A 42,232-nucleotide genomic window follows, 5' to 3' on the forward strand; every position below is an offset into this window, starting at 1 on the left:
CAACTACTTTTTATATCTTTTTTAAATAAATTTAGATGACAGATAAAAAGAGGAAAAAGGAGGGGTTTTGATGGATCTTTCTCATAACCGTCCAAAACTTCTTTTATACATTTTTAATTTTCAGACAACAAAAAAAGAGCGTTTCCGCTCTTTCTCACGATTCAAAGATTCCTTTTCCAACCCATGAAATCAACGAATAAACGATGGAAATCACTGTCAATCCCCCGATTGCGGTACAAGCGCCAAGCATATCAATGAGCACATCGCGCTTCGACATTGTCCTTCCCATGACATCGCCTTGATGGAGCTCGTCGAAAACCGCAAACACACCACATGCGAGGACGGTGAGAAAAATTCTGGAAAGCTTTTTGCATCCAAGGATAGCCAAAGTGATATAAATCATCGACGCCAACGCGAAGTAAATCGAAAAATGGGCTAATTTGCGCACATTTGCGTTCCAGTCGCTTCCATAAGGTGAAAAGCGGATCACGATTCCTTTGATTCGCTCTGACAAGGCCACCCCTTCCGGTGTGTTTTCCAGGCGATCCTTCACTTCCTGTTTCAATGATTCCGTCACACTTTCACTGCGAACGCTGGAATCAAAACCATCCTCGTTGGATAATGTATAAATCGAAAGCATAATGATTCCAGACAGCAGCACAAACAACATGGCGCAAAGAATCCGCAACACGATATTTTTTTTCTTTTTCATACTCGCCATTATAGCCGACAATGGGCAAGCTGACAACATTTCGTCCATAGATCCATTAAAAAAACCCGGAATCCGGGCTTTTTTGGTTATTCAGCGGTTCCTGTCAGTTCCGCCATCGCTTTTTGATAAGCGAGTGTCTTGTTGTGGGCGTCTTCTTTGTCTTTGCCAACAATGCAGAAATAGAATTTACATTTTGGTTCCGTTCCACTTGGACGCACCGCAATCCAGCTTCCATCCGCCAGATAATACTTCAACACATCCGATTTCGTGAAACCGGTCAATTCCGTCGTTTCACCATTTTCGGTAATTGTGCATTCGTTGTAATCCTCGGCGCGGACAACTGGCGTTCCATTGATTTCCTTTGGCGCGTCTTTTCTTAAATCCGCCAAAATTTGTTTGATCCGGTTCGCGCCCGCTTCGCCGGAAAGCGTAAGAGCCACTTGGCTTTCCTCATACGTGCCGTGCTGCGCGTACAAATCGTTTAAAACATCGACAAGGTCTTTCCCTTTTTCCTTGTAGTAAGCGGCCGCTTCCGCTAGCATCAAACAAGCTTGTGGAGCGTCTTTGTCACGAACAAACGGTTTGATCAACGAGCCATAGCTTTCCTCGTAGCCAAACACATAGTTCTTCTCGCCTGTTTTTTCATATTTTGCGACTTTTTCGCCAATGAATTTAAAGCCTGTCAGCGTTTTCTCCGTTTCAACGCCATGCGCCTTTGCGACTTTCTCTCCAAGGTCGCTTGTTACAACAGTATTGAACATCACCGGATTCGAAGGCATGATATCCTTTTCTTCCATTTGCGAAAGGATGTACTCAAGTAAAACAGCGCCCGATTGGTTACCGGTCATGACAACATATTCGCCATCGTGTTTTACTCCAACACCCATCCGGTCCGCATCTGGATCGCACACCAAAATGATATCGGCATCGTTGTCGGCAGCGTATTTCAATGCCAGTTCGTAAGCGCCCGGCTGTTCCGGGTTTGGCGTAGGCGTGTTCGAGAAATCCGGATCTGGCGAGCATTGCTCTTCCACCGGAATGCAATGATATCCAGCCCGTCTGTATACGACTTGCACCGGAATGTTCGCCGTTCCATGCTCCGGAGAGAACACGATTTTAATATCTTTTTTCACTTCTGGATTCAACTGAATTCCAAGAACTTTCGCGTAGTACGAATCGTCCACTTTTTTTCCAATAACTGTAATCCGTTTTTCCTCTTCCGGTGTGACATTCGTGTCGATTGCCAGTTCGTCTTCGATCGCATTAACTTGATCAATGACTTGGGCAGCAAGAGCCGGAACGAGCTGGCATCCTTTTTCGTCATACAATTTGTATCCGTTATATTCTTTCGGATTGTGGCTGGCCGTAATCATAATGCCGCCAAAGCAGCCCAGCTCCCGAACCGCGAAGCTTAGCTCCGGTGTCGGACGAAGCGATTCGAACACGTACGATTTAATACCGTTTTTCGCCAGCAGCTTCGCGCTGTCAAACGCGAATTCCCGCGACATGTGACGATTGTCGTAGCCGATTGCGATTCCCGCTTCGCAAGCCGCCTCCCCATGCGCTTTGATGTAGTTCGCAAACCCCTGGGTCGCCTTGCGAATCGTATGCAAATTAATTCGATTCGTACCAGGCCCCAGCAAGCCGCGCATTCCCGCCGTACCAAATTCAATCAGTGTGTAAAAAGCGTCGTTTTTTTCTTCCGCATCCATCGCTTTCAACACATCGAGATATTGAGGGTCCAGATTTGGATGTCCTACCCATTTTTCATATCTTTCTTCAACAACAGACATTCTAATTAATTCCTCCTCATTTTTTTCATTATAGCATCTAGCCGTCGATTTGTAATCGTTTTCATAATGAAACCTTTAAGAAAAAAAGTCTCAAACGAGACTTTTTTGTAATTCACTTTTTTCTGAATTAAGCGATGATTTTTTGTGCGCGCAATACTTCTTCGATCGCAGCGACAGCAGCATCTTCGTCCTCACCAGTGCAGCTAATCGTGATTTCAGACTGTGTCGGGATTCCCAAAGACATAACGCCCATGATCGACTTCATGTTTACTTCGCGTCCTTTAAAAGCCACGTTGATATCGCTTTTGAATTTGCTTGCAGCGTTTACCGCTACAGTTGCTGGACGAGCGTGAAGTCCAACTGGATCAATCACAGTTACAGTTACTTGTTTCATTATGTTTTCCTCCTAAAATCTAAGTGTATTTTATGCCATTTCATGCAATAAAACAATACCTATTCCAATATTTCTGATTCCGCTTCCATTATTGGAATATTTGACATTTTCAATTTTTGCGCGAAGACTCCGCTCCCCTCCACAAGCCGTCCGGAAAACGTTCCATCGTATACTTGATGGACTCCGCAGCTCGGCGAGCGCTTCTGCAAAATCACAAGATCGCAATCCTTTACCTGCTCCAAAGCGGCTTGCGCACCTTTCAAAAATTGCGCCGTCACATCATCGCCGTCTTTTGTCAAAATCCGCTCTCCAACCTTTTCGCAAGGTGTCCGCGGCGTTGGCAAACCGCCAAGCTGTTCCGGACAAACCAAAACGATCTCATCGTCCTGAAATTTTTTTAAAAGGGATGGCGCGTAGTTGCTTTCGCCGTTGTATTTACAGCATTTTCCCGCCAGACAGGCGCTCATTCCGATCTTTCTCATCTTTTAAACCAATTACTGGCCCATCAATTCGTTATACAGCAGCGAATACGTTCTGGCGCTCTTCTCCCAGGAAACATCCGAGTTCAGCGCGTTCGTCATCAACGTATCCCAATCCTCTTTCCGGTTGTAGAACACGTCGGCCGCGTAGTACAAGGTATGCACGAGATCGTTGGCGTTGTACGCCGCAAACGAGAAGCCGTTGCCGCTCTTGTCGTATTCGTTGTATGGAGCGACCGTATCTTTCAAACCGCCGGTTTCGCGCACGAGCGGCAGCGTCGCGTACCGCAACGAGCAAAGCTGGGACAGTCCGCAAGGCTCAAACAAGCTTGGCATCAGGAACAAGTCGGACGCCGCGTAAATGCGATGCGCCAGCGACTCGTTGTATCCTTTATAGAAAGCGATCTTTCCTTTATTCGAGTTTTCAAGCTCGCGGAAAGCGTCCTCGATCTTGCTTTCACCCGAGCCGAGAATAACCAGCTGAATCGGCGCGTTCGAAATTGCTGCCAGCTGCTCCATCATCAAATAAAAGCCTTTTTGCCACGTCAAACGGGACACGCATCCCACCAGCATGACATCCGGATTTTGCTCCAGGCCCAATTCGGCTTGCAAGCTCTTCTTATCCAGCGCCTTGCCCGCTTTCAAGTTGACCTTGTCAAAGTGGTAAGGGATCTCCGGATCCGTTGCCGGGTTCCAAAGCTTGATGTCGATTCCGTTCACGATTCCCCACAAATCGTATTTACGCATATTGAGAACCGCTTCCAGATGCTCTCCGTACTGCGGCGTCAAAATCTCCTGCGAATACGTCGGGGACACCGTCGTGATCTTATCCGAATACAGGATACCGGACTTCATAAACGAAATGCCGCCATCGAAGCGGACGTTGCCGTTGTCCAGCAAGTAGTATGGCAGACCTAAGCAGGAATCGAGCATTTCCGGCCCGAAATTGCCCTGGAACGCCAGGTTGTGGATCGTGTACACAAAACGAATCGAGCGATAACGCGCGTCGAAATCGTGGGTTTCCTTCACCATGCAAGGAATCATTCCCGTATGCCAGTCGTGGCAGTGAATGATATTCGGCCAGTAATTCAGCTGGTTGAGCATCTCGATCACGGCCTTTTGGAAATAGGCGAATCGCTCGCCGTCATCCTGATAGCCGTACAGTGTGTCACGCTCAAAATATCCTTGATGCTGAACAAAGAAGAAACAAACATTGTCCACCATCTTCGAATAAATGCGCACAGGCACTTCCTGATAGTTGATGGATACCGTATATTCCGCTGTAAAATGAAGATCTCCCATATATTTGTCCGCGATCTTCTTGTATAGAGGCATCACGACTTTCACCTCGTGACCAAGATCGCTCAACGCGGCCGGCAGCGAACCAATTACGTCCGCCAAACCACCGGTTTTAATAAATGGCAAGCCTTCGGAAGCGGCCATTAAAATCGAAGCCATTAAACAGTCTCCCTTCTTCCGATATAGAGAGGACTTTCTTCCGTACCCTCCAAGTCTTTTTTATGAATGATCCGGGCGCCTTTGTCCACGATCACGTTTTTCAAATTCGCGTTGTCGCCAATCACGGCTTCCGGCAAAATAATGCATCCGTCGATTTTCGCTTTTTTACCGATTTTAACGGCGCGGCCGATAATCGAGTTGTGCACGTTTCCGCTGATCTGGCAGCCGTTCGAAACGAATGTACGGCTTGTCGTTCCATCGTTCAAATAAATCGAAGGCGCGGAGTCGTAAGTACGCGTATAGATCGGCCAGTTCGGATCGCTGAAGTCTTTCATGTTCTCATCGTTGAGCATTTTCATGTTGCTTGCGTAATACGATGCCAAATCGTAGATTGGATACACGTGTCCGCGATAGTTGATCGCGCGAATATCCATTTCGCTGCACGAATCGTTCAAAATATCTTTCAGCCAGTACATTGAGCTTGTCGCACGGGCTTTTTTCACCAGGTCAATGAACACCTGCTTGGACATGATGTACGTTCCCAAGGATAAATTGCGCACTTTTGTCGCACCCAGATTTTCCTCGATCGCCAAAACGCCTTTCTGCTTGTTCAACGACAGCACGTCGCATTTGAGGAATGCCTCTTTCGCGTTGTCGATACGCTGATACAAAATCGAAACATCCGCTCCGCTGGCCACATGCGTATCCAGCAGATCCGAGTAGTTCGCTTTGTAAATGAAGTTAACCGGCGCGATGATCACGTAGTCGTTTGGATCCGACTCGATGTCGTTTAAATTTTCATAGTACATTTCCACATCCGGAACGGCATCCGCCCGCGTTCCATCCGGGAAAACCGGCACCAGCCCAAGGTGGCCGTGCTTCGAGTTGATATTGTAGTGGCGTCCCGATCCAATGTGCTCAAAAAGAACTTTCGGGTTCCCGTTGACATACACATCAATATCGAACATACCGGAATTGGTCATGTTCGAAATCGGAAAGTCCACCAGACGATAGCGTCCAATAAAGTTGAACGCCGCGATCGGTCTGTATTTTTCCAAACCTTCCACATAAACATTTGTATTGTTATAAGCAATGATTCCTAACGCGTTAAACATATTCGTTCACCCCTATTCACCTTTCCGCACACGCTTTGCGACCAGAGCGATTTCCTTGCTGTCCAAAGAACCCACGGTAGCTTCAGGATCGACTTTTACTCCTTCGGCGACGATGGCGCGGTACACTTTCGCACCCGCTCCGACATGAACGCCCGGCATGAGGACCGACTCGCGGACATCCGCGCCCTCTTCAATCGTCACATTGTTGAAAAGAACGGAATCCTTGGCGTTTCCTCGAATGATGGCGCCTTGGTTGATATAGCAGTGTTCCACTTTTCCATTCGGACCTACATAGTGCGGCATCGTCGGGATGTCCGCTGTGTAGATCTTCCAGTTTGGATCGTCCAAATCGAGTTCGTTGTTTTTGTTCAGCAAATCCATGTTGGCTTCCCAAAGCGAGTCGATCGTTCCAACGTCTTTCCAGTACCCCTCGAAGCGGTAGGCGTACAGACGCTTGTCCTGATTCAGCATCGAAGGAATGATGTCGTGGCCAAAGTCATGGCTGCTTCCTTCCCGTTTTGCGTCCTCGATCAGCTCCTTGCGCAGCAGCTTCCAGTTGAAAATATAAATTCCCATGCTGGCCAAATTGCTTTTTGGCTCCGCCGGTTTTTCTTCAAATTCAATGATGCGGCTCTCATCATCCACATTCATGATTCCAAAACGGCTCGCCTCTTTCCAGGAAACCGGAAGAACGGCGATCGTCGCGTCCGCGCTGTTGGCCTTATGGTCCGCCAGCATTTTGTCATAATCCATCTTATAGATATGGTCGCCCGAAAGAACCAGCACATAATCCGGGTCGAACGTATCAATGAATTCGATGTTTTGCGTGATAGCATCCGCGGTTCCGCGGTACACATCGAATTTCGTTCCATCTTTCTCACTTGGCGGCAAGACGTACACGCCGCTTCCTCGCGTATCCAGACCCCAGCGCTGTCCGGCGCCCGCGTATGCGTTCAACTCAACCGGCTCGTATTGCGTCAAAACACCGACAACATTGATATTCGAATTCGCGCAGTTGCTAATTGGAAAATCAATAATACGATACTTCCCACCAAAGTAAACGGCTGGTTTTGCGGTCTTTTTTGTCAGCTCATACAGACGCGTACCACGCCCACCCGCAAGTATCATCGCGAGCATATTATTTTGTTCCATATGTATCCTCCTATATACTATTAAGCTTAAAAAAATTATAGCACTTTTCAAATGAATTAAAAATGCTTTTTGGTTCAATTTGTAATCGTTTACAAAACAAAATCTACAAGTATTTTCCAGTTGTAATGCTTTTCCTAGGACAAGAAACTTCTTTTTTCAACAAAAAAAATCGAACGGTTTAAATGTACCAAATATTTGCATACATTTGCAACAAATATTTTTGATAAATGCGCTTTCATTTTTCGTGAAAAACATCACAAATCAACAGAAAAAAAGCCCTGTTTTCTCAGGACTTTACAAAAATCAAAAGATCGTTTCCACACAAAACCGTCGAACCATCCGGCACGATATACGAGGCGCCCCTCTGAATGCACACCAGGCGCTGAACATCCCCTTCAAGAGAGGACAACGGCTGTCCGATCCGCTCGTCCCCCTCGTCGATTCGCTCCTGATCCAGCAGCTTTCCAGCCGAATCGAATTTCGTTCCCGTCACAATCAACGTATCCAAAGGACGCAAAACGAAATCCCCGTCCGGTACGTGGCGTTTTCCATTTCGAAGCACGAGCGCCACAGCCAGTCCCGGCGGCAAACCGAGCTTTGCGATCGTCCGATTCGCGAAACGCGACGTCTTGTCCAGCTTCACTTCGCAAAAACAAAGATCGCCCTCCTCGCTGTAATCGTTAAATGTCTTAAACACGCTGTGGCTTTGATCCACCATATCCAGCTTTCTGGCCGCCCAGGGCAGCAGCGATCCCTGAATCACAATCGAAAACAAAACGACGCCAAACACTAGATGAAAAACATCCAGGCCGAATTCGGCTTGATCCACCATCGCCATAATCGCGAACACAATCGAAGCCGCCCCGCGCAAACCGGCGAAACTCACCAAAGCGCTTTGCCGCCACGGCGCCTTTTTCAGTCCTAAAATCAAAAACACCGCCAAAGGCCGGGACAAAACGGAAAGCGCGAGAAAAACCAAAAAGGAAACCGGCAGCATTTTGAAAATCAGCGCCGGCCGCGCGAGCAGGCCGAGAATGAAAAACAAGACGATTTGCATCAACGCGCTCAAGCCGTCGAAGAAATGCACCAGCTCCTTTTTTTGACCGATTTTCGCGTTGCCCATCAAAATGCCGGTCACATACACCGCCAAATAGCCATTGCCACCCAAAACGGAAGCCAGTCCGTACGAAGCCAAAGCGCAAGCGAAAATGAAAATCGTCAAAAAGCCGGCGATCTCCAAATCGACTCGCCGCAAAAACAAACGCCCGAGAAAAAACACGATCCATCCCGTCAAAAAGCCGACAACGATTTGAACGACAAGCATCGCCACCACGCTCGAAGCCGACATGCCGCCCTTCATCATCGTCAAAACGATGAGAACGAGCATATAGGACATCGGATCGTTGGACCCCGATTCCACCTCCAGCAAGGAGTCAGTATGATACTTTAACGAAAGGTTTTGCGAGCGCAATATGCTAAACACGCTTGCCGCGTCGGTCGAGGAAACCAAGGCGCCCACGAGCAACCCGGTCAATGGGGCGAACCCCAAAACGAAAACGCAAAACGCCGCGGTCGCAAACGCGCTGATCGCCACGCCGAAACTCGCCAGCAAGCCGGCCGAAACAGCGGTTGATTTCGCTTCCTTCCAGTTGGTTCCAAACCCGCCGTAAAACATCACGATGATCAGCGCGCAAGAGCAAATCGTTTCCGTTAGCGAATAATCGTCGTAACGCAACGTCGAGAAAGACCCGTTGCCTAGAAAAAGCCCGAGGACGATAAACCCCAGCAGCATAGGCAGCTTCACTTTCGAAGTCATTTTTTCTACGACGACCGCACAAAAAATGAGCACAGCCGCCATTAAAATCCACATTTCCATCATAGTTCCATTATACCCTGCCGAAAAGAAAACGAAGGCGTTCATACACCTTCGTTTCGATTATTCGCTTCGTAAAGCTTCCACCGGATCTTTTTTCGAAGCCATGCTGGCCGGAATCAAGCCCGCAAGCATCGTCAGCACCAAATTGATCGCCACTAAAATCGCGCCACCCTGCCATGGCAGCACGGCGATGTTCGCCACATCCGTATAGTGCTGCACGATCATGGAAATCGGCAAGTTGAGCAAGACGGTGATGCCCACGCCAATCAGACCCGCGATCAAGCCGACAATGAATGTTTCCGCGTTGAACACCCGGCGCACGTCGCGCTTCGAAGCGCCCATCGCCCGCAAAATCCCGATTTCCTTTTTGCGCTCCAGCACCGAAATGTACGTGATGATCCCAATCATGATGCTGGAAACGATGAGCGAAACCGACACGAATCCAATCAGCACATACGAAATCATGTTGATGACGTCGCTGACCCCCGAAAGCATGACGCCAATCATATCGTTGTACGAAATGACGTTTTCCTCGTGGCCGAGCGCTTCCTGCTCTTCGTTGTACGCCGTAATCAAATCGCCCAGCGCCTCCTTGTCGTCAAACGAGGACGCGTAAATCGAAATCGAGCTTGGCGTGTCGCGGTCGACGGCCCCCAGCTTGATCATGTTGGACGCATACGTCGCGTTGGCGTTTTCGCTCATCGTGTTCATATACTCCATCAGCTGCTTTTGATCGAGCTGCGCCAGCTGCATTTTTTCGGCATCGCTGAGCGCGTTGGGATCGAACGCCTCGTCCGAAAAGGCGCGGCCGGTAAACACATTGATTTCCTTGTTTTCTTTTTGTTCCCGGACAATGTCGCTTTCGTTCGTCTTTTCAATGATATAATCCTGCATCGCCTGCGGATAGTACACGCCGCCCATGCTCGTGTGCGAAACCGTCGACTGCGCCGGCCGGATGATTCCGACGATTTTGACGTCCAATCCATCGCGAACGAGCTGGTCGACAAACGCCTCGTCCTCGCTTTTGTCGATCCAGAGATTTCCCTGTTTTTCGTAAAACGCAGAATTGAGTACGAGCTTGAACGTCGTGTCCAGCAATTCGTCTTTCGTATACACCACACTTTCGCCCGGCTCGATTTCGTCGATTTTTCCCGCTTGCAAATCGTTGTAGTTGTCCACCAGTTCATCCTGGTCCATCAAACCGAGCGAATACATCGTATAGTCGCTGATCTCGTTGTTTTCATCCACCTCGATCACCACTTCGTCATAGTTTTCCGGCCAGTGTCCATCCACTAGTTCATACTCGTCGTCGCGCAAAGCCTGGCTGTCTGGCAGCCGGTTCCACACCTCGTTTCCCGCGTTCATCGAACTCGACAAAAACTGCTCGCGCAGCGACATCATGTCCGACATCCCGATGGCTTCCATCAAGCCGTTGGGCGCCACTTGCACAAGTCCCTTTTCCGTTTTCGCGTTTGGGTTGTAGGCGTGGATCGTCAAATCGTAGTCGTATTCGATCGCTTTGGCCAGCGACCGGAACGCCTCGCCGTCTTTGGACTGCAAAAACGTCTTGAATTCGGTTAAGTTGTTCGACTCGGTCTGGGCGATGGACGACAAAATCTTGTTCGCGAAGTTTTTCGTGTAAATCCGGTCATCGTCGTGGCCGGTCCGCTCGTCGCCCATATCCATCATCGCGCCCATCAGCACCGACATGTCCATCGTATTGTCCTCGATCGTAATCGGATACGACGTCATCGTGTCGTTTTCGACCGATGTGATATACGACTGCACGCCATTGGACAGCGACATGATCAGCCCGATGCCAATGATGCCAATGCTGCCTGCGAACGCCGTTAAAAACGTTCTGCCCTTTTTCGTCATCAAATTGTTGAGCGAAAGCGACAAAGCCGTCCAAAACGACATCGAAGGCTTTTTGAGCGCTTCTTTGCCCGCTTCCTCCAAATTCTCTTTCTCGTCGACCGGCTTCGAATCGCTCACGATCTGCCCGTCTTTGAGCTCGACGATCCGTGTCGAGTACACATGCGCCAGTTCGGGATTGTGCGTCACCATCACGACAAGGCGGTCCTTGGCGATTTCCTGAAGCAAATCCATGATTTGCACCGAAGTCTTTGAATCCAGCGCTCCCGTCGGCTCGTCCGCCAGCAAAATATCCGGATCGTTGACAAGCGCTCTGGCAATCGCGACCCGCTGCATTTGTCCACCCGACATTTGCGTCGGCTTTTTGTTGAGCTGGTCGCGCAAACCGACTTTCTCCAGCGCCGCGACGGCCCGCCGCCGGCGTTCCTCTTTTTCGACGCCGGTCAAAGTCAGCGCCAGTTCGACGTTGGAAAGAACGCTTTGATGCATGATCAAATTGTACGATTGAAACACAAAGCCGATTCGATGATTCCGGTACGTGTCCCAGTCTTTATCCGTGTAGTCTTTTGTCGAGCGGCCGTTGATGATCAAGTTGCCCGCGTTGTAGTTGTCCAACCCGCCAATGATGTTCAAAAGCGTCGTTTTCCCGCACCCGGAAGGCCCCAATATGGAAACAAACTCGTTGTCACGAAACGTAATCGTCAAATCGCGAATCGCGTGGACAAGTCCGTCCCCCGTGACATAGTCTTTCACTAAATGCTCACATTTCAGCATAAATTTCTCCTTTTTGATTGAGCCTATTATACACTTCCAGCCGTCAAAAAGTCCATAGCGCGTTATACATTCCAGCGCCGCCGCATAAATTCGCCCAAATCGCTCAAACACGTCATGACGAGCACAAGAAACACGCCGGGAACAACGATCATCCACCACGTGCCCGCCAGAAACGCCTGGTCGGCCATCGACAGCAAACTTCCCCACGAAACGCGCTCGAATCCGATGCCAAGCCCCATGAAGCTCAACGTCGACTCAAACACGATCGCGTCGCGCACGCTCATGACCAGCATATAGGCGATCGACGGAAAAAAGTTGGGAAACAAGTGTTTTCGCAGCAAATAAAACGGACCGGCACCCATCGCCCACGCCGCCTGTACAAACGGCTCGCGCCGCAGCGTTTGCACTTCCGCGCGCACGACAAGCGCCAGCGGGATCCAGCTCGTCAAACCAATCACCAGCGCGAGCGACCACACCGAGCCTTCTCCTCCCAGCGACTGAATGAGCACCACAAGCAGCAGCGAAGGCACGCTTAGCACGATTTCCATCCCCTTGCAAAGCAGGGCATCCACCTTCGAACTCGAAAAGGCGCACGTCGTTCCGACCACGATCCCGACGATCCCGCTCACCAGCGCGCCCAAAAAGCCGATGGCCAGCGACACCCGTCCGCCGCTCCAAATCATCGCGAACAAGTCCCGGCCCAAATGGTCGGTACCAAACCAGTGCAAGACACCCGGGGCGATATTCGCCTGTCCCAGCTCCATGCGCGGGGGTTGCGCCGACGCCAGCGAACAACCAAAAACGACGAGACCAAGCCCGGCAAACGCGACGACTGGAAACCGCTTTTTCCTTTTCCTCATAGCCATTCGCCCTCGCTTTCACGAAGGATTTGCGTATCGTCCTGCGTTGGATCCAGACGATGGGCCAGCGCGTTGACGAGCCCGTTGGCCATCAAAACGACCGTCCCGCTCAGCAGCACCGTGAGCATGAGCACGTTGTAGTCGTGGTAACGCGCGCTCTCGTACGCCAGCGCGCCAAGACCCGGATACGAAAACACCATTTCCACCACGTATGTGCCCCCTAAAATATGCGGCAGCGCGATCGCCATCAACGACAAGTAGCTTGGCAGCACGTTGGGCACGCCATGACGCCACACGATCCGCCCAAGCGACAAGCCGTTCGCTTGCCCTAGCAGTACATAGTCTTTACCAAGCTCCTCGAGCAGGCGGTTTCGCACGAGCGCGGCGTAATACCACACGTGCGAAATAACAAGGACAGCCAGCGGCAGCACGAGATGGGCGAGCCGGTCCAGCACGTCGCTCTGGCGGCCAATCGTGTACGCCCCCGACGCCGGAAGCCATCCCAGCGTGACCGAAAACACGAAAATAAGCAAAAGACACAGCCAAAATTCCGGCACGCACGCGGATACGGTGCCCGCCTTCACAAGCACGCGGTCCAGCCACGTTCCTTCGTGCAGCGCGCAGCCGACCCCGATGAGCAAACTAGCCAGAAACAGCACGATGTACGCCGCCCCGCCAAGCAAAAGCGTATTGCCAATACGGGCCGCCAGCACGTCGCCGGCAGGCTGCTTATATTGAAACGAAAGGCCGAAATCACCATGGACGGCGCGTTCGAGCCAACGTCCGTACTGAACGAGAAGCGGCTCGTCAACACCCAGCCGTTTTCTAGCTGCCGCCTTTTGCGTCTCGCTCATCTTTTCCACGCGTTCGCCATAATACGACACAAGCGGATCGCCAGGGGCCAGGCGCGCGATTGCGAACGTGACAAACGACAGCACGAACAGCGAAACGAGAAACACGCTGATTTTCTTTCCGATTCGTTTCATGACCTCTTTCCTTTCCATACCACATGCTCCAAGCTGACTTCTTCGTACGCGCCATCTTTTTCAATGGGCTGTTCAAATAAAAAGTCATCCCGCCGCGCCTCGTCCACGTGGAGCGCCGCGGCGATGAGCGCTTTCGTGTGCGGATGGCGCGGATCGCCAAACAAGTCTTCCGTGCGCGCCTGCTCGACGATACGCCCGCCATACATCACCCCGACGCGATCCGCCACGAAACGGATCATATCCAGGTCGTGTCCAATCAAAAGTAGCGCGAAGCCCTCCGTTTCCTGCAAGTCTTTAAACACATTGACGATTTGCGCTTGTAGCGACACGTCAAGCGAGGCAATCGGCTCGTCGGCCACGAGCAAGTCCGGCTCCAAAGCGAGCGCTCTGGCGATGGCCAGCCGCTGCAGCTGGCCGCCCGAAAGCGTGGCGCATGAACGCTCCATCAGCGAGATGTCGAGCCGGCAGCGCGCCAGCAGCGCTTTCAACCGCGCCTCGTCGACCGGCCGCCCCGTGATGCGAAACGGCTCCTGCAGCACTTCGCGCACCCGGCTTTTTCGATCGAGGCTCGCCGCCCCTTCCTGAAAGACAATGGCTCTTTTTTTCGCGAGTTCCCTTCGTCTGGTCCGGTTTGGCTTTTTCGAACACGGCTGGCCGTCGATCCAAATCGAGCCCTCGTCCCACGTTTCCAGCTGCATGACGCAGCGCGCCAGCGTCGTCTTGCCGCAGCCGCTCTCGCCAATCAAGCCGTACACTTCGCCTTGATGAATCGTCAAACAAACGTCGTCCAGCGCCTGCACGCTGCCATACGCCTTCGAGACGTGTTCGAGGCGCAGCGCCTGTTCATCGCGCATCGGATGCTCCTTTTGGCACCGCGGCCCAATGCGTCGAGGAAAACGGCCGCATCGCCTCCTCGGAAAACGCGAAGCCGGAAAGATCGGGCAGCCGCGGCTTTCCGAGGTTTCGCGAAGGCAACGCGTCCAGCAGCGCTTTCGTGTACGGGTGCAGCGGATGGGCAAAGACGTCTTCCTTTGTCCCGATTTCGACGATTTTTCCAGCGTACATGATCGCGACCCGGCTGGCGAAGTGGTACGCGGCCGCCAAATCGTGGAGCACCAAAACGATCGTCATGTGGTTTCTCTTATGCACATCGGCGAACAAGTCGAGGATCCGACCCGCGACGGTCGGATCAAGCGCGGTCGTCGGCTCGTCCGCCAGCAAAACGGATGGTTCCTTGAGCAGCGCCGTCGCGATGACGACACGCTGCTTCATCCCGCCGGAAAGCGCGTGGGGATACTGCGACAGCACCCGCGCCGGATCGTGGATGCCGACTTGCTTCAACGCGTCGAGCAGCCGCAACCGGCGGGCCGGTTTTGAGAGTTCGGGCCGATGCAGCTTGAGCACCTCGTCCATCTGCCGGCCGACTTTCATGACGGGATCGAGCGCGGTTTGCGGATTTTGGAGCACGACGGCAAACGCTTTTTTCCGGATGGTTCGGCTTTCCTGTTTCGAACACGCCAGCAAATCGACCCCTTCATAGCAGATCGCGCCGCTGTGAATGACGCCTTCCTTGCACAGCAAGCCGGCTATCGTTTTGCACAGGACGCTTTTTCCGCAGCCGCTTTCCCCGACAACGCACAAAATCTCGCCGGCCTGGATCGTCAAATCGACGCCACGAAGCGCCCGCAGCTCGCCTTGCGGCTGTAAAAACCGCACATCCAGATTTTCAACCTCGATGATTTTCTTCATTCCTCTCTCCTTTCAAACGAAAAGGGGAAACGTGTCCCCTTAACTGATCGTCCATTGCTCGATGTTTTGGAAGATGCCCACGCCATGATGGCCAAGCACCTGCTCTGGAACGATGCCGCGCACCCGGCTGTCGGCGACGTAGTCGGCATCCACGTAGCAAATGAACGTAAACGCCGGATCTTGTGTCAGCGCCTGCAAAAAGCTGGCATACGCTACCTTGCGCGCCGCGGGATCGGCGCTGCTTCGAGCCGCCTGCAAATAGCGGTCGACATCCGCGTTGGTGTACGACGCGTAGTTGGCCGCCTGCCCGCTGCCGAACACCTTGAACGTGTGGTCGTCCGCGTCAAACGGCGATCCCCAGCCGATAACGTACGCCATCTGCTTGCTCCAGTCGACTTGCGCGGGCACGTCAATCGAACAGTCGATACCGACATCGTTGAGCTGCTGGGCGACGATCCGGGCAATGTCCTGCCGGACTGAATCGTCGGCGGGCGCCACAAGCGTGAAACCGATGATTTCTCCATCCCGCTCATAAAAACCGTCCTCGTTTTTGACGCATCCGGCCGCCTGCAAAAGCGCCTCGCTTTTTTGCGGATCGTAGTCAAAGCGTTCCATGCCTTCGTCGTTGTACTCGTTTTTCTGAATCGGGGAGTAGGCCGCCTCTCCTTGCCCGAGCAACACGCTTTGCACGATGGCGTCGCGGTCGATGGCGTAGCTGATGGCCGGGATGATATCTTTGTTTTGGTGCCAGTACGGGTTGTTGAAGTTGTACAATATGCCGCGGTAGTCGGCGGTTTTCATATCGTAGACGTCGAAGCCTTCCATGTCTTTAAAACCTTGGGCATCCTTGGGCGCCAGCTGGGCCAGATCCACTTCTCCGCCTCGCAGCTGCAAGGCCCGGGCGTTGCTGTCGGGAACGATCTTGAACACGACGTTTTTTATGTTTGGCTCCCCGGCAAAATACGCGTCGTTGGCGCGCATCGTGATCGCCTGGCCGGTTTCCCACGCTTCCAAGGCGTAAGGCCCCGTTCCGACGGGATGGCGGAAAAAGTCCGACGTCTGCATGTCTTCCCCTTCCAGGCAGTGCTTTGGCAAAATCGGGATCGACATATAGTCGATAAACGCCACGTTTGGCTCCGCCAGCTTGAAAATCACGGTTTGCCCGTCGGGCGTCTCAATGGATTCGACATCCATAAAGTTGGCCGCGTTTTCCGATTCGTTGTCCGGATCCATGATGGCTTCGATCGTGAACTTTACGTCTTCGGCCGAAAATGGCTCGCCATCGTGCCACGTCACGTCGTTTCGCAAATGAAACGTCCATGTTTGCGCGGCCTCGTCGTACGTCCAGCTTGTCGCCAGGGCGGGCACGACATCGTTGTTCTCGTCGTGGGCCGTCAGACCGTCGAACAACAGCAAATTGATTTCGCCGTGCTCGTCGACGATCGGGTCAATGCGCGTATAGTCCTGCGACGCGTAAACAAGGGTGTCGGCTTGTTTTTGAACCGGTTTTTGGCAGCCCGCCAGCAATCCGAAAGCCAGAAGCCCGGCAATCCATTTCCTCTTTTTCTTTTTCATTCAACTCTTCCCCGCTTTCTTTTCATTTTTTTATTGTATCCGTTCGAGTGGACTTCAGGTCAACCCTCTCTTTGCTGCAAAGCGTAAATCGACTTGTTCCGGTTCACTAAATACGCCACCGAGCAAACGATGAAAAAAAGCGGAAAATACTGAAACCCAAACACTTCCATCCCGATCATAATTGGCGCCAGGTACGTGTTCGTGCCCGCGCCAAACACCGCCGCGTAGCCAAGGGCCGCGCACATCGTTGGCGGAATGCCGAAAACGCCCGACAAGCAAAAGCCCAGCGTCGCCCCGATCGCGAACAACGGCGTCACCTCCCCGCCCATAAAACCAACGGAAAGGCACAAAATCGTCATAGCGAATTTACAAATCCAGTCGTACCAGTACACGGTTCCGTATTGAAAGCTGGCCGCGATCAAATTTTCGCCCAGCATGCTGTAGCGGCCATTATGCAGCACAAACAACAGCGCCGCCGCCACGATCGCCCCCAAAAAGACGCGCGTGTAAGGATCGGGGATCCAGGCCGCGATTCGGGCTTTTATCTTTCCGAGCCCCCAGGCGAACGCCCCGCCCACGATGCCAAAAACAATGCCTAAAACCACGAGCGGAATCATGACTTTCCAATCCAGCTTGTACGCATAGACGACAAGATCATAGCTGCTTTTGTACAACCCGAACTGGCTGGAAAGCCACGCGGCGCTAAACGAAGCCGTCAGCGTCGGAGCCATCGCCCGAAATTTCAGCACGCCGGCGACCAGCACTTCCATCGCGAAAAAAATCGCGGTAAACGGCGTTCCGAACAAGCCGGAAAATCCCGCGGCCATGCCGCAAACTAAAAAAATCGTCTTGGCGTTCTCGTATTTTTTAAAGCGCTCTCCAATCACGTGGGAGACGGTCGCGCCGATTTGCATCGCGACGCCTTCCCGGCCGACGCTGGCGCCAAACAAATTGGAAATCCACGTTCCGGCCGCCATGAGCGAGATCAGCCGTTTTGGAATGTGCCGGCTGATGCCTTGCGACACTTCAAAAACAAGATTCATCCCTTTGATCGCGTTCTTTCCCCATTTTTGAAACAAGTAGACGATCAACAGCCCGGCGAGCGGCAGCCCGAGCAAAAGCTTGCTGCCGACGCTTTCATGAATGTCGATCATCGCTTTCAAACCGTAGCCAAACAGCACCTCAAACACGGACACAAGCAGCCCGATTCCGATGCCAAGCAGCGAGAGGACGACAAGCTCTTCGTAATTTTGCAAGATTTTTTTTAATTTACCCCATACACTTTCCATACCTACCTCCACAAAAAAAGCCGGATCATTCCGGCTTTTATCATACTACAGTTCGAGTTCTTTTTTCCAAAGTCCGTGCAAATTGCAGTACTCGTACACAGTCACTTTTCCGTTTTTGTCTTTGACGTCGAATACCGCCACCGGTTTTTCTCCCGGGATCAGCGATTTGCGTTCAACGGATCCATCCGGATATTCAACCCAGATGTTCGTAATGAAGTGCTCTGGAAGCATTGGATGCTCGATTTCACCAACTTGAACAAACAGCTCGTCGCCTTCTTTTTTTACCGCCGGCACGTGTTTTTCCTGCGCTGCGTCCGTCGATCCGGCTTTCAATTCAACCATTGGCTCTTCGTTGATCGTCAATGTCACTTCTTCTGGCGCGCCAAGCACTTCGACAAGCTCGCCGTTTTTTCCTTTAAATAATTTCATTGTATATCCTCCTGGAGCGATCGTTCGCTCTGATTTCTTTTTAAACCATTTCCATTATAGAAAAAAAAGATCAAAATGTCCATTCGATGAACTTGCGTTGCGGTTTTTCGGTTTTTGCGCTATCGTGTTCACATGACAACATTTCACGTACAACCTGATGGCCGCGTCCTCGTCCGCCCCGATCAAAGCATGACGATCGCCACGTGGCTGGACACCTTTAAAATCTCGAAGGCGGCGCAAAAAAACATCGTTCTTCCTTCCTCGATTCACCCGAACCGTCCTTTTTCCGTCACGCTCAAACGCTTCGATTCGCCAGTCTGGCACGAGCAGGAAGCGCGCATCGTGTATGAAGACGACACCTGCCTTGTCGCGTACAAACCGGCCGGATCGCTCGTGCATGACGATGGCAGCGGCGCCTGCACGCTGGAAGATGGCGTCAACGCCTATTTGGCCCGCCAGGGCTTTCCTTTTCGGGCCAAGGCGTGCCATCGGCTCGATGTCGAAACGTGCGGCCTGGTGCTCTTTTGTAAAATCCCGTTTTTACAAAGCTTTTACGACGCGCAGTTTCGCGACCAAACCATCCAAAAAGAATATTATTTGATCACGCAGGGGCGCCCAAAACAAAACCAGCAAATCGTCGAGCTGGCAATCGCCCGCGACCGCCACGACGCGCGCAAAATGATCGCCCGTCCAGGCGGCAAGGAGGCGACCACGATTTTTCAAACCTTGCGCGCCGATGGCGGATTCGCGTTGCTGAAAGCGCGCATCGTGCACGGACGCAAGCATCAAATCCGCCTGCACGCGGCACAAAGCGGCTTTCCAATCGTCAACGATCCGTTGTACAATCCGAACAAAAAACATGGCGTCCTGCTGCTGCAATGCTTTCATCTCGGGTTTGTTTCCGCCCAAAACAAGCAAAAGACCGACATCGAAGTCGGTCTGGATCCGTCTTTAGCGCGCTTTGCTCAAGTACATATGCAAGGCGTACCACACCTGGGCCAAGACGTACTGGATCTCGAAAACGGTTTTTAGCGGTTCGTAAACAAGCGGAAGACGCCCTTTGTTTTGAACGAGAACCATATGGAAGAAGTGTAGCACTTCTTCTTTTTTTCGATTGTGCAAAAACTCGTGAAGCGCCTTTGGATTTTCCAAAGCCGCCGGTTCGGGCAGGCTGGCGAGCCGCTCGTCCAAATCGCGCAAAAAGTGGTTGAAATCATAAAGCCGGACCGGATCCATGCCGACTTCGAACGCCAGGCATTCGATAAGGCGGCCATAGCGGTACGCCTCGGCGTAGCGGTTGGCGAGGGGCGCGGGCTTGTATCCAAGAATGCGCATGTACGCCTTTTCCGTCAATTCAAACGAAACCTCGATCCGCCCATGCAATACGAGATCCAAATACTTCTCGCACATATAAATCTTTGGCCAGCTGCTTCGATCAAACGTAAACAAATAGCCGCAAAAACGATCATAGTACTTCATCGTTTCCAAGTAACCGATGCGCAAAGAGCGAACGGCTTGCGCCTGGCTGAAATCGAGGAAGTTGCCAATGGGCAGCAGCGGCTGGATCCGCTTGATCAAACGGGAATCGTCGTCGATACGGCGAACCCGTCCCGGACCATGCACGTCGATGACGACAAAGTCATCGGCCCCCATCGTCTGACAAAGCTGGATGGGAAGGTTGTTTTCAAAGCCGCCGTCGATATACAAGTCGTCGTGGATCTTCGCCATCGGAAAAGCGGGAAAGCACGAGGCCGAAGCCAAAATGATGTCGACCGCGTCGTCCTTTGTCATGTCTTTTTTATAAAACGCCTCCCCTTTCATCGTCGTCACATTGAAAGTCATGCACGCGAAGTCGATTGGCGAAGCCATAAACCGGTCGTAGTCGAACATGCGGCTCAAGCTGTCCCGCAGCGGTGAAATATCGGTTCCCTCCTTCATATAGCCGCGAAGAAAAGCGAACAGCTGGTCCCGGTTGGCGACGATTTCTTCAAAATTTTCCGGAATCGCCGGCATGTCGGCCACAATATGGCTAGGCTGCAATTCGTGAACGAATCGAATGAGCGGTTCGATGGTTTGCTGGGTGTATAAGGCGCCGACAATCGCGCCGATGCTTGTGCCGCTCACACATTGAAACGAGATCCCGCAGTCTTGAAACGCCTGCCAGGCTCCCACCTCATAGCATCCGCGGGCCCCGCCTCCACCAAGGACGAGTCCGTGGATCTTCGATTGATTTTGTTGTTTTGAAGTCATACGCCCAGTATACCATACCCCTTGTCTCAAAGCAGGGTGGACACTACGACGCCTAGCGCCAGGCACGACACAAACGGAACGAGCGGGCATCGGCGGACTTTCACCAAGACAAAGCCGGCCAAAACGGCAATCAGCAGGCACTGGTTCATCGCCGCGGGCTCCAGCAGCGCCGCCAACTCGAACAAATACACGACGTCCGCGTATCCGATCCATTGCGTTCGGATCGCCCACAAAGCAAGGGCGGTTAGCGGATAAGCAAAAGAAAGCGGCTCGATGGCCTGAAACTGCGCCCAGACCAATGGAACCGAAAGAAGGATCCAGCGCTTCGGAATGGTGTAGGTTTTGTAGTCGATCCGGCCAATCCAAAGCCAGTAAATGAGCCAGAGGCTCTTCCAAAAAATATTCTCCATACCTTTATATACGACAAAACGCAAAAAAAAGTGACCTGCATTGTCACTTTTTAAACTCATTTTGCTCCATTTCCATTTCAATCGGGTCGATTACGATGCGATACGCGTCCAGCTGCATGTCCTCTAGGCGATGGCTTCCGTATTTGCGGTCGCCAACGAGCGGAAAGCCTAGAAACGCCATGCAGGCGCGGATTTGATGAAACCGTCCGGTCACAAGCTCCACTTTGATCCACGTCGCGTCTTTCTCGAAGCGAAACGGATGGACGCGCATTTGCGCTTTCACATACCCTTCCCGCGGCTGGGCGCTTACTTTCGCGATGGTGTCGATTTTTTTCAAATACAGCGTCACGTCCATGTCGTCGCGCAAATGGCCTTCGACTTTGGCGTGGTAAAACTTGTGAACCAAATGCTGTTGAATGGCCGCGTTGATCTCCCGCGCCGCGTACGCGTTTTTGGCGCCAATCACAAGGCCGGATGTGTTGCGGTCAAGCCGGTTGCAAATGCAGGGGGCGAAATGGTTTTCACGCTTTGGATCGTACTCGCCTTTTCGATACAAGTAAGCCCGTAAACGCTCCACGAGGCAGTCCTGCCCTTCTTTGGCGCTTTGGGAAAGCAGGCCCGCGGGCTTGTCGGCGACCACGATGTTGTCGTCCTCGTAGACGACATCGAGATTGGAATTGAAGAGCACTTTTTTTTCTTTTTGCACTAGCACGTCGTCGGGCAAAAAAAGCAAAATCACGTCGTCGGGCTGCAAGATTTGCGCGAAATCCGCACGTTTGCGGTTGACCTTGATTTTCTTGTTTCGAATGGCTTTGTACATCATGCCCTTTTTCAGTTCGGGAAACGTCTTCTCCAGAAACTTGTCGAGCCGCTGGTTGGCATCGTTTTCATGAATCCGTATTTCTTTCATTGCTTGGTTCCTCATCTATATCGTCTGTATTGTACCACGTCCTTTTCCTTCTGCCTGAAGTTGTGCATTTTTTCACGAATTTTGGTTTCTTGTCCGGCCGTTTTCCGATATAATAAGTAAAGCAAATGAATAGAAGGAGAAATTATGAGAGGAATCTATAATTCAGTGACCGATATTCGCCGGAAAGTCTTTTCGGAAATCGCCCGGATGGCTTACGCCGACGACATCGACTACGCAAAACGGATCGAAGAGATCCCTTACGAGATCCTGCCGGGAACGAAGGCGAAATATCGCAACAGCATCTTCCTGGAACGTGCGATCATTGGCGAGCGTCTTCGTCTTGGAATGGGGCTTCCGCTTCGTGAAATGGCCGAATACGGCGCGCTGAGCGACGGCATCGAGGAAAGTGTCATTGCCACGAAATATTATGATGATCCTTTGATCAATATAATCAAGTTCGCGTGCAACGCGTGTCCGGAAAAAAAGGTCTTCGTGACCAACGGCTGCCAGGGATGCCTTTCCCATCAATGTACGGAAGTGTGTCCAAAAGACGCGATCCACATCGTGAACGGCCGCTCGCTGATCGACCAGGACAAATGCATCAAGTGCGGACGCTGCATGGACGCATGCCCTTACTCGGCGATCGTGAAAATCGAGCGTCCTTGCGCGGCGAGCTGCGGCATGAACGCGATCGGCAGCGACGAGGACGGCAAGGCCGTGATCAACTACGATAAATGCGTCAGCTGCGGCATGTGTCTGGTGAACTGCCCGTTTGGCGCCATCGTGGACAAAGGACAAATCTTCCAGACCATTTACTCCATCAAGGAGGGTGACGAGGTCATCGCGGCCATCGCGCCGGCGTTTGTCGGCCAGTTTGGTCCAAGCGTCACGCCGGACAAAGTCAAAGCCGCTTTAATGTCCCTTGGTTTTGCGGACGTGGTGGAAGTGGCGATCGGCGCCGACTTGTGCACGATCGAGGAAGCGGCGGACTTCCTGGACAAGGTGCCTGAAAAACAGCCGTTCATGGCAACGAGCTGCTGCCCGGCATGGTCCGTTATGGCGAAAAAGGAATTCCCGCAGTTCGCCCCTTACATTTCCATGGCGCTGACGCCAATGGTTTTGACGGCGCGCATGATCAAAAAAGACCATCCAAATGCCAAGGTTGTCTTCATCGGGCCTTGCGCGGCGAAAAAACTGGAAGCCAGCCGCAAATCCGTGCGCTCGGATGTCGACTTTGTGCTCACGTTCGAGGAAGTCATGGGCATGTTCGAAGCGAAAAGCATCAATTTGGAACAAATCGTCGCGGAGGAACCATTGCTGGCCGGAACCAACGATGGTCGCGGATTCGCTGTCAGCGGCGGCGTGGCGAAAGCCGTGAAAAACGTCATCGAGAAGGAACATCCGGAAATGCAAGTGAAAGTGCAGGCCGCCGAAGGCTTGAAAAACTGCAAGACGATGCTCATGATGGCGAAAGCCGGCCGTTTGAACGGATATCTGCTCGAAGGAATGGCTTGCCCGGGCGGCTGTGTCGCCGGCGCCGGTACGCTGCAGCCAATCCCGAAATCGAGTGCGGCTGTCAAACGGTACGCGACCGAAAACGAAAAGAAGACGTCGGATGAGTCCGCTTACGCCGATCGTCTCCATGAATTATCAGAAGGTTAAGATCCAAGCCATCCTAGCGGATGGCTTTCTTTTCATAAAGGAGTCACTATGAAACGTTTCAACTACTACAAAGTCGCCGCGGCGACACCGCCTGTCCACATTGGCAACCCGAAAAAAAACGTCGACGGCATGCTGGAAATCGCCCGCGGGCTAGACACCGACACCCAGCTGGTCGTCTTTCCCGAGCTGGCCGTCAGCGGCTACACTTGCCAGGACTTGTTTTACGAGGAAGCTTTGCTGGAAGCCTCGCAAGCCGAGCTGCTTCGCATGGCCAAAGAGCTGCCCGCCAACCTGGCTTGCGTCGTTGGCGTCCCGCTCGTTGTCGAAGGAAAGCTCATCAACGGCGCGGCGTTCCTTTTCAACGGAAAGGTGCTTGGCGTCTATATCAAATCCCACATTCCCGGGTATAACGAATATTACGAGCCGCGCTGGTTCACGCCGGCGCGCGAAATCCAGACGCGTCAAATCACGCTGGGTAACCAAACGGTTCCTGTAGGCGATCGAATCCTCTTTTTGGACCGCGCCTCCAAAGCGTGCATTGGCATCGAAATTTGCGAAGACTTGTGGGTCGCCATTCCGGTGAGCTCGAACCATGCGCTAGCCGGCGCCAACGTTCTTGTCAACTGCTCGGCATCCAACGAAGTCATCGCCAAAGACGACTATCGCCGCGAGCTTGTCCGCCACCAGTCCGCCGCCACGTACAGCGGGTATGTGTACGCCAGCGCGGGACGGGATGAAAGCAGCTCGGATCTTGTGTTCAGCGGTCACGACCTTATCGCGGAAAACGGCGCGATTTTAGCGCAGACGACGCTGTACGATCCGCAACCCGTTTTGTATGGCGAAATCGACTTGCAGCATTTACGCACCGACCGGCTCCACTTTAAAACGAGCCTGGAACAGCCGGCTTTGGCGGATTATCGCGTCGTCGAGTTTTCCTCTTCCGTTCCGGAAACCATCGAGCTGACGCGGCGCATCGACGCTTATCCTTTTGTGCCGTCCGATATCGACCAGCGCATCGCGCGCTGCCACAAAATTTTAACGATTCAGGCGTGCGCGCTGGCGACCCGGCTAAAAAAAATCGGCTGTACCGACGTGGTGCTTGGTATCAGCGGCGGACTGGACTCGACTTTGGCTTTGCTTGTCGTGGCCAAAGCGTTCAATATGCTCGGCTATGAGCCAAGCCATATCCACGCAATCACAATGCCTGGATTTGGTACGACGGCGCGCACAAAGTCGAACGCCGACCAGCTCATGGAAATCTTAGGCGCGAGCGCCCGGGAAATTTCGATCGTGGACGGGGTGCGCCAGCACTTCGCGGATATCGGCCACGACGAGAGCACGCGCGACATTACATATGAAAACTCGCAAGCCCGCTACCGGACGATGCTTTTAATGGATCTGGCGAACAAGCACAACGCCATCGTCATCGGAACGGGCGACTTGTCGGAGCTGGCGCTTGGCTGGTGCACGTACAACGGCGACCATATGTCCATGTACGCCATCAACGCTTCGGTCCCAAAAACGCTTGTGCGCTATATCGTGGAATCCGTCGCGATCCAGGCGCAGCAGGAAGGCGATACCGCCCTGGCCACCGTGCTGCTCGATATTTGCGACACGCCGGTGTCCCCGGAACTTCTCCCGCCCCAGCAGGATGGAACGATTGCCCAGAAAACGGAAGAAGTGCTCGGCAGCTACGACTTGCATGATTTCTTCCTGTACCATATGCTTCGGTTCCATGAATCGCCGAAAAAGATTTTCGCGTTATGCTGTCTGGCGTTTCCGAAAGTGTCCAAAGAAACGATCCGGCAGGCGATCACGACTTTTTACCGCCGCTTCTTCACGCAGCAGTTCAAGCGCAACTGCATGCCCGATGGCGTCAAGGTCGGCTCGATTTCCTTTTCCCCGCGTGGCGACTGGCGCATGCCAAGCGACGCGGACCGCTCGCTGTGGATGGCCGAACTCGATCAAATCGACTAAGGAACCCCGATTTTTGCCGTTTCCGTTTGGAAACGGTTTTTTGTAACTCAAAAGGGGCTGTAACGGGTAAGTAAAAAAATATCCGGCTCCCGAAATAAAAAAAGGACCGAGTTGATATCAAAATGATCATCAACCCGGCCTTTTTTGGTATTATTTATGTGTGCCAAAATACCTAGTCCATAGTAACGCACTTCAGCCATCTTTTCAATTCCCTTTGTCATTTGTTTATGATGATTCCATCCCTCGGGATGATATCTCCAGAACCGTGAAGGAAGTCGTAGAGGGAGTCAACGTGTTTAAATATATCGACTTCTCTTCCCGTCATGACTGCGGTTACGATGGTTTGAAATTGCTCCAATGTATCCTTCTAGCTTATACCCTCAAAGGCTACGCTTCTCTTCGCGATCTTGAGGATCTGTGTAAATTCGATATTCGTTTTCAATTCATCATGGATGGCCTCACCCCTTCTTTTATGGCTTTTCAACGCTTCATCGCCAACAATCTTCGGATGTCTTTAGAAGATCTTTTTGTCGAGTTCAATCGTTATTTTGAAGCCCATGACGACATCCATACCGACATCCTTTATATCGACGGCACCAAATTTGAGGCCAACGCCAACAAGATGACTTTCGTATGGATGCGCTCAACGAAGAAGTATCGTCAAAAGCGCTGGGTGAAGATTATGGAACGCATCAAAGCTTTCAATGCATACTGCCAGAAAGAAGCAGTCCCCGTCAAACTTTCGGTATTGAAGGAATTTTCTTTCGAATATCTTGTCGAGATCGTCGACACGATCAAGGGACTCATGAATCAGAGGAAAATCGAGTCAAAACATGGCAAAGGACAAAGAAAACATCCTTTCCAGCGTTTTAAGGAAGGCTTTGAAGAAGACGCGGATAAGATTCTGAAATACTCGATCTACTATCGGCTGGCCGATGGAAGAAACAGTTTTTCCAAAACGGATCCAGGCGCTACGTTCATGCACATGAAATACGATTACTACAATCACACCAATGTGTTCAAGCCCGGATACAATGTCCAGATGGGAAGCAGCAACCGCTATATCCGCCATATCTATGTGTCTAGCGACGCCAATGACCTGAACACCTATATCCCGTTCATGGAAGGATACAATATAGCCTATGGCGACTATCCAACGAAAACACCGGCCGATGCCGGCTATGGAAGCTACGACAATTATTCGTATTGTAAAGAACACCATATCGAGCTTTTCATGAAGTACAACACATATCGAAAAGAGCAGGAAAAGGTCACAGATAAAAACCGGTTCAAAAGCTATCAGATGAAACCGGATGAACAAGGAGAAGTCCTTTGTCCAGCCGGCCACACCTTTACATTCATCAAGGAAACCACGGATAAAAGAGGACGATATGAACGAAAGACCAAACACTATCAAAATGCGCATTGTCCGGATTGTCCGTTAAAAGCGAAATGTACGAAAGCCAAAAAAGGGCGTACTTTGAAAATCACTGAAAAACTGATCGAGTATCAGGAAGAAGTCAAAGCGAACCTGGCTAAGGACGAAGGAAAAGAGCTGATGACGCAACGAAGTGTCCAGGCGGAGGGGATCTTCGGAGAGATCAAGCAGGATTATCAATACGACCGATTCCGCCGTCGAGGAGAAACCGGCGTCAAATTGGAGCTTCTACTTGTATCAATCGGTCATAATCTGCGCCGATATCACAGGAGCAAGTTTCCAAAGAAGAAACAGTGCGAAGCCTGAAACCATAAAATCAATCGAAAAAAGCAGAAAAAGTGATATTTCTTTTTAAGTGCGCCAAAAAATGAGGCGCGCTTTTCTTTTTGGCATAGATTCTGTCATTTTCGAAAGAAGCAAAGAAAAAAAGAGCTGCAACGCTCTAGTGATTTCTAAAAATCACTGATTCGTTACAGCCCCCCAAAAAGCTTAAGCGGAGTGATCATGAAAGGCCCTCCTGGTTTAAACTAAAAACGTGGTCTGCCAACTACGAAAGAAGAAACCAGGAGGGCTTTATGCAATGAACACAAAGAATATGTCCAATGACTTACACAGTTTATCACACACAAAATGGAATTGTAAGTACCATATCGTGTTTGCGCCAAAGTATAGAAGAAAAGCATTCTATGATGCAAGACGATTGGAAATAGGAAAGATATTAAGGAATCTATGTGAATGGAAAGGAGTGAACATAATAGAAGCGGAAGTATGTTGTGATCATATCCACATGCTCATAGAAATACCGCCAAAAATGAGCGTATCTGGATTCATGGGGTATTTGAAAGGAAAGAGTAGCCAAATGATTTATGAAAAATGGTCAAACGCAAGATATAAATATCGGAACCGAAGTTTTTGGTGTCGAGGCTACTACGTGGACACGGCAGGAAAGAATACAAAGAAGATTCAAGAATATATTCAAAATCAGTTGAAAGAGGATCAAGTAGCCGAGCAACTGGAATTGGAATTTGAAGATCCGTTTACGGGAAAACGAAAATAAGTGCAATGGGCAGACCATGAAAGCGCGTTGACGCGCAGCTTTGAGAGCAGGGCTATGCCCGCATCTGAAAAACCACCGGCTTAGCCGGTGGATATTTATTTCTTCCCTATTTGCTAAAGATGTGCTAAAGTAATCTTGTCGTTTGAAAACGACATTCCAATTCCCTTCTTATGAATTCTTTTTATTTTTGTACGATCATTCCGATCGAATTTATTTATTTATGCTTATTTTCATTCAAAGGAGAAATCAATTCATGAAAAACATCAATCAAAAAGAGATCGTTGATCTCATCCAAACGCGGCTACCGTTGTTTTTTGGCGACCAGAAGGAACGTTTTCAAGTCGAGTTCCACACGATGCGCAAGGAAAACGTCGAATACGAGGCGGTCAGCGTCACGTTGTCGGGCCATGGCTTTGGGATCCAAATTCCAGTGGAAGTCATCAAGACGTGTCTAAAGCGCGAAAACAACCTGGACAGCCTGCTTCAGGACGTGGCCGCCCAGCTGCGTGCCGTCTGTCGCCAAATGCCAAAAACGGACCAGCTTTCTTCCCTTCTCACGTCCTACGAAGCGATGCGCGAACGCGTGTTTATTCGTCTGCGCGACCTTTCTCTTTGCGAGCCATTGCGTCAGCATGGCGTGTACACCCCTATATGCGGCCCGCTTGTCGCGACGTATCGGGTCAAAATCGGCCATGTCGCGGGAAGCTTGCAGTCGGCGGACATCGCGCCGGAAATGCTCGAAACGCTGGATATTTCCAAGGAAACCTTGCATGCGCAGGCGTTAAAAAACCTGCAGGCGGAGCGTCCGCTGCTTGTGAAGATCGGCAACGCCCTGAAGGAGCGTAACAATTTGCTGGTGTCAAAAAAGCCGCTGAAAAGACACAGGCTATACATTTTGACGCTGGATTCGTATTTGAATGGAGCGCGCGTCTTGCTGCGGGATGACGTGCTCGCGCAAATCGGCGAGCAATTCGGCAGCGATTTCTATATTTTCCCTTCTTCCATTCACGAAGTTCTCATCTACGCGAAAACGGGTCAGGAAAACGAGCGCGGAATGCTTCAGACGATCGCGGCTTCCAACGCCAATCCATTGACGGTGGATCCGCGCGATGTGCTGTCCAACGACTTGTTCGTGTACGAACGAGATAAAAAGAAGGTTACCTGCATTGCCAGCGACTATACCAGCGAGGATTTCGAACCGGTGCTTTTCGAAATCGGCGACAAGGAATCGGATGAAAAAATCGCCATCGGCTCGGTCCAGATGTTGCAAGAGAAGGATTCAGATCTCCTTCATTAAGACAGAAAAAAGCGTCGAAAGGAATTTACGCTTCCTCGTTCGACGCTTTTTTTGATTTAGCTGGCTTCTTTTCAAACTCTTCGATTTTAAAGCCAAAAAACTTATGGCCGCGGAACACTTGCTCCTGCAGACTTCCTTTGGCTTTGAATGGCTTGCCTTTTTTGGATAAGAACTCTGTCGTGATTTGCTGGCCGGCGACAAGCGCTTCGACTTCCTCGTCCGTGAACCGATGCTGGCCGAAAACTCGTTTGAACTTGACGGGATTGCCATTCCAGGTGCATTCCACGTATTCGGTTTCGTCTTTGACCGGATTGCCGTCCAGATCGAAATACTCGGAAGGCTTGAAGCCATAAAACTTTCGTTTTTTAAATGTCTGCTCTTCGAGTTTTCCTTTCGCTTTGACTTCCTGTCCGGCTTTGGTTTTAAACTGCACCTCGATCACTTCCCCGTTTTTGAGTGCCTCGATTTGTTCCGGGGTGAAGACGGTGCCCGAAAATTCTTTTTTAAACTCGATTTCCTTTCCGTCGATTGTCGTTTTGACGTAGTCGTCCGGATTGCGCTCGTATGTTTTGTGAACGATTTTTTTCCCGTTCTCTTTCATTTGCTCGAGGTCTTGCATAACGAGCTGTTCCATTTGATCGAGAAACGCGTTCGGATCGGCCTGGCCCAAACCGACTTTTTGCATTTGTTTGACAAGCTGTTCCGTCATTTCCAAATTGCCGATGTTCGTTCCCGGCAGTAGCTGGTACGAGATGTTCCCATACTCGCTCATCGACAGCTTGCCGCGTGTTTCCACAAGCAAAGGAAAGCGCGTGTTGGCGTTGGTCACATCCGCGTAAATGCTCGTGCGCGTCGCGCCGGTTCCAACTTCGTATTTAGCGAGCTGTTTCATCAGCCACTTCATCGTTGGCGCCACAGGCTTTGGCGGGAATCCTTCGTACGTGAAAGGATCGGCGTGGGTGCCTAGCTTCTTATTCGTCTTTTCCTCTTCTTCGCTGGAATCGGAAGCGTTGTATACCGCTTTCCATCCTTTGAATTTTGGAATATCGGTTGTCGCTTTGTAATCCGGATATTTTTCCAGATGGCCTTTTTGCTGTTCGTACTCGTAGTTTGGCGCCAGCATCGCCAAAAAGTTTTTCGCGAGCAAAACGTAAATCTTTTCGGCACCCGCTCCGTACTTTTTCAAATCGGATAACGATTTAGGCACGTTGGGCCCTGGCCGGTTGGCACCATGCGCTCCCTGCGCCTTGACGTGCGACGCTCTCGCTTTGCGATACGTAAGCAGTTCGGGCTTGACGCCGACGATTTGCGCGATCTGGTCGGCCAGGGGAAGCAGCTCCTGAAACTGTTCGGGCGTGATCGTCTTATCCTCGGTTCGCGGATAGCTGACGATTTGATCCTCGTACATTTTCTGGTACGTGGACAAAACTGTTTTCGCTTTCAGCCCCTGGGTGGAGAGCTGGGCGGACAATCCCGCCAAATCAAGCAAGCGGGGCGGCGGCGTCTTTTTCAATGTCGTCGAGTCGACGACAACCGGGCTGGATTCGATGGCGATATCGACTTCCTCCGGCGTTTTGAACCGGGCCGCTTTCGACTTGATGAACATATTGCCATTCTCGTCTTTGAACCGCAATTCGTAAAACGGCTCCTTTTTGTAGCTTTCGACTTTTTTAAGCTGATCCCCGACCATCTTGACCATGGCCGATTTCAGCCGTCCCTGCCGAAGCACCGACTTGCCATCGCCGTTGGCGGTGGCGATGCGCGTAAACTGCATCGACAAATAATCCCATTTGGAACGGAAATCCGCCTTGACGAAATCAAGATCCCTGTCCATCTTCTGGTCGAGCGGCTTGCGTTCGACAAACGCTTTTTGAATGGATGGCTTGCTTTCGTCGACAAAGTACATGCGTGAAATCTTTTTCGGCTTCAAAGCGAGTCCGTCGATGATTTCCCACGCAAGCAATTCTCCCTCCCCGGATGGGTCGTCATCGGTCGCGATAATAAGCTCGTCGCATCCTTTCAAATCGGCTTTGATTTGTTTTAAAATGTCCACGGCGTCTTTTGTTTCCTTTTTTTTCCACAAAAAATCCTCTCGTTTCCACGGAAGGTTTTTTGTGTTCCAAGATTTATATTTCTTTTGGAGCGCTTCGTCGACTTGCTGCGAGGGATCGTACAATTCGTACAAGTGCCCTCTGGCGTGCGTGATGCGATACGCCTCTCCATTGTAAGTTCCTTCTTTGCCGCCGAGCGCCTTTTCAAAGTTTCGAGCGGCGCTGGCCTTCTCTGTTAAAATTCCAATCATACAGGTATACTAGCATCTTGGGCCGAATCATGGCAACTATTATCCGTTTTCAAGATGGATTATCGTCTGTTTTTCGCCCGTTTTCTTTTCCTTTCCTCGCAAAAAAGAGGCGATTCGCGCCAACGGATCGAGCCCGCCACGCGATGTCGCCTCAAAAGGATTTCCTTTTTATTTTTCTCTTTTTTGCTCAAAGTGCTGCCGCTTTTCGTCGATCAGGCTTTGCACCTTGTCGAATCCGGTTTTCTCCACGCTGCTAATCGGACAAACGCTCGCAAGCGGTAACTGAAGCTTTTGGGAAATCTTTTTTAACGCCGCGATTCGTTTGGTTTTCGGCACCTTGTCGATTTTCGTCGCGCCGATAATGACGGGATACCCCATTTCCCGAAAGAACTGCACCATATCCACATCGTCGGCGGTCGGCTCGTGCCGTCCATCGACAAGCTGGATGACCCCCGCGATATTTTCCCGATGCAAAAAGTAGTCGTCCATCATCTTTCCCAGCTTTTCCAGCTGGGCTTTGGACATTTTCGCGTATCCATAGCCGGGCACATCCACCAGAGTCCATTGGTCGTCAATCGTAAAAAAGTTGATCAGCCGCGTCTTTCCGGGCGTGTTGCCGACATAGGCCAGCTTCTTGCGGTTCGTGAACGCGTTGATAAACGAACTCTTTCCCACATTGCTTCGTCCGACGACGACGATTTCCGGCCGTGTGGATTCCGGCCAGTCCTGGCGGCCGGCGGCGCTTGTTAAAAACTCGCTTTTCATACGCTTAGACGAGCGCGTGCTCCAGCACTTTGGAAGCGGTGCTGACCGGAATGAACGTGATCGCTTCTTTCACTTCCTCCGGGATCTCCTCAAGATCCTTCTCGTTGCCTTTTGGAATGAGGATCGTCGTGATGCCGGAACGATGCGCCGCCAGCGATTTCTCTTTCAAGCCGCCGATTGGCAGGACGTTGCCGCGCAGCGTGACTTCGCCGGTCATGGCTAGATTGGCTTTGACCGGGCGATCCGAAAGGCACGATACCAGCGCGGTCGTCATCGTCACGCCGGCGCTTGGGCCGTCTTTTGGCACCGCACCTTCCGGCACGTGGATATGGATATCCGTTTTCTCGAAGATTTTTGGATCAATGCCGTACTCTTTGGCGTGCGAGCGAATGTAATCCAGCGCGATGCTGGCTGATTCCTTCATGACGTCGCCAAGCTGGCCCGTCAGGATCAAATGGCCTTTGCCTTCGAAACGGTTGGCTTCGATTTGCAGAATATCCCCGCCAAACGACGTGTAGGCCAAACCGGTGACGGTACCCACCTGGTCTTCTTTTTCCTTTTTGCCGTAGTCGACTTTTTCATTGCCCAGCCAGTCGTGGACAAGCTTTCGGTCGAGCACGATCGACTCTTTTTTATCTTTGAGAATCGCAAGAACGGTTTTCCGGCAAATGTTGGCGATCGTCCGCTCCAGCTGCCGCACACCGGCTTCGCGCGTATAATAGCGCACCAAATACAAAATCATATCCTCGTCCACGACGAGCTGGCCTTCCTTCAAGCCGTTTTCCTTCATTTGTTTTGGAAGCAAATGCTCCTTGGCGATGTTGACTTTTTCAATATCGGTATAGGAACTTAGCTGAATGATTTCCAGTCGGTCCTGCAAAGCGGGCGGGATGTTTTCCAAATAGTTGGCTGTCGCGATAAACAGCACTTTCGACAAATCGTATGGTTCCTCGATGTAGTGGTCGGAGAACATGCTGTTTTGCTCCGGATCCAGCACTTCGAGCATCGCGCTCGATGGATCGCCTTTGTAGTCGGACGCCATCTTGTCGATCTCGTCGATGAGGAACACCGGATTGATGACGCCAGCCTTCTTCATCCCCTGGATGATCCGGCCAGGCAAGGCGCCCAAATACGTGCGGCGATGGCCGCGGATTTCCGCTTCGTCGCGCACGCCGCCAAGCGACATCTTCACAAATTTGCGGTCCAGCGCTCTGGCCACGCTTTTGGCCAGTGACGTTTTTCCAACGCCCGGAGGGCCGACAAGGCAGATGATTGGCGCTTTCAGCGAGTTGGTCATTTGTTTTACGGCCAAATACTCCATGATCCGCTCTTTGACTTTGGCCAGTCCATAATGATCCTCGTCCAGGATCTGCTGGGCCGAGTCGAGGTTTTCGTTGTCCTCGGTCGTTTGCCACCAAGGCAGTTCCACGAGCCAGTCGATGTACGTTTTGATGACGCCTGTCTCGCCGCTGGCTTGCGGGAGCATTTCGTAGCGCATGAGCTCCTCTTTGACTTTTTCCTTAATGTATTCAGGATATGGATTTTCCTCAAGGCGCTTGCGAATCGAGTCGGCGTCTTTGTCCGCTTCGACGATGTCGCCGAGCTCTTCGCGGATCGCATGCATCTTTTCACGCAAATAATAGTCTTTTTGCCCCTGGTCGATGCGTTCCTTCACCGTGTCGTTGATTTTCTTCTCGACTTCGGACATCTTCTTTTCTTTTTCAAAGTCTTGCAGCAGCATCACGAGGCGGTCGTTGATCCCCGTCGTTTCCAGGTATTGCTGTTTGCGCTCCACCGTCAGCGGGAACGCCGCCACGGCTTTGTCGGACAACGCGTCCGCTCCCACGCCGCGCGAAAGCTCGATCATTAAATCTTTGGAAACGAAACGCTCGCCGGGATGCATTTGCTCGAACGCGCTGGCCACCATCCGCACAAGCGCGCTTTCTTCCGTTTCGTCCTGGCGAACGCTTGGCATCAGCTCAACATGGGCCATTTCCGACAAGGATCCGTCGATCCACTGCTTTAACTTGACACGTTCCAGTCCTTTGAACTTCACGCGCAAAAATTTATCAAACCGCCGTACGTGACGAATTTCGCACAGCGTCCCGACCGTGTAAATATCGTTTTCCGTCGGGTTTTCCCGTTCCATTTTCAGCTGTGAAAACAAAACGATTTGATCGTCATAGTTGTCCTGAGCGTTTTCGATCGCTTTCAGGGATTGTTCTCTTCCTACGTCGATTACGATTTCCTGATCTGGAAAAAGAATCACGCCCCGAGTGCAAATCAATGGATAAATTTTATCACTCATATAGCCACTCCTTTCTTTGGGCTTTAGCGAAAAAAGACGCGACGCGCCTTTTTCGATTGGATTATTCAGATTGTGCCGTTTCCTTCAAATAATCGATGGCCTTTTGCTGTTTGAGGTCGTATTCGATATTTTCCGGAACGATGATCGCCTTGATCTGCTCAACCGGCATTTGGTACATGTCGGACATGAGCTTGTATTGCTCATCAATGGCGGCTTCGTCGATCTTGAAGTCCTCGGCATTGGCTACCGCTTCCAGTACAAGCGTCGTTTTTACACGATTGGCAGCCTCGTTGCGCATCTGCTCCTTGATATCGGCCTCTGTTTGATGCGTAGCTTCCAAAAATTGTTTTGCCGTGAATCCAGAGCTCTGCATTCTCTGCTCGAACTGCTGATACATCCGGTCTACTTCATTATCAATCATCACCGCAGGGATGTCAACGATTGCGCCGTCAACAACCTGTGCGAGCACTTCGTCGGTGAATTTCTTCTCAGCTTCCTGCTCTTTGTGGGAAAGAAGCTCTTTTTTCGCTTCCTCTTTATATTGTTCAACGGTTTCCACACCCTCGCGTTTCAAGTTGGCGATGAGCTCGTCGTTGATTTCCGGAAGCTCCTTGTATTTGACATCGTGAACTTTCACTTTGAAAATCACGGCTTGTCCGGCCAGATCCGGCGCCTGATAGTTTTCAGGGAATGTCACTTCAATGTCTTTTTCCTCGCCGGCCTTCACGCCAACCAGCTGGTCTTCAAATCCAGGGATAAACGTGTTGGATCCTAAAACGAGCGGATAGTCGTTTCCGGCGCCGCCTTCGAATGGAACGCCGTCTTTTTCGCCAACAAAGTCGATCGTGACCTGGTCACCGATTTGCGCCGGCTCCTCGTCCTCGCGGATCACCCAGTCCGCGTACCGGTCCTGGATCCGTTTTACTTCGTTGTCGATTTCCTCTTCTGTGACTTCCACTTCCGGTTTCTTCACCCGGATCGCTTTGTAGTCGCCCAGTTTTACTTCCGGAGATACGGTGCATGTGAAATCAAGCACGGCTTTGTCCTTGTTGATTTCCTTGACATCGAGTGCCGGACGAGCCACAAGGTCGAGTTTGAATTCCTTGATGCCTTCCTGCAGGGCCTCGTTGGCAACTTCGTCAACCGCGGCCGCGCAAATATGGTCTGTGCCGATGTATTTCTTTGCCATCTGGTCAGGGATCTGCCCTTTCCGGAATCCTTTGATATTCAGTCCGGATTTCAGCTTCGAAAAAGTTTTCTTCTGCGCTTTCTCCCAGATCTCGCCTTCCACTTCAACAGTCAATACACCTGTTGAGTCTTTGTCTAATGTCCAACTACATTTCATGGTTATCTCCTCGCTTTTCAATTGCTAATGTGTAGTTCTCGACCTGTTCCAATCCATTCGCTTGCTCGAATCGGAGCAGTTCGTCGTTTTGCCCCATGGCTTCGTAAACAAGACGCACGATGCTCTTCGCCAAGGGCAGCGCGTCCAGGTCCGAAAAATCAAACGGTCTGGTTTCGTAGATTTCCTGATCGAGCAGACGATTGCAGAAATTACAAAACGCGGGGTCATCGTTCGAAAACCACGTCTCAAACAGCCGGCGCGCTTCAACGATCGACGGATCCTCGTCGGCTTTGATGATCGCGCCCGGTACGAATGTGACATCCAAACCATCCTTGACGACATGATACGGCGTGTCGATTTTCTGCTCCATCAGCGCTTCGATCAATTCGCCCTTGAACTCGTCGACCAGATCGCTGTCCAGCAGCGTCTGCACTTCCCGCTCCATCAGGCGCAGATTCATTTGTTTCAACAAGGAAACCGCCTTTTCTTTCTGCGCTTCGCTGCCGCGGATCAATGCATCAAGGTCGAACTCCTTATGTTTGGAAACGACATCGACATGCGCCATGCAGTCGGCTTGGCGGCCGCGCAGCGCTTCCAGCGCGTCGCGCTCCACATACGGCATCGACAATTCCTCCGTGACGATTCGCAGAGCGTCGGCGAACCGGCCTTCCTGTATCATGGATTCGATATCGTTTAACAGTGATTGATAATATGGATTCACAGTTCCTCCTTGCGTACCTTGGCATTATATCATAGGGATTGCTAAGAAGCAATGAAGAGAACGCCGTCAAACACCGCTTTCCCCTGATAAAACCGGACATTTTCCTCCAGATGAGCCAAAGCGTTTCTTCCCATTTGAGTCCCCTTTTTCTCCATGGTATAATCGGCACGAAAGGAACATTAGAAAAAAGATATGTTGAAAAAAATAAGCAGTTGGGTTTGTTCGACATTTCTGTTCCTGCTTCTGCTGATCGTGCCGGCCCAAGCCAGAGAGGAAACGATTCCAATCACCGGCTATGTCAACGATTACGCAAACGTGCTCGACCCACAGACGGAAGCCGATCTCAACGCGCAAGGCGAGGCTTTTGCCAGCCGGACCGGCGCGCAAGTCGTCATCGTCACGACCGACTCCCTGCATGGCGCCGACGCGATGAAAGTCGCCACCGATTCGGCAAACGAAGCCCAGCTTGGTAGCGGCGAGCTCGATAACGGCGTGCTCATTCTCGTCAGCATCGACGACAAACAGCGCTTTATGGCGGTCGGAAGCGGCCTGGAAGGCGATTTGACCGATATCGACTGCGAGCATCTCCAGCAAGATTATCTCGTCCCGGCGTTTCGCCAAGGCGATTATTCGAAAGGGCTTGTCGATTTATACGAACACACGATCGACCATATCGCCAAAGCCTATGGTCTGGACGACGATTCGGATTTCGCGCCAAACGAGGCGCCAGTCACACAACGCAAGCAGGCGTCCTTTGACTGGACCGGGCTGTTCGCGATTGGCGCCGTGCTCGTGCTTGGCGCGTTTGTGCTGACGAAAAAACCGTCATCCCGTCAAGAGACGACGCTCCATCTCAAGCCGCACCAGCAATATCGGCTCACCGTGCCTGGCGTGAACTTTCAAAACGATTCGGTCGTGGTTGGCAGCGACGATCCAAACATCGCCTCCATCACACCGGATGGCATGGTTACCGCCCACAACATCGGCCAGACGCGCATCACCATCCAAAAACTCGATGGACCGCGTTTGACGTACACCGTCGTCGTTTCCCGTCACGATTCAAGCGGCGGCCGAAGACGACGCGACAGCGACGTGTTTGACGCGTTCCTTCTGGGCAGCCTGCTCGGCGGCCGCCACAACGGCGGATATCGGGGACCGCGCTCCGGCGGTGGATTTGGCGGCTTTGGTGGAGGCGGAGGCGGATTCTCCGGCGGAGGCGGCGGTTTCCGCGGAGGCGGATCCGGCGGAAGCTGGTAAGCAAACCCATAGAAAGGTACTTTATGAACAGAAGAAAATTTCCAGGATGGGCCATTGTGCTCATCGTCGTGCTCGTGATCGCACTGGTCGCGGGCATCTCGGTCGTCGGACCGTACAACACGATGGTTGGTTATGACGAAAAAGTCACGACCGCCCAATCCAACATTCAAACGCAGCTCCAGTCCCGTCTGGACAAAATCAACGAGCTGATGCCGGCCGTGCAAGGCGCGATGAACCAGGAGGACGACGTCTATAAAGACATCGCGGCGCTGCGCTCGAACACGCCGGGAATTTCCATGGACGCCCAGGGCAACATGCAAATCCAAAACAACGCTTCGCTGGCCGACTTGGAGCAGGCGGACGCCGCCAGCTCGCAAATGCTGCGCGACATCAATATCGCGGTGGAAGCGTATCCGGAACTGAAATCCACCGATTTGATGAAAGACTTCATGACCAGCGTCGAGGGCATCGAAAACCGGATCTCATACGCCCGTGAAACGTACAACGAGGATGTGCAAACGTACAACGTGTACATCCGCTCGTTCCCGCACAACATCGCGGCCGGTTTATTCGGTTTCACGCCGAAAGACAAATTCGAAGCGTCTTCCGCCGCGCAAAACGCGCCAGTCGTAAAATTCGATTAAAGCCATGCGAAAGGGAATGCGTTTTTGGAGTCCGGTCCTTGCTGGACTCCTTCTTTTTATTGTTTTGAGCGCTCCGGTTTTCGCACAGGAGGACACGCTGGCGATCCACGACTACATCAACGACTACGCGGGCATCCTTGACGAACAAACCGAGCGCGATCTCAACGAAGCGGGACGCGACTTCGCCAGCCGGACCGGCTCGCAAATCATCGTCGTCACGACCGACTCCCTGCATGGAGCCGACGCGATGAAAACCGCCACGGATCTAGGCAACGACTATGGTGTCGGCCATGAAAAGCTCGACAACGGCGTCGTGATCCTCGTAAGCATCGACGACAAGCAGCGATTCATGGCGACCGGCAGCGGTATCCAGGGCACTTTAACCGATATCGCGACCGAACATCTCCAGCAAAAATATCTCGTGCCCGCCTTTCGCGAAGGCGACTACGCCAAAGGCATCCGGGATTTGTATTACGGCACGATCGACGCCATCGAAAACGGCATTGACGAAGGCGAGCTGGAAGCGTATGCCCAGGACGACGACGATCCGGTTTGGATCCTCGGTCTTGTCTTTGGTACGTTTGGCGTTGTCGGAGCGATTTTAGCGATCGTGTTCCTCTCGCTGGCGCGCCGCAAGATCATGCTCCATCCAGGCGAGCGATTCACGCTCCACCATCCAGGCTGGAATTTCATGGATCCCGACACGACGGCGACATCCAACCATCCCGACATCGTGGATGTGGCGGATGGCGTGCTGTACGCCCGCACGTTGGGAAAAGCGAGGATCACCTTGGAAAATCCGGTACGGGGGATTCGCTATGTGTTCGTGAAAGTGACCGACAAACCGGTTTCCGCGGCGAACAACGAAAAATATTTGAACCAGTTTTTTCTGACCCAGATCAGCATCAACTCTGACTCAGACCACGACGACGGCTTCTTTTCCGGCGGCGGTTCGGGTGGCGGCTTTTCGGGCGGTGGCGGCTCCTTCAATGGCGGCGGCTCGGGCGGAAGCTGGTAGCACACAAAAAAAGAGCTTCGCAAAGCAATGTCATTTAGTTAAGAAATGGCAGTCTTAGAGGATACATTTTAAAGTGTACCCTCTTTTTTTTAGATAATTTTCTTATTTTTGTTGACTTCCATCCAAAAACGTGTGGCCAAGTATCATTCATGATACTTGGCCAATTGTTTATAGGCATTCGTCTGGAGGTTACTTATGAACAATTTTAAATCCTTGAAAAAACATCTCAATTCCTGTATCAAAACTATGGATCGCTCCCGCTCTCTTTTTGTCGTTGATCCCATGAAACATTTTACCCGGAAACGGAAACATCTTTTTGGTAATACTTTACTCAATGTCATTCTTCTTGAAGCTGGTTCCTTGAAAGATGAAATTTATAAACTCTTCGGATATCATCTCGATACACCAACAGCTTCTTCTTTTATACAGGCTAGAGACAAGATCCGTCCCGACGCTTTTCGCTCTCTTTTCGATTCTTTCAATCGAAACACCCATATCGTTCCTCTACTCAAGGGGTTTCGCTTGATCGCTGTGGATGGAACCGTTCTTCCTATCCGTAACGAATTCAAAGATGAAAAAACGACGATAATGAATGGCAATCAATCAAACATTCCATTTTCTGCTTTCCATATCAATACGAGCTACGATCTGTTGGAACATACCTACGAAGATGTCATTATCCAAGGTCAGGCTGTAATGGATGAAAATGGCGCTTTCCGTCAGATCGTTGAACGATATCAAGGAAGAAAAGCCATATTCATTGCCGATCGAGGCTATGAATCACTCAATTCGTTCGCCCAAATCAATCATTCCGGAAACAAATTCTTGATTCGGGTCAAAGATATCGGTTCAAGAACGAGTGTGCTTCGAAGCTTTGGTCCTTTTCCGGATACCGAATTCGATAGGACAGTCAAACGAACATTGACGAGGAGACAGACAAAGGAGATAAAGGCACATCCTGAGATCTATAAATTCGTACCGAAAAATCAACGATTCGATTATTTTGGCGAAAGTGAATTCTATGATATGAGTTTCCGAGTTGTCCGTTTTGAAATCAGTGACGGTACATATGAGAGTATCGTTACCAATCTGGATAAAGACGAATTCACAATAACGGAAATAAAGGAACTGTATCATAGACGCTGGGAAATCGAAACATCCTATCGGGATTTGAAATATGATCTTGACTTGAATACCCTGCATTCAAAAAAGCGAAATCTGATCGAACAGGAGATCTATGCAAGGTTGATCCTATATAACTTCTGTAGAAGGATTACCAACGAGGTGCGAATCAAAGAAAGAAAACGGGAATATGAATACCAATTGAATTATGTCCGCGCCTATCATATGATTCGAGATTATCTAAATAAATATCCACCGGCTAAGCCGGTGGTTTTTCAGATGCGGGCATAGCCCTGCTCTCAAAGCTGCGCGTCAACGCGCTTTCATGGTCTGCCCATTGCACTTATTTTCGTTTTCCCGTAAACGGATCTTCAAATTCCAATTCCAGTTGCTCGGCTACTTGATCCTCTTTCAACTGATTTTGAATATATTCTTGAATCTTCTTTGTATTCTTTCCTGCCGTGTCCACGTAGTAGCCTCGACACCAAAAACTTCGGTTCCGATATTTATATCTTGCGTTTGACCATTTTTCATAAATCATTTGGCTACTCTTTCCTTTCAAATACCCCATGAATCCAGATACGCTCATTTTTGGCGGTATTTCTATGAGCATGTGGATATGATCACAACATACTTCCGCTTCTATTATGTTCACTCCTTTCCATTCACATAGATTCCTTAATATCTTTCCTATTTCCAATCGTCTTGCATCATAGAATGCTTTTCTTCTATACTTTGGCGCAAACACGATATGGTACTTACAATTCCATTTTGTGTGTGATAAACTGTGTAAGTCATTGGACATATTCTTTGTGTTCATTGCATAAAGCCCTCCTGGTTTCTTCTTTCGTAGTTGGCAGACCACGTTTTTAGTTTAAACCAGGAGGGCCTTTCATGATCACTCCGCTTAAGCTTTTTGGACCCCCAGACAATCTGGGGGTTTTTGAGTTACAAGAAAAAGGGCAGTACGGATCTGCCCAATATCGAAGAATTGTTAGCCAAAGAAATACTACCAGTCCGCCACAATCGCCAAAATGAGCGGAAGATAAAACCCAAAAATGCGATAGGATTCAACTATCGCTATGACTAACAGTTAAATTATAAACTTAAAAAAATGGAGTGACAACACTTCAGTTTTTTGTCGTGCACATTTCAAAAAAAACCATCTGGAAATTAATCTCCAGATGGTTAAGCCATTTCTTAACTAAATGACATTGCTTCGCAAAGCTCTTT

The 42,232-nt window shown here is 51.1% G+C and carries 36 protein-coding genes; 10 read left to right on the forward strand and 26 right to left on the reverse strand.

Annotated features, from left to right (window positions below; genetic code table 11):
• Positions 1-154: 154 nt before the first annotated feature.
• From ABNS49_RS05135 to ABNS49_RS05210, 16 genes are all read right to left on the reverse strand, one after another.
• Positions 155-712, reverse strand: a complete 558-nt coding sequence (locus ABNS49_RS05135; RefSeq protein ID WP_135981130.1) for a VanZ family protein — start codon at positions 710-712, stop codon at positions 155-157.
• A gap of 86 nt (positions 713-798) precedes the next feature.
• Positions 799-2,505, reverse strand: coding sequence for a phospho-sugar mutase (locus tag ABNS49_RS05140; RefSeq protein ID WP_135981129.1), 1,707 nt, complete (start codon positions 2,503-2,505; stop codon positions 799-801).
• A 127-nt stretch (positions 2,506-2,632) separates the two neighbouring features.
• A complete protein-coding gene (locus ABNS49_RS05145; protein WP_016319277.1) occupies positions 2,633-2,899 on the reverse strand; it encodes a phosphocarrier protein HPr in 267 nt (88 codons plus the stop codon).
• A 59-nt stretch (positions 2,900-2,958) separates the two neighbouring features.
• The gene (locus tag ABNS49_RS05150; RefSeq protein WP_135981128.1) at positions 2,959-3,381 is read right to left on the reverse strand and encodes a DUF523 domain-containing protein; all 423 of its coding nucleotides are present in this window, start codon (positions 3,379-3,381) and stop codon (positions 2,959-2,961) included.
• Between the two features lie 12 nt (positions 3,382-3,393).
• The gene (glgA, locus tag ABNS49_RS05155; RefSeq protein WP_135981127.1) at positions 3,394-4,836 is read right to left on the reverse strand and encodes a glycogen synthase GlgA; all 1,443 of its coding nucleotides are present in this window, start codon (positions 4,834-4,836) and stop codon (positions 3,394-3,396) included.
• A complete protein-coding gene (gene glgD / locus ABNS49_RS05160; RefSeq protein WP_135981126.1) occupies positions 4,836-5,951 on the reverse strand; it encodes a glucose-1-phosphate adenylyltransferase subunit GlgD in 1,116 nt (371 codons plus the stop codon). Before glgD ends, glgA begins: the two co-directional genes overlap by 1 nt.
• A 12-nt stretch (positions 5,952-5,963) precedes the next feature.
• Positions 5,964-7,103 (reverse strand): glucose-1-phosphate adenylyltransferase, encoded by a 1,140-nt coding sequence (locus tag ABNS49_RS05165; RefSeq protein WP_135981125.1) that lies wholly within the window; start codon positions 7,101-7,103, stop codon positions 5,964-5,966.
• 286 nt (positions 7,104-7,389) lie between these two features.
• The gene (locus ABNS49_RS05170) at positions 7,390-8,982 is read right to left on the reverse strand and encodes a potassium/proton antiporter (RefSeq protein WP_168353655.1); all 1,593 of its coding nucleotides are present in this window, start codon (positions 8,980-8,982) and stop codon (positions 7,390-7,392) included.
• Positions 8,983-9,039: 57 nt separating this feature from the next.
• Positions 9,040-11,628: an ABC transporter ATP-binding protein/permease gene (locus tag ABNS49_RS05175; protein ID WP_135981123.1), complete on the reverse strand. Its 2,589-nt coding sequence runs from the start codon at positions 11,626-11,628 to the stop codon at positions 9,040-9,042.
• Positions 11,629-11,690: 62 nt separating this feature from the next.
• A complete protein-coding gene (locus ABNS49_RS05180; RefSeq protein ID WP_168353654.1) occupies positions 11,691-12,488 on the reverse strand; it encodes an ABC transporter permease in 798 nt (265 codons plus the stop codon).
• Positions 12,485-13,474: an ABC transporter permease gene (locus ABNS49_RS05185; protein ID WP_277820856.1), complete on the reverse strand. Its 990-nt coding sequence runs from the start codon at positions 13,472-13,474 to the stop codon at positions 12,485-12,487. The genes ABNS49_RS05180 and ABNS49_RS05185 overlap by 4 nt, the downstream gene beginning before the upstream one ends.
• Positions 13,471-14,328 carry an ABC transporter ATP-binding protein gene (locus ABNS49_RS05190; protein WP_135981120.1) on the reverse strand — a complete coding sequence of 286 codons (858 nt, stop codon included), beginning with the start codon at positions 14,326-14,328 and terminating at the stop codon, positions 13,471-13,473. The genes ABNS49_RS05185 and ABNS49_RS05190 overlap by 4 nt, the downstream gene beginning before the upstream one ends.
• Positions 14,318-15,223, reverse strand: a complete 906-nt coding sequence (locus ABNS49_RS05195) for an ABC transporter ATP-binding protein (RefSeq protein ID WP_135981119.1) — start codon at positions 15,221-15,223, stop codon at positions 14,318-14,320. Before ABNS49_RS05195 ends, ABNS49_RS05190 begins: the two co-directional genes overlap by 11 nt.
• A gap of 39 nt (positions 15,224-15,262) precedes the next feature.
• Positions 15,263-16,798, reverse strand: coding sequence for an ABC transporter substrate-binding protein (locus ABNS49_RS05200; RefSeq protein WP_135981118.1), 1,536 nt, complete (start codon positions 16,796-16,798; stop codon positions 15,263-15,265).
• 59 nt (positions 16,799-16,857) lie between these two features.
• Entirely contained in the window at positions 16,858-18,087 is a 1,230-nt protein-coding gene (locus tag ABNS49_RS05205; RefSeq protein WP_135981117.1) for a chloride channel protein, read from the reverse strand.
• Positions 18,088-18,132: 45 nt separating this feature from the next.
• On the reverse strand, positions 18,133-18,516 hold the full coding sequence (locus tag ABNS49_RS05210; protein ID WP_135981116.1) for a desulfoferrodoxin family protein: 384 nt from the start codon (positions 18,514-18,516) through the stop codon (positions 18,133-18,135).
• Positions 18,517-18,648: 132 nt separating this feature from the next.
• On the opposite strand from ABNS49_RS05210, the gene ABNS49_RS05215 reads away from it, so the two are divergent.
• Positions 18,649-19,548, forward strand: a complete 900-nt coding sequence (locus tag ABNS49_RS05215; RefSeq protein WP_135981115.1) for an RluA family pseudouridine synthase — start codon at positions 18,649-18,651, stop codon at positions 19,546-19,548.
• Here the strand turns inward: ABNS49_RS05215 and ABNS49_RS05220 are convergent.
• The 3 genes from ABNS49_RS05220 to ABNS49_RS05230 are packed head-to-tail and all read right to left on the reverse strand — an operon-like array spanning position 19,468 to position 22,086.
• Positions 19,468-20,766: a patatin-like phospholipase family protein gene (locus tag ABNS49_RS05220; RefSeq protein ID WP_168353653.1), complete on the reverse strand. Its 1,299-nt coding sequence runs from the start codon at positions 20,764-20,766 to the stop codon at positions 19,468-19,470. The genes ABNS49_RS05215 and ABNS49_RS05220 overlap by 81 nt on opposite strands.
• 26 nt (positions 20,767-20,792) lie before the next feature.
• Entirely contained in the window at positions 20,793-21,176 is a 384-nt protein-coding gene (locus ABNS49_RS05225; protein ID WP_168353652.1) for a hypothetical protein, read from the reverse strand.
• 43 nt (positions 21,177-21,219) lie between these two features.
• The gene (locus ABNS49_RS05230; RefSeq protein ID WP_168353651.1) at positions 21,220-22,086 is read right to left on the reverse strand and encodes an RluA family pseudouridine synthase; all 867 of its coding nucleotides are present in this window, start codon (positions 22,084-22,086) and stop codon (positions 21,220-21,222) included.
• Positions 22,087-22,230: 144 nt separating this feature from the next.
• On the opposite strand from ABNS49_RS05230, the gene ABNS49_RS05235 reads away from it, so the two are divergent.
• Both ABNS49_RS05235 and ABNS49_RS05240 read left to right on the forward strand, forming a co-directional pair.
• Entirely contained in the window at positions 22,231-23,748 is a 1,518-nt protein-coding gene (locus ABNS49_RS05235; RefSeq protein WP_348688001.1) for a 4Fe-4S dicluster domain-containing protein, read from the forward strand.
• Positions 23,749-23,796: 48 nt separating this feature from the next.
• Entirely contained in the window at positions 23,797-25,725 is a 1,929-nt protein-coding gene (locus tag ABNS49_RS05240) for an NAD(+) synthase (RefSeq protein ID WP_135981111.1), read from the forward strand.
• A gap of 47 nt (positions 25,726-25,772) precedes the next feature.
• Here the strand turns inward: ABNS49_RS05240 and ABNS49_RS05245 are convergent, their stop codons facing one another.
• Positions 25,773-25,946, reverse strand: coding sequence for a hypothetical protein (locus ABNS49_RS05245; RefSeq protein ID WP_348688003.1), 174 nt, complete (start codon positions 25,944-25,946; stop codon positions 25,773-25,775).
• Between the two features lie 44 nt (positions 25,947-25,990).
• Between ABNS49_RS05245 and ABNS49_RS05250 the strand changes: the two genes are divergently transcribed.
• The 3 genes from ABNS49_RS05250 to ABNS49_RS05260 all read left to right on the forward strand — a co-directional run bounded on the left by ABNS49_RS05250 (position 25,991) and on the right by ABNS49_RS05260 (position 29,517).
• Positions 25,991-27,469, forward strand: coding sequence for a transposase (locus ABNS49_RS05250; protein WP_290148464.1), 1,479 nt, complete (start codon positions 25,991-25,993; stop codon positions 27,467-27,469).
• A 289-nt stretch (positions 27,470-27,758) separates the two neighbouring features.
• Complete coding sequence (tnpA, locus tag ABNS49_RS05255) at positions 27,759-28,220, forward strand: IS200/IS605 family transposase (protein ID WP_135979959.1); 462 nt, start codon at positions 27,759-27,761, stop codon at positions 28,218-28,220.
• A 253-nt stretch (positions 28,221-28,473) separates the two neighbouring features.
• Entirely contained in the window at positions 28,474-29,517 is a 1,044-nt protein-coding gene (locus ABNS49_RS05260) for a DUF5688 family protein (RefSeq protein WP_135981310.1), read from the forward strand.
• A 25-nt stretch (positions 29,518-29,542) separates the two neighbouring features.
• Here the strand turns inward: ABNS49_RS05260 and ABNS49_RS05265 are convergent, their stop codons facing one another.
• The 5 genes from ABNS49_RS05265 to ABNS49_RS05285 all read right to left on the reverse strand — a co-directional run bounded on the left by ABNS49_RS05265 (position 29,543) and on the right by ABNS49_RS05285 (position 36,958).
• Positions 29,543-31,819, reverse strand: a complete 2,277-nt coding sequence (locus ABNS49_RS05265) for a DNA topoisomerase (RefSeq protein WP_135981309.1) — start codon at positions 31,817-31,819, stop codon at positions 29,543-29,545.
• A 168-nt stretch (positions 31,820-31,987) separates the two neighbouring features.
• Complete coding sequence (yihA, locus tag ABNS49_RS05270; RefSeq protein ID WP_135981308.1) at positions 31,988-32,584, reverse strand: ribosome biogenesis GTP-binding protein YihA/YsxC; 597 nt, start codon at positions 32,582-32,584, stop codon at positions 31,988-31,990.
• Positions 32,585-32,588: 4 nt separating this feature from the next.
• The gene (gene lon, locus ABNS49_RS05275; protein ID WP_135981307.1) at positions 32,589-34,892 is read right to left on the reverse strand and encodes an endopeptidase La; all 2,304 of its coding nucleotides are present in this window, start codon (positions 34,890-34,892) and stop codon (positions 32,589-32,591) included.
• 61 nt (positions 34,893-34,953) lie between these two features.
• Positions 34,954-36,237, reverse strand: coding sequence for a trigger factor (tig, locus tag ABNS49_RS05280; protein WP_135981306.1), 1,284 nt, complete (start codon positions 36,235-36,237; stop codon positions 34,954-34,956).
• Positions 36,227-36,958, reverse strand: coding sequence for a hypothetical protein (locus tag ABNS49_RS05285; RefSeq protein ID WP_289108460.1), 732 nt, complete (start codon positions 36,956-36,958; stop codon positions 36,227-36,229). The genes tig and ABNS49_RS05285 overlap by 11 nt, the downstream gene beginning before the upstream one ends.
• A gap of 192 nt (positions 36,959-37,150) precedes the next feature.
• Between ABNS49_RS05285 and ABNS49_RS05290 the strand changes: the two genes are divergently transcribed.
• From ABNS49_RS05290 to ABNS49_RS05305, 4 genes are all read left to right on the forward strand, one after another.
• Entirely contained in the window at positions 37,151-38,215 is a 1,065-nt protein-coding gene (locus ABNS49_RS05290) for a TPM domain-containing protein (protein ID WP_135981304.1), read from the forward strand.
• Positions 38,216-38,238: 23 nt separating this feature from the next.
• Positions 38,239-38,859, forward strand: coding sequence for a LemA family protein (locus ABNS49_RS05295; protein ID WP_135981303.1), 621 nt, complete (start codon positions 38,239-38,241; stop codon positions 38,857-38,859).
• A gap of 4 nt (positions 38,860-38,863) precedes the next feature.
• Complete coding sequence (locus tag ABNS49_RS05300) at positions 38,864-39,877, forward strand: TPM domain-containing protein (protein WP_277820869.1); 1,014 nt, start codon at positions 38,864-38,866, stop codon at positions 39,875-39,877.
• Positions 39,878-40,072: 195 nt separating this feature from the next.
• Positions 40,073-41,290: an IS4 family transposase gene (locus ABNS49_RS05305; RefSeq protein WP_348688008.1), complete on the forward strand. Its 1,218-nt coding sequence runs from the start codon at positions 40,073-40,075 to the stop codon at positions 41,288-41,290.
• A 52-nt stretch (positions 41,291-41,342) separates the two neighbouring features.
• Here ABNS49_RS05305 and tnpA (ABNS49_RS05310) read toward each other — a convergent pair whose 3' ends face one another.
• Entirely contained in the window at positions 41,343-41,804 is a 462-nt protein-coding gene (tnpA, locus tag ABNS49_RS05310) for an IS200/IS605 family transposase (RefSeq protein ID WP_135979959.1), read from the reverse strand.
• Between the last annotated feature and the right edge of the window lie 428 nt (positions 41,805-42,232).

Source organism: uncultured Dubosiella sp., from assembly GCF_964018005.1.
Taxonomy (GTDB): domain Bacteria; phylum Bacillota_I; class Bacilli_A; order Erysipelotrichales; family Erysipelotrichaceae; genus Dubosiella; species Dubosiella muris.

Excerpts from the sequence above, each read along its gene's own strand:
- ABNS49_RS05135 (WP_135981130.1), bottom strand. The coding sequence starts at position 712 with ATGAAAAAGAAAAAAAATATCGTGTTGCGGATTCTTTGCGCCATGTTG.
- ABNS49_RS05140 (WP_135981129.1), bottom strand. The coding sequence starts at position 2,505 with ATGTCTGTTGTTGAAGAAAGATATGAAAAATGGGTAGGACATCCAAAT.
- ABNS49_RS05145 (WP_016319277.1), bottom strand. The coding sequence starts at position 2,899 with ATGAAACAAGTAACTGTAACTGTGATTGATCCAGTTGGACTTCACGCT.
- ABNS49_RS05150 (WP_135981128.1), bottom strand. The coding sequence starts at position 3,381 with ATGAGAAAGATCGGAATGAGCGCCTGTCTGGCGGGAAAATGCTGTAAA.
- glgA (WP_135981127.1), bottom strand. The coding sequence starts at position 4,836 with ATGGCTTCGATTTTAATGGCCGCTTCCGAAGGCTTGCCATTTATTAAA.
- glgD (WP_135981126.1), bottom strand. The coding sequence starts at position 5,951 with ATGTTTAACGCGTTAGGAATCATTGCTTATAACAATACAAATGTTTAT.
- ABNS49_RS05165 (WP_135981125.1), bottom strand. The coding sequence starts at position 7,103 with ATGGAACAAAATAATATGCTCGCGATGATACTTGCGGGTGGGCGTGGT.
- ABNS49_RS05170 (WP_168353655.1), bottom strand. The coding sequence starts at position 8,982 with ATGATGGAAATGTGGATTTTAATGGCGGCTGTGCTCATTTTTTGTGCG.
- ABNS49_RS05175 (WP_135981123.1), bottom strand. The coding sequence starts at position 11,628 with ATGCTGAAATGTGAGCATTTAGTGAAAGACTATGTCACGGGGGACGGA.
- ABNS49_RS05180 (WP_168353654.1), bottom strand. The coding sequence starts at position 12,488 with ATGAGGAAAAGGAAAAAGCGGTTTCCAGTCGTCGCGTTTGCCGGGCTT.
- ABNS49_RS05185 (WP_277820856.1), bottom strand. The coding sequence starts at position 13,474 with ATGAAACGAATCGGAAAGAAAATCAGCGTGTTTCTCGTTTCGCTGTTC.
- ABNS49_RS05190 (WP_135981120.1), bottom strand. The coding sequence starts at position 14,328 with ATGCGCGATGAACAGGCGCTGCGCCTCGAACACGTCTCGAAGGCGTAT.
- ABNS49_RS05195 (WP_135981119.1), bottom strand. The coding sequence starts at position 15,223 with ATGAAGAAAATCATCGAGGTTGAAAATCTGGATGTGCGGTTTTTACAG.
- ABNS49_RS05200 (WP_135981118.1), bottom strand. The coding sequence starts at position 16,798 with ATGAAAAAGAAAAAGAGGAAATGGATTGCCGGGCTTCTGGCTTTCGGA.
- ABNS49_RS05205 (WP_135981117.1), bottom strand. The coding sequence starts at position 18,087 with ATGGAAAGTGTATGGGGTAAATTAAAAAAAATCTTGCAAAATTACGAA.
- ABNS49_RS05210 (WP_135981116.1), bottom strand. The coding sequence starts at position 18,516 with ATGAAATTATTTAAAGGAAAAAACGGCGAGCTTGTCGAAGTGCTTGGC.
- ABNS49_RS05215 (WP_135981115.1), top strand. The coding sequence starts at position 18,649 with ATGACAACATTTCACGTACAACCTGATGGCCGCGTCCTCGTCCGCCCC.
- ABNS49_RS05220 (WP_168353653.1), bottom strand. The coding sequence starts at position 20,766 with ATGACTTCAAAACAACAAAATCAATCGAAGATCCACGGACTCGTCCTT.
- ABNS49_RS05225 (WP_168353652.1), bottom strand. The coding sequence starts at position 21,176 with ATGGAGAATATTTTTTGGAAGAGCCTCTGGCTCATTTACTGGCTTTGG.
- ABNS49_RS05230 (WP_168353651.1), bottom strand. The coding sequence starts at position 22,086 with ATGAAAGAAATACGGATTCATGAAAACGATGCCAACCAGCGGCTCGAC.
- ABNS49_RS05235 (WP_348688001.1), top strand. The coding sequence starts at position 22,231 with ATGAGAGGAATCTATAATTCAGTGACCGATATTCGCCGGAAAGTCTTT.
- ABNS49_RS05240 (WP_135981111.1), top strand. The coding sequence starts at position 23,797 with ATGAAACGTTTCAACTACTACAAAGTCGCCGCGGCGACACCGCCTGTC.
- ABNS49_RS05245 (WP_348688003.1), bottom strand. The coding sequence starts at position 25,946 with ATGACAAAGGGAATTGAAAAGATGGCTGAAGTGCGTTACTATGGACTA.
- tnpA (WP_135979959.1), top strand. The coding sequence starts at position 27,759 with ATGTCCAATGACTTACACAGTTTATCACACACAAAATGGAATTGTAAG.
- ABNS49_RS05260 (WP_135981310.1), top strand. The coding sequence starts at position 28,474 with ATGAAAAACATCAATCAAAAAGAGATCGTTGATCTCATCCAAACGCGG.
- ABNS49_RS05265 (WP_135981309.1), bottom strand. The coding sequence starts at position 31,819 with ATGATTGGAATTTTAACAGAGAAGGCCAGCGCCGCTCGAAACTTTGAA.
- yihA (WP_135981308.1), bottom strand. The coding sequence starts at position 32,584 with ATGAAAAGCGAGTTTTTAACAAGCGCCGCCGGCCGCCAGGACTGGCCG.
- lon (WP_135981307.1), bottom strand. The coding sequence starts at position 34,892 with ATGAGTGATAAAATTTATCCATTGATTTGCACTCGGGGCGTGATTCTT.
- tig (WP_135981306.1), bottom strand. The coding sequence starts at position 36,237 with ATGAAATGTAGTTGGACATTAGACAAAGACTCAACAGGTGTATTGACT.
- ABNS49_RS05290 (WP_135981304.1), top strand. The coding sequence starts at position 37,151 with ATGTTGAAAAAAATAAGCAGTTGGGTTTGTTCGACATTTCTGTTCCTG.
- ABNS49_RS05295 (WP_135981303.1), top strand. The coding sequence starts at position 38,239 with ATGAACAGAAGAAAATTTCCAGGATGGGCCATTGTGCTCATCGTCGTG.
- ABNS49_RS05300 (WP_277820869.1), top strand. The coding sequence starts at position 38,864 with ATGCGAAAGGGAATGCGTTTTTGGAGTCCGGTCCTTGCTGGACTCCTT.
- ABNS49_RS05305 (WP_348688008.1), top strand. The coding sequence starts at position 40,073 with ATGAACAATTTTAAATCCTTGAAAAAACATCTCAATTCCTGTATCAAA.
- tnpA (WP_135979959.1), bottom strand. The coding sequence starts at position 41,804 with ATGTCCAATGACTTACACAGTTTATCACACACAAAATGGAATTGTAAG.